This window comes from Algoriphagus sp. (genome assembly GCF_046296635.1).
Lineage (GTDB): Bacteria > Bacteroidota > Bacteroidia > Cytophagales > Cyclobacteriaceae > Algoriphagus.
Genome location: NZ_JBKBKZ010000021.1, coordinates 1 through 57,671, shown reverse-complemented (window position 1 = coordinate 57,671; position 57,671 = coordinate 1). Strand labels below are relative to the sequence as shown.

At 42.5% G+C, this 57,671-nt stretch carries 29 protein-coding genes (1 of these 29 running past the window's edge); 15 read left to right on the top strand and 14 right to left on the bottom strand.

The window, feature by feature from the left end; all coding sequences use genetic code 11:
* The 3 genes from ACK4HU_RS14990 to ACK4HU_RS14980 form a co-directional block, all read left to right on the top strand.
* On the top strand, positions 1-110 hold the 3' end of the coding sequence (locus ACK4HU_RS14990) for a DUF4411 family protein (protein WP_409808086.1). It extends 391 nt beyond the left edge of the window; the window shows 110 of its 501 coding nt (coding positions 392-501); its start codon lies beyond the left edge, outside the window; the stop codon is at positions 108-110.
* A 100-nt stretch (positions 111-210) separates the two neighbouring features.
* Positions 211-2,253 carry an excinuclease ABC subunit UvrB gene (uvrB, locus tag ACK4HU_RS14985; protein ID WP_409808084.1) on the top strand — a complete coding sequence of 681 codons (2,043 nt, stop codon included), beginning with the start codon at positions 211-213 and terminating at the stop codon, positions 2,251-2,253.
* 183 nt (positions 2,254-2,436) lie between these two features.
* Entirely contained in the window at positions 2,437-3,072 is a 636-nt protein-coding gene (locus ACK4HU_RS14980; RefSeq protein WP_409808082.1) for a helix-turn-helix domain-containing protein, read from the top strand.
* Here ACK4HU_RS14980 and ACK4HU_RS14975 read toward each other — a convergent pair.
* On the bottom strand, positions 3,062-3,979 hold the full coding sequence (locus tag ACK4HU_RS14975; protein ID WP_409808080.1) for a 1-aminocyclopropane-1-carboxylate deaminase/D-cysteine desulfhydrase: 918 nt from the start codon (positions 3,977-3,979) through the stop codon (positions 3,062-3,064). The genes ACK4HU_RS14980 and ACK4HU_RS14975 overlap by 11 nt on opposite strands.
* A 47-nt stretch (positions 3,980-4,026) precedes the next feature.
* Between ACK4HU_RS14975 and ACK4HU_RS14970 the strand changes: the two genes are divergently transcribed.
* Together ACK4HU_RS14970 and ACK4HU_RS14965 are read left to right on the top strand one after the other, a co-directional pair.
* Positions 4,027-5,061 (top strand): RluA family pseudouridine synthase, encoded by a 1,035-nt coding sequence (locus ACK4HU_RS14970; RefSeq protein WP_409808079.1) that lies wholly within the window; start codon positions 4,027-4,029, stop codon positions 5,059-5,061.
* A gap of 1,295 nt (positions 5,062-6,356) precedes the next feature.
* Positions 6,357-10,703 (top strand): hypothetical protein, encoded by a 4,347-nt coding sequence (locus ACK4HU_RS14965; RefSeq protein ID WP_409808077.1) that lies wholly within the window; start codon positions 6,357-6,359, stop codon positions 10,701-10,703.
* 801 nt (positions 10,704-11,504) lie between these two features.
* Here the strand turns inward: ACK4HU_RS14965 and ACK4HU_RS14960 are convergent.
* The 7 genes from ACK4HU_RS14960 to ACK4HU_RS14930 all read right to left on the bottom strand — a co-directional run bounded on the left by ACK4HU_RS14960 (position 11,505) and on the right by ACK4HU_RS14930 (position 36,446).
* A complete protein-coding gene (locus tag ACK4HU_RS14960; RefSeq protein WP_409808075.1) occupies positions 11,505-17,864 on the bottom strand; it encodes a beta strand repeat-containing protein in 6,360 nt (2,119 codons plus the stop codon).
* Between the two features lie 695 nt (positions 17,865-18,559).
* Positions 18,560-20,173: a fused MFS/spermidine synthase gene (locus ACK4HU_RS14955; RefSeq protein ID WP_409808073.1), complete on the bottom strand. Its 1,614-nt coding sequence runs from the start codon at positions 20,171-20,173 to the stop codon at positions 18,560-18,562.
* 242 nt (positions 20,174-20,415) lie between these two features.
* Positions 20,416-31,386, bottom strand: coding sequence for a glycine-rich domain-containing protein (locus ACK4HU_RS14950; protein ID WP_409808071.1), 10,971 nt, complete (start codon positions 31,384-31,386; stop codon positions 20,416-20,418).
* Between the two features lie 936 nt (positions 31,387-32,322).
* Positions 32,323-34,158, bottom strand: coding sequence for a transcription termination factor Rho (rho, locus tag ACK4HU_RS14945; RefSeq protein WP_409808069.1), 1,836 nt, complete (start codon positions 34,156-34,158; stop codon positions 32,323-32,325).
* Between the two features lie 202 nt (positions 34,159-34,360).
* The gene (gene recO, locus ACK4HU_RS14940) at positions 34,361-35,050 is read right to left on the bottom strand and encodes a DNA repair protein RecO (protein WP_409808068.1); all 690 of its coding nucleotides are present in this window, start codon (positions 35,048-35,050) and stop codon (positions 34,361-34,363) included.
* Between the two features lie 483 nt (positions 35,051-35,533).
* Positions 35,534-36,118 (bottom strand): thymidine kinase, encoded by a 585-nt coding sequence (locus ACK4HU_RS14935; protein WP_409808067.1) that lies wholly within the window; start codon positions 36,116-36,118, stop codon positions 35,534-35,536.
* Between the two features lies 1 nt (position 36,119).
* Positions 36,120-36,446 (bottom strand): 2Fe-2S iron-sulfur cluster-binding protein, encoded by a 327-nt coding sequence (locus tag ACK4HU_RS14930; protein WP_409808065.1) that lies wholly within the window; start codon positions 36,444-36,446, stop codon positions 36,120-36,122.
* A gap of 33 nt (positions 36,447-36,479) precedes the next feature.
* Between ACK4HU_RS14930 and ACK4HU_RS14925 the strand changes: the two genes are divergently transcribed.
* Positions 36,480-37,595 carry a hypothetical protein gene (locus tag ACK4HU_RS14925; RefSeq protein ID WP_409808063.1) on the top strand — a complete coding sequence of 372 codons (1,116 nt, stop codon included), beginning with the start codon at positions 36,480-36,482 and terminating at the stop codon, positions 37,593-37,595.
* Between the two features lie 644 nt (positions 37,596-38,239).
* Here ACK4HU_RS14925 and rodA read toward each other — a convergent pair.
* Genes rodA through ACK4HU_RS14900 form a run of 5 tightly spaced genes read right to left on the bottom strand, consistent with a single transcriptional unit; the run spans position 38,240 to position 43,699 of the window.
* Entirely contained in the window at positions 38,240-39,514 is a 1,275-nt protein-coding gene (gene rodA, locus ACK4HU_RS14920) for a rod shape-determining protein RodA (RefSeq protein WP_409808061.1), read from the bottom strand.
* On the bottom strand, positions 39,514-41,313 hold the full coding sequence (gene mrdA, locus ACK4HU_RS14915) for a penicillin-binding protein 2 (RefSeq protein ID WP_409808059.1): 1,800 nt from the start codon (positions 41,311-41,313) through the stop codon (positions 39,514-39,516). The genes rodA and mrdA overlap by 1 nt, the downstream gene beginning before the upstream one ends.
* The gene (locus ACK4HU_RS14910) at positions 41,310-41,834 is read right to left on the bottom strand and encodes a rod shape-determining protein MreD (RefSeq protein ID WP_409808057.1); all 525 of its coding nucleotides are present in this window, start codon (positions 41,832-41,834) and stop codon (positions 41,310-41,312) included. Before ACK4HU_RS14910 ends, mrdA begins: the two co-directional genes overlap by 4 nt.
* Positions 41,824-42,663 carry a rod shape-determining protein MreC gene (mreC, locus tag ACK4HU_RS14905; RefSeq protein WP_409808055.1) on the bottom strand — a complete coding sequence of 280 codons (840 nt, stop codon included), beginning with the start codon at positions 42,661-42,663 and terminating at the stop codon, positions 41,824-41,826. The genes ACK4HU_RS14910 and mreC overlap by 11 nt, the downstream gene beginning before the upstream one ends.
* Positions 42,664-42,670: 7 nt before the next feature.
* Positions 42,671-43,699, bottom strand: a complete 1,029-nt coding sequence (locus ACK4HU_RS14900; RefSeq protein WP_092731786.1) for a rod shape-determining protein — start codon at positions 43,697-43,699, stop codon at positions 42,671-42,673.
* A 435-nt stretch (positions 43,700-44,134) separates the two neighbouring features.
* On the opposite strand from ACK4HU_RS14900, the gene rimP reads away from it, so the two are divergent.
* The 6 genes from rimP to ACK4HU_RS14870 all read left to right on the top strand — a co-directional run bounded on the left by rimP (position 44,135) and on the right by ACK4HU_RS14870 (position 52,438).
* Positions 44,135-44,608: a ribosome maturation factor RimP gene (gene rimP, locus ACK4HU_RS14895; RefSeq protein ID WP_409808053.1), complete on the top strand. Its 474-nt coding sequence runs from the start codon at positions 44,135-44,137 to the stop codon at positions 44,606-44,608.
* 5 nt (positions 44,609-44,613) lie between these two features.
* The gene (gene nusA / locus ACK4HU_RS14890; RefSeq protein ID WP_409808052.1) at positions 44,614-45,858 is read left to right on the top strand and encodes a transcription termination factor NusA; all 1,245 of its coding nucleotides are present in this window, start codon (positions 44,614-44,616) and stop codon (positions 45,856-45,858) included.
* Between the two features lie 61 nt (positions 45,859-45,919).
* The gene (infB, locus tag ACK4HU_RS14885) at positions 45,920-48,865 is read left to right on the top strand and encodes a translation initiation factor IF-2 (protein ID WP_409808050.1); all 2,946 of its coding nucleotides are present in this window, start codon (positions 45,920-45,922) and stop codon (positions 48,863-48,865) included.
* Between the two features lie 380 nt (positions 48,866-49,245).
* The gene (locus ACK4HU_RS14880) at positions 49,246-49,791 is read left to right on the top strand and encodes a hypothetical protein (RefSeq protein ID WP_409808048.1); all 546 of its coding nucleotides are present in this window, start codon (positions 49,246-49,248) and stop codon (positions 49,789-49,791) included.
* A 176-nt stretch (positions 49,792-49,967) separates the two neighbouring features.
* Positions 49,968-50,882, top strand: coding sequence for a transporter (locus ACK4HU_RS14875; protein WP_409808046.1), 915 nt, complete (start codon positions 49,968-49,970; stop codon positions 50,880-50,882).
* 14 nt (positions 50,883-50,896) lie between these two features.
* Positions 50,897-52,438 (top strand): phosphatase PAP2 family protein, encoded by a 1,542-nt coding sequence (locus ACK4HU_RS14870; RefSeq protein WP_409808045.1) that lies wholly within the window; start codon positions 50,897-50,899, stop codon positions 52,436-52,438.
* Positions 52,439-52,453: 15 nt separating this feature from the next.
* Here ACK4HU_RS14870 and ACK4HU_RS14865 read toward each other — a convergent pair whose 3' ends face one another.
* Positions 52,454-54,088, bottom strand: a complete 1,635-nt coding sequence (locus ACK4HU_RS14865) for a carbon starvation protein A (protein WP_409808043.1) — start codon at positions 54,086-54,088, stop codon at positions 52,454-52,456.
* Positions 54,089-54,360: 272 nt separating this feature from the next.
* Between ACK4HU_RS14865 and ACK4HU_RS14860 the strand changes: the two genes are divergently transcribed.
* The 3 genes from ACK4HU_RS14860 to nqrF all read left to right on the top strand — a co-directional run bounded on the left by ACK4HU_RS14860 (position 54,361) and on the right by nqrF (position 57,376).
* Positions 54,361-54,918 (top strand): hypothetical protein, encoded by a 558-nt coding sequence (locus tag ACK4HU_RS14860; RefSeq protein WP_409808041.1) that lies wholly within the window; start codon positions 54,361-54,363, stop codon positions 54,916-54,918.
* Positions 54,919-55,097: 179 nt separating this feature from the next.
* On the top strand, positions 55,098-55,940 hold the full coding sequence (accD, locus tag ACK4HU_RS14855; protein WP_409808040.1) for an acetyl-CoA carboxylase, carboxyltransferase subunit beta: 843 nt from the start codon (positions 55,098-55,100) through the stop codon (positions 55,938-55,940).
* A 134-nt stretch (positions 55,941-56,074) separates the two neighbouring features.
* Positions 56,075-57,376 carry an NADH:ubiquinone reductase (Na(+)-transporting) subunit F gene (nqrF, locus tag ACK4HU_RS14850; protein WP_409808038.1) on the top strand — a complete coding sequence of 434 codons (1,302 nt, stop codon included), beginning with the start codon at positions 56,075-56,077 and terminating at the stop codon, positions 57,374-57,376.
* Positions 57,377-57,671: the final 295 nt, after the last annotated feature.

The following is a 57,671-nucleotide window of genomic DNA, read 5'->3' as shown; positions in this document are numbered from 1 at the left end:
GCAATCCAAATCAAAAAAACAAAATAAAGATTCCTGAACCATGCAAGGCTTTTGGTATAAGATTTTGCAATACAATAGAAATGTTTAGAAGGCTGGGAGAAACTTTCTAGTTTTAGAACAACTGTTTTCTAAATAAGAAGTAAAATTAATAACACCTGATTTCAGCGTTCCGAAAACCTTTTTCCCTCTTTTTGGTGTTGGCAATAAGCTATGGATTTCAAACTTACCTCAGACTATCAACCCACCGGCGATCAGCCCAAAGCCATCAAGCAATTGGTGGAGGGCGTGAACGAAGGTGATGCTGCACAAGTATTGCTTGGGGTGACTGGTTCTGGGAAGACTTTTACCATCGCAAATCTTATCCAACAGACCCAACGACCAACCTTGGTCTTGAGTCATAATAAAACTCTGGCAGCGCAGTTGTACGGGGAGTTCAAACAATTCTTTCCGGAAAATGCGGTCGAATATTTCATCTCCTACTACGATTATTACCAGCCGGAAGCCTTCATCCCAAGTTCGGGAACGTACATCGAAAAAGATCTGAGCATCAATCAGGAAATCGAAAAACTCCGATTGAGTGCGACTTCTTCACTTTTGACAGGAAGACGGGATGTAATCGTGGTGGCATCGGTTTCCTGCATTTATGGTATTGGGAATCCTGCCGAGTTTGGCAAAAATGTAATCCGACTCCAAGAGGGTGACCGGATTCCAAGAAATCAGCTGTTATTCAAATTTGTCGATATCCTTTATAGCAGAACTCAGCAGGATCTCACTCACGGAACCTTTCGAGTCAAAGGGGATACCGTGGATATTCATGTGGCATATGGGGATTTTGCCTATCGTATTTTTTTCTGGGGGGATGAAATTGAGGCCATTCAGCGTGTAGAACCTGATACTGGAAAGAAAATTTCCGACGAAAAGATCATCTCTATTTTCCCTGCCAATCTCTTTGTGACAGGACGCGACACTATAAATACAGCCGTTCATGAAATCCAGGATGACATGGTGGCACAGGTGAATTTCTTCGAAAAAGAGGGAAAATTCATGGAAGCTAAGCGAATTCAGGAACGAACTGAGTTTGATTTGGAGATGATTCGCGAATTAGGATATTGCTCAGGTGTAGAGAATTACTCACGATATTTTGATCGAAGACTTCCGGGAACTCGCCCTTTCTGTTTGTTGGATTACTTTCCGGATGACTATCTATTAGTTATCGACGAAAGTCATGTGACTGTACCGCAAATTCGTGCGATGTGGGGTGGAGATCGATCCCGAAAGGTCAACTTGGTTGATTATGGATTTCGATTGCCTTCTGCTTTGGACAACAGACCGCTGAAGTTTGAAGAGTTTGAGGGGATGACAGGGCAAGTAATCTATGTATCAGCAACACCCGCAGACTACGAGCTTGCGCAGACAGAGGGGATCGTGGTCGAGCAAATCATCCGTCCAACCGGGCTTTTGGATCCGACGATTGAAGTAAGGCCAAGCCAAAATCAGATTGATGATCTGTTGGAGGAAATCGATCAGACAATCAAAACGGATGCACGCGTTTTGGTGACTACCTTGACCAAAAGAATGGCTGAAGAACTCCAGAAATTCCTTGAGCGAGCTGGTGTAAAGTCACGGTACATTCACTCTGAAGTGAAAACACTAGATCGAGTGGAAATTTTGCGTGAACTGAGATTAGGCGTATTTGATGTTTTGGTCGGGGTTAATTTGCTGAGAGAGGGACTTGACCTTCCCGAGGTTTCCTTGGTTGCAATTTTGGATGCAGATAAGGAAGGTTTCCTTCGGAATGAACGCTCGCTGGTGCAGACCATCGGACGTGCAGCAAGAAACTCCGAGGGTCGAGTGATCATGTATGCAGATAAAATCACCGACTCTATGCAATCGGCAATGGATGAAACCAGACGGAGAAGGGTAATTCAGATCGAATACAATGCTGAACATGGCATCACACCAACTACCGTGATCAAGTCCAGAGATAAGATCATGGGTCAAACCAAGGTGGCAGATTCCAAGAAAAATGCAAAAATCTACGCCGAACCTATGCCGGGTGAGGCACAAATCGCAGCGGATCCAGTAGTACAATACCTAAGCAAAGACAAACTGGAGAAACTGATTCAGCAAACTCAAAAGCAGATGGAGAAAGCTGCCAAGGAGCTAAACTTCATGGAAGCTGCCCGACTGAGAGACGAGTGGCAATCCCAAAAATCCCGATTGGCTGAACTCGGCCGGGGACTTGGAAACTAGTATTCATTTTAATTATATATCCGCTTCTCTCCCATTGGATAAAAAATAAAATAAGGATTGGGCTCAAACTTTAATATTAGGCCCTCTTCGGTCTCCCGTCTTCGGTCTTCCATCCGAATTTCAAGAGATAATTCGTTTAGTGGCAGAATAGCGTCTATTCATTTTACTTTATCATCCGAACTTATGACCCTTCAAGAAGTGAAGGCTCTGGCTGCAAAAGGCGAGGGGCTCAAGATCGAATTCAAAAAAAAGGCAGCTTTTCCTGAGAAAATTGTCAGGGAAGTGATCGCCTTGGCAAATACTGAGGGAGGAGATCTCCTAATCGGTGTGGATGATGATGGAACTGTCAGTGGTCAGCGTTTTATTGAGGAAGAAATTTTTGTAATGGAGAAAGCCATCCGGGACTTGATTTTGCCGAATCTGGCGTTTGAAGTTTTTACGATAAAACTATCAGAGAAAAAAGGGGTGGCTGTATTCAAAATCCCCAAAAGTCCGGATCGCCCTCATTTTTTGAAGGAAAAAGATCGCAAGCAAGCCTATATCCGAGTTCAGGATCGTAGTATTCAAGCCAGCAAGGAAGTTTGGGAAGTCTTGAAAAAAGGCCGAATCCCAAAGGATACAGTTTTTACCTACGGCTGGAAGGAGGAGATTCTGATGAAAGCTTTGGCAGAAAGTGGGAAAATCACGCTCAAGGAATTTGCCCGGATTGCCAAAGTTCCCCGTTTTTTAGCTTCCAAAACCTTGGTTCGCTTGGTCTCAGCTAACGTCCTGAAAATTCATCCTCAGGAAGCAGACGATTATTTTACGCTCAAAGAATAGGAAGATCAATTCCTGTTTTAGCTGCAAATCCAGTATTGCCCTGAAGGCCTCCCGTGTGTATCAGCAGTACTTTTGAGTTTGGTGGAAAATGATTTTTTTCGATTAAATCCCAAGTTCCAAAGACCATTTTTCCTGTATAGATCGGATCTAGAGGCATTTTAAATTCCTCGTAAAACCAACCCATAAAGTTGATCAGTTCCTTTTTATGTTTTCCATATCCCCCAAAATGATATTCAGTTCGTATTTCGTGAGATGCTTTGGTCTGTATTTTATTTGTTTCAAGAAGATTTGATATTTCTTCATGAATAAATTCCCCTTTCAAGGAGGAAAATCCAATCAAGGATTGATGGCTTTTAATACTTGCTGCCAAACCCGCAAATGTGCCGCCTGTTCCGATAGAAACACAGATATGGGTGAATTCAGAATAAGAATCAGACATAATTTCTTTAGTGCCTTTGATGGCAAATTCATTGGTTCCACCCTCCGGAATCAGGTAAAAGTCCCCGAATTGAGCTTTCAAATTCTTCAAAAACTCAGGAGAATTCTTTTGCCGATAGCTTTCTCTGGATATAAAGTGAAGCTCCATTCCCATTGTTTGAGCATGTGCCAAAGTCGGATTTCCTTTGTCTGCGTCTTCAGCTCTGATGATTCCGATACTTTGGAATCCCGCCAATTTTGCAGCGGAAGCAGTGGCATAGATATGATTGGAAAATGCGCCTCCAAAGGTCAGGAGTGTCTTTTCTTCCAGTCTTTTGGCTTCTTCGAGATTGTATTTTAGCTTATAGAATTTGTTACCCGAAACAACCGGATGAATTTTATCCAGTCTTAAAACCGCCACATGAACTCGCCTTTCATTCAATAGTGAATGAGAAAGGATTTGAAGCGGGATTGGTTCAGATTGAAGCATTTGAAGTCTTTTGCCAAAGTTAAGTTACATCCTCCTATTTTTGCGACATGAATCTACAGCCCGAAGAAGAGTTAGAAGACGACGAGTTAGAATTGTTTGAGCGCCATCGAATTGTGGTGGACAAAGGCCAATCCCAAGTACGGATAGATAAGTTTTTAACTGAAAAAATTGCCTTTGTCACTCGAAACAAGGTTCAGCAAGCGATTGATAATGATACAGTTTTGGTGAATGGCAAACCTGTAAAGTCTAATTATAAAATCAAGCCGCTTGACGATATTCAGGTATTTATGGATAAGCCTCGTCGGGACACAGAGGTGATTCCAGAGGATATACCGCTTGATATTATCTATGAAGACAAATACCTCCTTCTGGTAAATAAGCCTCCCGGTATGGTCGTTCACCCGGCTCATGGCAATTGGAATGGCACTTTGGCGAATGCCTTGGTTTACCATTTTCAACAATTACCAGAGATGAAAGGAAATGAGGGCAGGCCCGGATTGGTGCATCGGATCGACAAAGACACCTCGGGTCTCTTAGTGATTGCCAAATCAGAAGATGCCATGACGCCATTGGCAGCGCAGTTTTTCCATCATACGATTGACAGAACTTATGTAGCATTGGTATGGGGAGAGCTCGCGGAGGATTCAGGAACAATCGTAGGGCATGTGGGTCGAAGTGCCAAAGATCGAAAGGTCATGGATGTATTTTCTGATGGCAGTCAGGGTAAGCATGCGATCACGCATTGGAAGGTTTTGCAAAGACTTCGATATGTAACTTTAGTCCAGTGTAATCTGGAGACAGGACGGACGCATCAGATCAGGGCTCATATGAAATCCATCGGACATCCTCTTTTTAATGATGCGATGTATGGAGGTGACAAAATTCGAAAGGGGACTCAGTTTTCGAAATACAAATCCTTCATAGACAATTGTTTTTCATTGATGCCAAGGCAAGCACTGCATGCCATGAGCCTTGGATTTGTCCATCCTGTTACTAAAGAGCGGATTTATTATGAGGCTCCACTCCCTGAAGATTTTAAATCTGTCCTCGAAAAATGGGAGAACTATGTAAAATATGATTGATTTTATTTCTGATATGGCAACAAATGATCGTTTATGTTACTGAATAATTAATAAATGAGGAAAAACCATATTAAATAAGCAATAATTTAGAATCTTGTTAACGAATCGTTAAAATAAAACCCTCCCAAACCTTTGAAATTAACGAATCATCATATTTCAAACGATTTCATTAAATAAACTGTAAAAATTTAGATAAAATCTTGAAATATTTGCAAAATTGATGGAGCTCTCCCTATATTTGATTCATCAAAAGAGATAAAAGATCTCTATCACAATGTAGGATGTTGAAATTGGCAGACAAGCCCTCCTGTCTCGGGGGTGGAGAACATAGAATAAAGCAATTAGCGAGCTCGTAATTTTGCCTAACTACTCCGTGGAGGTTCGAATCCTTCTCCTACAGCAGGTTATTTTGGGTTTATTGTTAATTGACTAAAACCATGAAATTCTATTTCATGGTTTTTTTATTGCCCAATTTTTAAAGAGCAAATAATATATTTTGATAATCCGCTTCTTAACCTATAGGTCAGAACGGCCTCGACTTCGCTCGGCCACCGGATTTTTGGATATTTAGAGGGAGGGGCGGGAAATTGGGGGCAGCCGCATATTCCTCCCCTCCCTCTAAAACAAAACTAACGGACACCGAGCAGCTTGCCCGCAATGGTGAGAAGTCGAGGTGAAACAAATTAAAATTTACTACTGATAGAATTGTATATTTCCGAATAATATATTGAATAAAATAGAATATCCGAAGCATATTATCGAGTTTTTAAAATTTGAATTCAATTAACAAATTGATCATAAAAAGGTGATTACATCGTGTTTGATTTCATTAAAATCTATAAAAACAATGTTTTATTAAAAATACTGTAAAAAAATAAAATAAAACTTGCCAAAATTTTAATAAACCAATGGTATTTCTAATTTTGGGTATTATATTTCTCAAACCTATTTTACAAAACATTGAAAAGCTCGAAAGAGCTTTTTGATTATCAGAGGGATATGATGATTTCTGCCAAAGGGTAGAAAACTTAAATGAAGAATAATTGTCACCACATCTTGTAGGATGTTGAAACTGGCAGACAAGCCCTCCTGTCTCGGGGGTGAGGATCCTGTCCCGATTGCTATCGGGATCGGGACTGGACAAAGCGTAATTCAACCGGACTACTGCCTAACTGCCTCGTGGAGGTTCGAATCCTTCTCCTACAGCTCTTTCCAAAAGCAATGCATCGCATTGCTTTTGGTGTTTTTGGTGTTTTTTGTCTTATCTTTTCAGCTGTAAATACTAGCCAACTTTTATGGAATCTGAGAAAAGGGAGAAAAATACTACCCGTCCTTTTCGGAAGAAAATTATCCGGTGGGGAATGTTGGGGATACTCTCCCTGCTGTTCTTGGAATTTGTTATTTACTTCGGTTCCAATCTTTTTCTTACAAAATTCGCCCAACGAAAAATCAATGAAGCTACTGGGAATGTCTATGAGATAGATTTCAATAGAATTAATCTTTCATTGCTGCGCCGTGGATTTTTCATGGATGGTATCGTGATGAGACCAATTAATCCTGATACAAGAAAGGAAGGTCAGGCTCTTTTTGACATGAAATTGGATCAGGTTGCCTTCACTGGACTTTGGTACAGCTTTAGGAAAAAGAACTTCACCATAGGAAAAATTTACATTGATAACCCGAATATAATTCTTGATCTGCCTCCAAGTATGGAGGACCAAGAGAATAATCAGGATGAAATAATTCCTATAAACCGAGAAAGGGTGTCACCTATAAAGGTGCTGGAGGATGAAATCAAAAAAACCGTTCGCCAAATAAACCTGACAGGCTTAATCATCAAAGAAGTAGAAATCGACCATGCGAATTTTTTCTTTTTCAATTTCCTGAGTCAGGATGCACTGCGCGCTGAAAACACTTCCCTTATCGTACGTAATCTGGATTTTACTACTCAAAAAGAATGGACGACCCCGTTCAATGCCGAAGGATTTGAATTTGAATTGGATAAAGTGACTTTCCCACTGCCTGATGGTGTACACAGGATTCAAGCTGATCGGGTTTTTATCACCTCGCTTGACAACCTGATTGATATCGAGAAGTTTTTATTGACTCCGGACAAATCCCAAGAAAGTAAGGCTTACTATGAGGTTGGATTGGAGCGTTTGCGGGTCGGTAATGTAGATCTCAATAAGGCATTCATGACTTCTGTCTTAAATATTGACGAAATGATCCTCAATGAGCCAAACTTCAAAGTAGCGAGCAATCCAAGGGTAGAATCCGATAGTGCGGCCTCCGGAGACTTAAATGATTTTATCAAAGGAAGTTTGGAGTCCGTCACGATCAAGGAATTGTCTATCAACAGGGGGAAATTTGTCAAATCAGAGTTGGATGATACCCTGAAAAACAGGATTGAATTGGATGAATTAGATTTTAAAATGGTTCAATTCTATCTGGGTCAGGACTCCTTGAAGCGGGGAAATCAATTTTTTTATGGGAAAGACGCAGCCATGGATATCAAAGGGAGCCGGGTGTATCTAGGTGATCAGATCCATATTTTGCAAGGGAAGGAAGTGAGTGTTTCCAGCTTTAAAAATGAACTGATTGTAAGAAACTTAAGTATTCAACCAAGGAAAGATTTACTGGTCAATCAAAATCCTGAAAAACTGTTTAAGGTGGATCTCACGGAGTTTTCAATTGAGGACGTTGATCTCAAAAGATTATACAATGATGCAATTTTAGTCGCAGACCAAATTCTTATTTATCAACCCAAAGTCGAATATTCCGAGCTTTTGCAATCATCCGAAACTCAAGGAAAGCAGGTGCAATTGGAGGAAATTATCGCAGAATTTCTGGGTGAGGCCAACATTAGAAATTTTGAAGTTAAGGATGGAGTGATCCAATTCAAAGACGAAAGAGGAGAACGAAGTAATAATATAGGTTTCGAGAAATTCAGCTTCAGGTTGGAAGATGTGGAGTTATATGCAGCACCGGAATTGCCTTTAATTGAGAAATTAAAAATTGGTGAGATTTATCTTTCATTGGATCAGTATAGGTTGAAACTACGAGATAACCTGCACACCATTTTAGCGGATAAGTTGATCGTTGATTCAAAGAGACGACTTCTTGAAGTCACTAACTTCACCATTCGCCCAGAAAATCAAGCTCAGATTCAAACTGCTCTGGATGCCTATGGTAAAACTGCCGCGATTGATTTTTTTGTCCCTGTATTTCGAGCGGAGGGAATTGATGTTAAATCCGCACTTTATGACGGAAAACTGTTTGTAAGACAGATTTTTCTGCCGGGTCCCATATTTACGATCTCCAATTATCGGGAAAAAGCAAGATCGATCGAGACACCCGAGTCCACCGATGAAGTAAAAAACCTGCTATTGGGATATTTCAGCATCATCCAAATTGATTCCTTAAGCTTGGATAATGCTCAGATAAAGTACCAAAGTTTGGTTGAAAACAAGCGCTCCATATTTGAAGAGGATAATTTCACCTTAAACCTGAAAAATTTCATCCTTGATCAAGAGGCAGTAATCCATGAGGACAAGACTATGTTTTCGGATGAAATCGACTTAGTCTTCAACAATTATTCTTTCAGCTTGGCAGGTGGCAAATACGAAGTTTCCACTGACAAGCTGCAATACAACTCCAAGACCAAATCAATAGAAATCAAAGATCTGGAATTGGCGCCTAATGATGAGCTAGCAGGAAGAATACAGCTAGGAATGCAGTTTCCCAGGGTGAGTTTTCGCGGAGTGGATATCGAGGAGTTTTTCTTTGATAATATTTTGGACCTGGATAGACTCGAAATCGACCAAGGCAATATTGAAATTGGTATCGACCGTAAAGTGGCTTCCAAACTACCTTCAAACCGCCTAATAAATACCAAGAAAAGAACGCTTGACAAGGTTCTAATCGACACGATCCAAAGTAAAAATTCCACGGTTTCAATCAATTATCAAGTGGATAATTCAGTTTTGAATTCCATCACAACCGAGTTTGAACTGATGGTTAAGGATTTCAAACTTGATTCTGCCCTCACCGCAAGAAAAAATGTGGGGGATATGTATAAGGAATTTACCCTGAGTTTGAGTGACTTTAAGTTTGCGCTTCCTGACAGTGTTCATACGCTTGGATTTTCGGAAGTGAATATTGGAACGCACCGTGATGAAATTTCATTTTCTGATTTTTACCTTACTCCAAAAGACCAGTTTGGAAAGCCGGGAAATCCTGTCCTTGATGCGAAAATTGATCAGTTGATTTTGACCAATAACCGCCTTGCTGAAATTCAAGAAACCGGGATTTTTGATTTGAGGGAGATTCGAATGATCAATCCAAAAGTGAATTTGTATTTGGATACAGTTAAAGTCAAAAAAGAGTATACCTCAGTCAGAGAGAAATCTTCCACAGCACTGATTCAATCTATTTTATTGGGAGATTTTCACCTTGAAAATGGAGAACTTACGATTCATAAAAAAGGGAAAGGCCCGATTCCGAGACTGGATTTTCAGGGTCTTGCTCTTGACGTGGAAGGGGTAAACATTGATGTCTTGAATCCAAATCAAACCTTGGATTTGAAAAAATTGGTGGAGGCAAATTCCAAATTTAGTCTGGAAAAATATTCCATTTTCACTCCCGATAGTCTTTACAAAGTGGATGTTGGAAGAGTGGATTATCTGGATAAAAATCTGGTCTTGTCAGATATATACTATCGGCCTGTTGATGGAAATTATGCCCTTTTGCGAAAACTACCCTATCAAGCCGATGCCATCACAGCGCGTGTGGATGCCATTCGGCTCAAGAATATAGACTTGCAAAGTTACTTGGAGTCCAATTCGATTAAGGCACAAGAACTGATAATTGATCGTCCCATCGTCGATCTTATGAGAGATAAAAGATATCCCTTTGACAGTGCAGGGCGGAAACCTATGCCTCAACTTTTGATGGAAACGGCAGGAATTGAATCAGATTTGATTTCTCTCAGGATTCGTGATGGGCTAGTAAGGTATTATGAATTTGCAGAAAAAGGGATGATGCCGGGGATGATTTCTTTCCATAGAATCAATGCGGATATGGCTCCTTTTTACTTAAGAAAGACGGGGCAAAATTATCCTGTGGATCGTCTGAGGATTGGAATGGAGGCCTATCTTATGGATACTTCCAAGTTAAATCTGAATGCGATGTTGTATTTCAAAGAGAAATATCCAATGGACGTAGAAGTGAAAATGGGCAGCTTTGCATTCAGTGAAGTGAATGATTTCCTGTCTAAAACTCTTTTTGTAAAAGCCTTGGATGGAACAGTGAGCAATGGAGATTGGCAATTTACTTTAACAGAGGACGATGCGATTGGGGATATGAAATTTGCCTATACCGATCTGAAAATTCAGTTTCTTGATTCAATGACCTTAGGACAAGGCTTGGGAAGATTGAGGTTGTACACTTTTGGAGCTAATTTTTTGGCAAGAAACAATAATCCCAGAAAGCTGTCTTCCACAGTGGTCTCGCGGAGGATTTACGACGAGCGAGATAAAAGCCGATCTGTTTTCAGTGCTTGGTGGAGAGCAACGCTTAGCGGTTTGAGAGGGACTCTTGGGTTTGGAAAGGCTGCTGTACCAAAGGGTAGGGAGGATGAATAGGGTTTTGTTCACCACGGATGCCTAGGACAACAAAGTTTTTTACCACAGACCTGCCTGCCGGTAGGCAGGGCACGCTGAGAAAATGGATTTAAGGATCATGCCTTTAATTGGACTTTTACCTTTTCGACTCAATTGGCCTTTATCAAGTTCACTGAGGCTCTACGCTTCGCTTTTGACCGTTATTTGAAGTAGTCACCCCTTCCAATAAGGATTTTTTTGACTGTTCTGTCAAGCAATTCTTTAATCTCTGCGGTTTTTGCGCCTTTGCGGTGAATAATTTTTTTTTGCCGCAAAATTCGCAGAGGAACGCAAAGAAATTTCACCACAGACATTGAGAAAATAGACAGTTTTTCACCACATAACATATAGACACATAGTATAATATTCCTGAAAGGTTATAGTCTATGTTTCTATGAGGTATTAAATAAAGTATTGTTGAGGTTTTCTGTTTTGGATTACCACATAAGAAGAGCAAAGTTCGCAGAGGTGAAAATCACCAAAAGGACACCTTTATTTGCCCAAGAATATTTTATAAACTTTGATGCTTTCAGGACTAACTTCCTCTTTTTGAAAATAGGGTAAGGGGAATTTTTAAATAAACTTATTTCTCTGTGGTAGGATTTTTAATCAGGTTACGGTCCTCAATTTCTACCTGCTTCAGGTGGTAGTTTATTTATTCACAAAAATTCTTTGTGGCTTTAGGCAAATCATTTTTTACTAAGGAGATTCCAAAAAAAATCATCCCAACTTGTAGCAACTGGACTCCAAATTGGGATGACTTTTATGGTTAAATACAAATTTCTACCTCTTCAATATCACCTTATGATACTCCTTGAAAGTAGCCCAGCTGATCTCAATAGTGTATAAACCGCTTGCTTTTCCTTTTAAAACTTCAGAAAGCTTTGTGCTTAGTTGATTTGGGGAATTCCCTTCAATCACATCAAAAACTCCTGTTGCAGAAATTATCCTAACTGTGACTTTTTCATCATTATAAGCTTGTTTATCCAGCATTTCTAGGTTGATCGGATCGCCAGTGTTGGGGTTAGGGAAGACTCTCCAGTAAGTAGTGCCTGCTAATGGGTCCACTAAAATGGAACGTGTCACACTGTAGGAGTATTTTCCACTCATATCCACCTGCTTCAGTCGGTAGTACACAAATCCACCCGATAGAGGTAGTTGCGTGTCATTAAAGCTGTAGTCAGAAGGAGCATCCGAATAGCCTTTACCAGCCACTTCTCCAATTTTAGTCCAGGATTTCACGTCATGCACGGAACGCTCGATCTCAAAGTGGGAGTTTTCCCATTCTTTGGCTGTAGTCCAGTTCAGCTCACCTATTCGTTCAACTTTATCACAGGAAGCTTCAAAGCGAAGGAATTCTACAGGAAGGATTCTGGCAATAGGATAAGAGATAATTACTGCGCCTTTAGCGCCTGTTCCGCCTCTAAATTTAGAATCATGACCTGATCCCCCGCCTCCGGAGCCTGGAGTTTGACCTATTTGGCCATCTCCATCGAGCCCACCGATACCACCTGCACCACTGCTTCCACCGGCACCTGCTGGGCTGTTTTGAGAACCACCCCCACCACCTGCTGCATAAAATCGAGCTCCAAATTCAGGTGTTTGAAGGCCACCACCACCAGTTCCACCTAAGGAATTATTATCTGGTGAATTTCCTCCGGCCCCGATAGCACCACCACCACCTCCTCCTGCATGATCTCCCCCATCTCCTCCAGAAGTTCCGCCTCCTACGCCTCCACCTGCTGCAGAAGCGTTATTTTTATCTTCGTGCCCTTCACCACCTCCTGATCCACCAAAGTTTCTTGAAGAAACGAGAGTAAAGCCAGCGGGTAATGTCACTGAATTGGGAAGTCCTGCACTTCCTGAGCGTTGTGGTTGGTTGCCGTCAGCATCAGATCCTCCACCCCCTCCACCTCCCGCAGAGGCGTTAAAGGTACCGAATTCAATACTGGATGAATTGCCCTGGACACCTCGGAGGTTTTGGCTAGTGGAACCTGCTCCCCCATTTCCAACTTTAACGGTAAATGTACTTCCAGCTGAAACACCTGCGGTACCAAGATTAGCTACCCGGGCATGGATCAAACCACCGGCACCACCACCTCCACCGGAGCGAACGCCACCGCCACCGCCGCCGCCAAGCACTAACATATCAAATTCTGTAATATCAGGAGGAACGACCCATTCGCAATCCTCATTAAACTGAATAATCACCCGTTCTGATGAGGTTCCATTCTCAATAACAGTGGCACAAGGCAAATTAGGAACGTAAGGAGGACAGCTAAAGGTGATAATTACCTGACCATCACCTCCATCACCACCAGATGAAAGACCACTGTCTTTTGTACCAAGGCCACCTCCGCCACCTCCACCAGGTGAGGTGCCCGCTTCACCTGCATCAGAGGCTTTTTTACCTTCTACAGCCCCATCGCCTCCATTAGCACCTCCTGCTGGAGCAATAGCTCCGGCATTTCCCGCTGCATTGGTACCATTTGCATTTCCTCCAGATGAGCCTCCTCCTCCAGAATTTTTGTCGTTTACTGTAGCGCTTCCATTTCCCCCTGAACGGCTAATTATCCCAGGTCGGTCGGCTATTTCAGGTGCTGTTAACAAAGCTCCTCCTGCTGCACCCGAGGTCATATTAGTAGGAGCGGAAATTCCCCCATTTGCAAGAACTAAGGACGTCGAAATTTGGGTGTTGACAGGTTGACTGGAGTTTCGGGTTATATAAGATATACCCCCGTTGGTAGGAGTATTACCTGCTATTCCACCTTTTCCGACAATTACTCCTAAAACATCACCAGGAAAAGTAGAAATCGTTCGTTGTGAAAAGGCCCCACCGCCTCCACCACCACTACCTCCTTTTTTATTGAATTGGGAACCACCTGCACCGCCTCCGCCCCAGACTCGGATGGTAACTTCAAAAACTCCATCGGGTACATAGAAGGTCCCATCGGAATTGAAAATTGTACTACAGATTCCGAAGAATGAGGTATTATTTGCTGTGATGGTAGTTGCAGCACAAGTATCAGTTGATCTCCTTAGACTATTGATTACAATATTTGTTAAATCAACGCTGGTTATTAGAACGGTAGGGAAAGTGCCTACACCATTTACTATGCTTACAGTGGTGCTAGTTGTAGTATTTACACCTCCGGAGAGGGTATAATTAACAGTATAGGTGCCAGTTGGAAGTGAGGCTACATCACCTCTGAGGGTGATGGAGGCAGTCCCTCCTACAGCTGAAGGTGCTACAGACCTTACCGAAGTTAAGGCATACACTGGACTGACTTCAATGGTACCCGTAGCCGCTACCGTGCCACAACCACCCGTCAGGGGAATACTATAATTAAAAGTTCCTGATGAAGTAGCAGTTCCTGTAATTCTGATTTCATTCCCAACTAAAGTGGCTGAGACTCCCGCAGGCAGCCCATTTGCTCCTGCAACACCTTCATTTGCAATACCAGTGGCTAAGGTGGTGGTATGGGTAATGGTTGGAATCACATTATTGATGCAAACGGTTGGAGTAGAAGAGGGAGTGGAGGCGGTCATTAATGGAGTTACCGCTACAACAACTGTAAATGGGACTCCATTACATCCTCCAATCGTCGGAGTTACCGTGTAGGTCGCTGTGTGGCTGAAATCAGTCGGATTGTTTAAAGTTCCCGTTATGCTGCTTGCTCCACTTCCTGCTGCTCCTCCCGTCAATCCACCTGTTACTATTGGAGCAGACCAAGAATAGGTTGTGCCGGGAAGAACGAATCCATTGGTTCCATCAATCGGGGTTGAGGTAAATGTTTCTCCACTACAAACTGTGTTGGTCATATTTGTAATGGATGAATTAGGATTTACAGTTACTACAACATCGAAAGTTGCTCCTGTACAAGTTCCAAAGGTAGGTGTGACCGTATAAGTGGCTGTTTGAGGGGTATTGGTAGGATTAATTAAAGTGCCTGAAATGTTATTTGCTCCGCTACCACCAGCACCTCCTGTTATTCCTCCTGTTACACTAGGTGAAGTCCAGGTATAGGTAGTTCCAGCCGGGACTAAGCCATTGGTGCCGTTAACCGGAGCAACTGAAAATCCCAACGTACTGCAGACTGCGGTATTTATAGTATTAATTATTGGTGTTGGATTGACTGTCACAACAACTGTAAAAGTAGCGCCTGTACAACCACCCAATTGAGGTGTAACTGTGTAGGTTGCTGTTTGAGGGGAATTTGTTGGATTGACCAAAGTACCGCTAATGTTTGCACCGCTCCCTGCTGCACCTCCGGTTATTCCACCTGTTACTGTTGGGGCATTCCAAGAATAGGTAGTTCCGGTAGGAACAATTCCATTCACTCCATCTGTCGGGGTACTTGTAAAAGTACTACCTGTACATACCTCATTGGTCATGTTGGTGATTGCAGAGTTGGGATCGACAGTTACGGTCACTGTAAAAGTCGCCCCGGCACAAGTTCCAAATGTTGGTGTTACGGTATATGTAGCTGTTTGTGTGGAATTCGTAGGATTGGTTAAATTACCTGATATGTTTACCGCTCCGCTTCCTAAAACCCCACCTGTCATTCCTCCTGTGACAACAGGCGCAGGCCAAGAATAGGTCGTTCCAACAGGTACCAAACCATTTATGCCATTTACAGGTGTGAGGGAGAATCCTGAGGATCCACATATCGATGTGCTCATAATAGTCACAGCCGGTATTGGATTTACCGTAACAACCACTTCAAAAGGAGCACCAGTACAGCTTCCTGAAACGGGTGTTACGGTGTAAGTAGCAGTTTGTGGGGAATCAGTTGGGTTGTTTAAGTTTCCTGTTATGCTACTTGCGCCACTACCAGAAGCACCTCCCGTCATTCCCCCTGTCACATCCGGAGCAGACCAAGAATAGGTGGTACCAGAGGGAACAACCCCATTGGTACCGTTGACAGGAGTAACCGAAAAACCAGAAGCACTGCAACTTTCGGTGGTTATGTTTGTAATTACCGGATTAGGGAGAATGGTTACAACTCCTGCTGCAGGCGTAAACGTGTAGTTTGTTGCGGTTAAACCCGATACCACGGGAGTGATGGTAACCCCAGCAGTACCGGCTGCGGTTGCAGCAGTGTAGGTGGTAGTGTAGGTAGCAGATCCGGAAATAACAGATGCTGTTTCAGAATTTACAAATCCTGAGGGAGTATATGTGCCTGCACCGGTGACAGTTGCAACAGGTGTTCCAAAACACACGGTTTGATTATCTGCTGTTATTGTTAGAATTGCCTTATTAACTGTATAAGTTAAGGTTGCATTAGTGGTCCCGTTGCTATTTGTGGCAGAAATAGTTATGGTATAAACACCTGCGGCTGTAGTTGGCCCAATGGTGATAACTCCTGTGGAAGTATCGATACTCATCCCTGTTGGTAAGCCACTTGCAGAAAAACTAGCAGGTGCATTTAATGCGGTTATGGTGTAAGTATTTCCGCTTCCATAAGTTGAGTTTGCGGTGGAACCGCTTGTAATAAACGGGGCTGCTGGGCTAGGTACAACCTCACCACTTGCTAAAATGCTTGCACCTTGCGTATAGCCTTGAAAGGTGATTTGTCCAAGTTGGCCTGCTGTCAATCCCGTTCCTGTTGAACCCACAAAAATCTTCCCCGCAGTTCCCGTTGCACCGGCAGTTCCCGTCCATCCGGTGATAGTCAAATTAGTACCCGCAGTCCAAGCTACTGCATTACTTGCTGCGAAATTTAAATTGTGGCTACCAGTTCCAAGACTGATGGTTGAATTTGCCGTCAAAGCTAAAGTTCCTGCAGCTTCTGAAAAGCCTGTTGATGCCCCGGTGCTAAGTGTACCTCCTCCCAAAGAAACAGGCGAAGAATTAGGCAAAACTCCGGAAGCTCCAAGTTGAAGTATACCTGCTGTTATGCTTGTGGTTCCGGTGTAGGTATTTGTTCCGGATAAAGTTACTGTACCGGATGTAGTTTTAGTTAATGATCCTGTACCCGCTAAAATAGCACTAATGCTTCCGTTTTGAACCGCATAGCTGTTTCCTGATATGGTTCCTGATGTGCCGCTAATGTTTCCGGATTCTAGTGTTAAAGTTCCAAGAGCAACTGTACTAGTGCCGATATTCATTGTGGAGTTTTGGGAAACGGTAATTGACCTCCCACCAGTACTATTCGCAATGTTAAAATTGCCAGTATTAAAAATTGAACCTGAAGTTAAATTCCCAACGGAAATGTTTCCAGTGACATTTGAAGCTGTGATGGCTGCACTTAGGGTGGCGCCCGGGGCTGAAGTGTTGTTGATTTGGAGATTGTTATAGGTAACAGCTGCTACCCCAATGGGAATTGTTTGTGCTATTGATCCCTCAAAATTGACTGTTCCCGTAGAAGGGGTAAGGGTTCCATTTGAATTATTGGAAAATCTAAGTGCGCCCTTGAGGTTCATTGTTCCCGAACCAGAAAAAATTACTGATACTCCCCCGTTGTTTGTTCCTCCACCCCCCACTGTCGTGTAGATTAAGTCACCACCAATGTTTACAGTACCTGTGCTTATCAGTAAATGACTGCGTCTATCATTATTTCCACCATTACCAGTTGAACCTGTACCTAGTTGTAGATCACCTAGGGCATTAAGTGTTCCATTTCCAACATTAATTTGTTTAATATTATTATTGTTGTTTCCGTTTATATTTATTTTTCCAGATACTGTTAGTATTCGTGTATTTACATCAAAATTTAGTGCAGCGCTACCATTGGTTCCATTTGCACCTATTTCAAGTGCACCTATATTGTTTGCCGGCGAAACATTTAAGGTAACAGTATGTCCATTTAAAATCTGTACCGTTCCAGTTCCTGGATTTTGACCCGGATATGGATCACCAGCTATGAGATTAACCCAGTTATTAGTAGGTGCTCCAACCCATCTTTGCCAGGTGGCAACAGCATCCCAATTCCCATTAGCCCTTGACCTATAATCCCCCACAGCCTGACCGAAAGCAGAATGAATTCCGAAAAAAAGACTAAATGCCAGAAGCAAGCTAAAAATCCAGCTTCTCTTCGTTGTATTTCCCCTGCCTTCCCCCGAAAAAAGCCATCCCATTACCCATCCCAGGAATAGGATCGGTTGGAAGGAATTTCTAAAGCGGACGTTTTTAAGATCCATAAAAGTTTTTTTTCTACCAGGATAGATAGGTTTTAAATGGGTTTTGAGAGGGGGCGATCATTTGAACCTTTTTTGACATTACCCTTACTAAATTACCTTTGTTAGATGTATCTATTTTATGGTATAAATGTACACATAAATTGTTTTGAAACACAAGAAAATGCACTTCAAATTATTTCCTACATCATATTAAATTATTATTCTTCCTTTTTATAATCTGATTCTTCAAGATTATTTCAATAAATAATTGGATAAATCTCCTATAGATAATAATTTTTGAATTGCTTGACAGTTAAGTACTGCTCAATTCATATATACCTTATAGTCAACCAAAATGGATTTATGACTTTCAAAATTAATAATAAAAAATTTAAAGTTCTATATATATGGTTGAATTTCAGCTTATAAAGAAATATTCTACTCTCCGAACGATATATTCTGAAATATAATTGGGGAACTTTTATCTTTTCTTCCCGCTCATTGAGGTTTGTAAGCTTTAACCCGAATTATGGTGTAGGATTCGTTGGGAGGGTTCAAACAGTAAAAAAAATTAGTCACTTTGGTTCCTAATAGGTATCGAAGGAAAAGTGAAGCTACTTAGATTGTAGTGATTTGAGGCCGTAATAGATTTTTGATTGAAGTCCATTCATAGTATTCTTCATCTGCATTTATTTTTTTGGCTTAACCAAAATGCCCTACCTAAAAAATGGAATTCCGTTGTCTTTTTCCCTTTGAATAATAGCGCCAATTGCGGTTTTTCGCCATTGCTCATTGTTGTAGGTATTTAACAAATCTAATACTGGACGATCATCCCTTAGCACAAAAGCATCAACGATGTCAATTTTTTCCCCAGAGACCAAGTCATCATATTCGTGAGGGATGTATCTGCAACAAGGATTAATCCTATCCTCAGTAATTGTTTTGAAATTTATTTGGCTGGGTGATGCCATGAAGTGAATGTCTCCGTCATTACCCTCGTTAAAAAAATAAGTTTGAAAACCGGATTCCCATAAAGTTCTATAGATAGATCTTGTTCCTTTTCCGTAAGGACCTGCAATACTTCCTTGAAAATTGATGATTAGCAATCCATCTTGATTTAAAATGCCCTTTACTTTTTCTAATGCTTCCAAAGTAAACATATGATGAGGCTGAACCTCCCCGTTGAGAACATCAACAAAGATCAGGTCATACTTTTCCTGGGTAGTGTTGAAATAATGCCTGCCATCATCAATAAATATTCGAGTGCCTTGAGGTTCAAATCCAAAAAAAGTTTCTGCGATAAATGGTACCCTTTCGTCCAATTCCACTATATCCAACTTGAATCCCAATTGCTTAAATTCCATGGCCACACTACCACCACCTAGGCCTACCATCAAGGCTTTGGATCCTGTAGGCTTGATACTGGCATAGGTAGCAATTCGGTGTGGATAACCCCATTCTGAGATTGGAATAAATTCCTCGTCAACCCAAGTTTGAGCGATATGGTTGATAAACAAATGGCGGAAGGTTTTTCCAGTTCCCGGATCTGGATTTTGAAGCACGGTCAGCTGACCCAAAATGCCTTCGCTTTTGTATAAAAAGTTCAAAGGAATATACGGGTCTCTGAAATTTTCTCCTGTCGTAAAAATCAGTAAGCCAACGAAGAGAGAAATGCCAAGGGCGATAGGTTTGTGCTTACCCAGTTTGAGTACCAGAAGCAAGGCCATAATTCCCAAGGGCAGAGCTGCTAGATAAAGGGAAGCCCGGATTCCAAATTCGGAAAGCATGTAGAAACCCATCAGTAAAGTCATCAAAATCCCGCCGATGGTAGATATGGCATAAACAGTTCCTGCTGTTTGCCCGGTTTCCTTTACCTGTCTGTTACACAATTGGATAATGGTGGGAGACACCATACCCATGCAGATTAAGGGAGGCATCATGTAGATCATGGTGGAAATAAGCGATCCTGTTCTTATGCCTAAACCACTTGTCCACGGAATTACATAAAGCCCCAAAATCGGCATAAGTGCAATTAGCGCCGTACCCACAATTAGTTCCAACATCAACAACCTTTGAGGATCGTATTTGGAAGTAGCCCAACCACCGACATAATACCCAGTAGTAAGGCCACCTAAAGTTACCGCCAAAACTGAGGACCATACATAAAGGGAGGTTCCGTAATAAGGAGCAATGATTTTGGCACCTCCTAGTTCGATAGCCATTACTGCAGCACCCTCAACAAATGCAATCAAAAGGAGAAAGTCTCGGGCTAGAAAAATTTGGGATTTTGAACCTTCGGGTTTTTGGGTTGGGGTGGGCTTTTGACTCATAAATTTTCAGATTAAATAATTTAGTAATAATTAGAGATCACTTGATTGGATTGGAAAAATAAAAAGAAAAGTTAAAAGCAAAACAAAATATTCAATTCAGATTTTGCATTTGGTTTTGTAATCACAAAAATTCTTTCTGGCTTTAGCCAAATCATTTTTCACCGAGGATAATCCAGAAAAAATCCCAATTTGAAGTTGCAGGCTCCAAATTGGAATGATTATATAAGCTCAGTTTTTAATGTCTACCTCCTCAAAATTACCTTGTGATATTCCTTGGAATTGGCCCAACTTATCTCAATCGTATAAATACCAGCAGCCTTACTTCTCAAGATATCGGAAAGTTGTAAACTAAGGTGTTTAGCAGATTTACTTTGAATGATTTCAAATATTCCTGTAGCAGATATCACTTTGACAGTGATTTTTTCATCATTGAAAGAACTGGTATTGAGCAATTCCAGATTGATCGGATCTCCGGTAGTCGGGTTAGGGTACACTCTCCAATAGGAAGTTCCAGCCATTGGATCGACTCTGATCGCCTTAGTTTCACTGTAAGTTGTTTCCCCCATAAGGTCAAATTGCTTCAATCGGTAAAATATATTCCCACCAGCAAGTGGTAGTTTGATGTCTTGGTATTTATATTCTTTTGGTTGGTCTGAAAAGCCAGCCCCGGCCGATTCACCTATCGTTTCCCAATCTGTGATAGAATTAATGGAGCGCTCAATTTCAAATCTGTCATTCTCCCATTCCTTGGCTGTCGCCCAAGTCAAGTCCCCCGAACGCATTAGAGAATTGTAGCTAGCATTAAAATACAGATATTCTATTGGGAGGATTCGGAAGTTAGGGTAGCGTATATAGATGACTCCTTGGAAGCCCGCACTTCCACCCAATCTACCGGCACCTCCTCCAGATCCATAAGTAGTAGCCGGTAAACCTGTACCATAGTTATTCCCATTTCCTCCTGCGTAAAACTGATTTCCATTAGCAGTATATGGACTTCCACCATACCCTGCATAATTGGTTATTGCACCAGAAGCTGTACCACCACCACCTGCTCCATAATAGGTTTCATTATCTGAAATAGTCCTTAGTTCTCCGCTTCCTCCCGAGCCGGCATTCATTATTGCTCCGCTTCCGAAAGTGCTTCCGTTTTCACCTAAGCTTGAGTCTCCACCGCCTCCGGCACCTGCCGAACCGAACGTTTCTCCGATCCCATTTCCTCCATTTTTACCCTTAGTTCCATCGCCGCCGGTAGACTCATCCATACCATAGGCTGCACCACCGCCACCGGAAGCACCCTGAGCACCTTGCCGAATTGATGAATTAGTATTAGTAGAACCACCTCCTCCGCCTCCAAAGGCTGAGATGTTGATAAAGGTATTTCCTCCTGCATCTTCAAATAAAGGTCCTGAGAAAAATGAATCGCCTCCATTCCCACCTCTCTGAGCACTTGAACTTGCCCCAAGCCCGAAACCTCCCGGAGTCACCGTGAAGGTAGCGCCTTGCAGACCAGGTAGTCCATTCATAGTAATTCCTGTAAACTGCTGATAAATAACAGCGCCACCACCACCACCACCGGCCGCTTCTCCATAGCCACCACCACCACCACCACCAACCACAAGCACTTCAAACTCATCCAAACCATCAGGTGCAGTCCAAGTCCATGAGGAACAATCTCCTGTCACCCGGATTACTGTGTATCCTTCTGAATCGGTATATTGGAATACATCTCCAGTACCATTACATGGGGGAGGAGGTGTACAGTCATAAGTGATCACTATCCTACCGTTAGGACCGGTTGTGCTCACGATTGCTTGTGCTAGTCTATCTGCGATAGGTACAGATGGAGGTGCTTCAGTAGCAAAAACATTGGTTCCGTCGAAAATAACGAATATTGCACCACTCGGAATTACGCTCATGGTTTGAGAGGCTGTATTTCCTCCTAATCCATCTCCGAAAACCTGAATATTTACTTGGAAGATATTTGCAGGTACTGCGAAAACTCGATTTCCCTCAGTTTTCCAGAACTCTGTACTACAGGAAATTCCATAAGGAGCGGTATTATTTATTGGAGGATAATAAGTACAGTTTTCTGTATCCTTTTTAATGGAATTGATCGTCAGTATCGTTGTCCCTTCATTGCTGTAAGGTAATGAGGTAAAGGTAAATTGACCCGGTGTAGTGACATTCACTGAAATCGTTTGATTAGGTCCTCCATTGATTCCATCTATACTATAATTGATTGTGTAGCTACCAATTGTCAATTGATTACTATACACTGTAAATGTGGAAGTGAAAGGAGGCGAAGTTCCTAAAATAGGATTAACCACATTGATTGCAATGATAGGATAGGTAGGATTTTCCACGGTAATGGTACCTGTCGCACTGATAGAGCCGCATCCTCCATTTAATGGAATGTTATAATTGAATACGCCGAACTCAGTCGGCGTTCCGGAAACAGTAAGAACTCCGGCATTCCAACTTGGAGTCACCCCATTCGGAAGATTGTAATTCACAGTTGGACTTTGTGGTACTATTCCAAATGCTCCTGTCGTAGTATGTATTATAATGACCCCAGTGGGCGTATTGAGACAAAGCGGGGGGTCAGGATTGACCGGAGTTACTGTGTTAGTAGGGGTAACGGATACCTGTACAGGTGCTGATGGTATAGACTCACACGCTGTACCGTTTAAAGTTGAGACAGTGACTCTTCTAAATTGGGTTGTTTCAACCAGTGCTGGAGAATCATAAGTGGCTTCCGTTGCACCCGCAATCGTATTCCAGCCTGGATTAGATGAATTGGTATACTCCCAACGGTAGGTGATGGTTCCAGATCCAATCCCATCTGTTGTACTTGTAAAAGCGGAGGGATCTCCTCCCTCACAAATCGTTTGGTCTGTGGCGATAGCGCCTGTGGAAGGAATAACTTGGATGGTAATTGTTACAGGGTTTGATGGTGGGGATTCGCAGGAAAGTCCTCCAACAGTAGAAATTGTAAATCTTCTATATTGTGTAGTGGCACCCAAGATGGTGGGATCGTAATTGGCTCCTGACGGATTACCAGGAACAGCCGTCCAGTTAGGGGTTCCTAAGTTGGTATTTAACTCCCAACGGTAAGAAATGGTGGCCCCAGTTTCCTGTGGGGTATAGATGTCACCTATAATTTCAGCTGGGTCTTCCCCTGCACAGACGGTTTGGTCACTTGCAATTACTCCTTCAGTTGGGGTGTCCCGTACCACAATTACTCCATAAGCCCTAACTTGTAAACACTCTCCGGTTGTGAAAATAGTGTAATTGTATGTCCCTGCCGTGGTTGGCGAACCACTAAATCGCAGATTCACTCCATTCCAAACACTGGTAATACCTGGAGGTAAGTTCTCCACAACAGGACCTGCTAATCCTCCGCCGACTCTATATTCAATATCTATAATTGGTGAATCTTCACAGACGACTTGGCTATCATCAGTACCTACTGCTGATGTCAATTTAATAAAGGGAGAAAGAGTACCAAAGGAGATGTCGTCCAATCCAAAATCATTTCCTCCCAGGGCGGTATTTAAGTTAACAATTCTAATTGTAGCCGTAGTTGCATCACCTGAGCTCCAGGTTGGATCACTGTAAAACTGCCTCCAGTTATCTAAGCTTACCTGTGCAGCATTAGTTGGCTTTGGAGCGTTGTTTAAATCTAGTATGGTGCCCACCAAGACTCCATTTATCTCAAACTGAAGTCTGGCCGGAGATGACGGATTCAAATTCATAGCCCATGCAGAAAAATAATATTCCGTATTGGGCTCGACAGTAACTGTCTGCTCCCAAATAATTGGCTGTCTAAGCGGGCTTCCAATAAGTGCTCCACCATTGACCATCAAGAAGTTTCTTGGTCCAACGGAATTGTTGGTATGGTCTCTACCATGGAAATTTGTATGGTAGCCTTGAGGGGTAGTAGTCGTACTTCCATTTGCATTTACATTAACTGCATAATACCCCTCAGGCCATAGACCAGTTGTATTATTTCCGTTTACATAGAAATTTTGATTTTGCGTGTATTCGGTAAAGAAACTAGGGCTTGCTGGGCTAAAATTAGTAAAAGACCCGTCAACTACTAATTCCTCAGCTACGCTGAAAGACGAACTAGTAATACATCCATTAGGAGAAGTTGCCGTAACCGAAAATAATCCGGCGGTATTTACAAGAATACTTGAGGTGGTTTGCCCGGTATTCCATAGCCATGTAGTACCAGTCACATTTGAACTTGCTACCAATTCTACACTTCCCGCGACTGCACAATAATCCGCAAGGATCGTAACGATTGGGGTAGGATTGACAGTGATCGTAAACGATTCTGAAAGACCAGAACAACCATTTGCGGTAGGAGTCACTGTAATTGTTGCTGTGATTGGACTTGACCCGGTATTTGTTGTTGTAAACGGAGGAATATTTCCCGAACCTGAAGCTGCCAATCCAATGGTAGGATTACTATTTGTCCAATTATAAATCACGCCCGCTACCGAATTTCCCGAGAAATTGACAGCACTTGAGGATGAACCACTGCAGACTGGCGGTTGATTTGAAATAGGGTTTACAGTGGGAATCGGACTAACAGTGATTTCTACCGTGAAGGTATTACCTATGCAGCCTTCCATCGTCGTCGGCGTTACCGTGTAGGTTACTATTTGATTGGTGTTTGATGTATTTATTAGAGTTTGGGAAATATTTGCCAGTGGTACTGCTTGAGCTGTTTCTCCCGTTATATTTGGATTATTTACCACAGTCCAAATATAAGTTGTTCCTGTTGGGACTAATCCGTTGGTTCCATTGGCTGGAGTGACTGTAAAGCTGTCTCCGCTACAAATAGGTGCTCCAATAATGTTAGTGATTTCAGGCCTTGGATTGACCGTTATGGTCCCAGTTGCTACTTCTGTTCCGCAACCTCCTGTAAGTGGTATGGAATAGTTAAAAGTACCAGTACCAGTTGGTGTTCCTGTGATGGTGATAACGTTAGTGTTCCAAGTGGCCGTTACTCCGGCAGGCAATCCGACTGGTAAACCTATACCGGTAACGAATGAGGTGTTATAGGTTATTGGGGATAAGGACTCATTTAAACATATCGTTCTATCGGGGTCCGTGGTAGTCGCTGTCATGTTCGGCGTGACTGTGATGGTTCCGGTAGCCACCACAGTTCCACATCCACCGGTCAACGGTATTGAGTAGGCGAAAGAACCCGAAACGTCTGGAGTTCCTGAGATAGTAATCACATTTGTATTCCAGCTGGCAGTTACTCCTGAGGGAAGTCCGGTCGGTGTCCCAATTCCAGTCGCAAGGGTTGAGGTATGCACAATAGCTGCTAATGGCTCATTAATGCAAGTAATTCCATCTGTTTGGGAGGAATTGACCGTCATATCAGGAGTAACAGTGATTGATCCTGTTGCCGCTACAGTTCCGCAACCTCCGTTGAGCGGAATGGAATAGTTGAAGGTTCCCGAAACACTAGGCGTTCCCGAAATGGTAATGACATTGGAAGCCCAAGCAGCCGTCACACCAGCAGGAAGTCCGGTAGGAGCACCGATCCCAGTAGTAAGGGTTGTGCTATGCGTAATAGCAGAAAGCGACTGATTGATGCAAGTTGTTCCATCAGCTTGGGTAGAGGTCGCGGTCATATTTGGAGTGACGGTGATGGTTCCTGTTGCAGCTTCATCTCCACAACCGCCAGTCAGTGGAATGGAGTAATTAAAGTTGCCTGATTGAGTTGGAGTTCCTGTAATTGTGATAACATCAGCATCCCAAATAGCAGTCACTCCGGTTGGTAAGCCAGTTGGAGCTCCGATTCCAGTGGCATTTGTAGTAGTGTGGGTGATTGAAGGAATGGCACTATTTATACACTCAGTCGGAGTGGAGGAGGGGCCGCTTACTGTATTGTTTGGATTTACTACAAATGTTCCTGATAGGGTAGAAATGACATCCGGTCCGCATCCATTCGTACTTGAAACCAGCACATAATAATATCTTGGATTTCCATCAGCAACATTGGAAGGTGGTGTAAAGGAATTTGAATTGGTTCCTACTTGTGTATCTACAGCAGTATTGATGACCCCTGTAGTATTGCTATACCATTGATAGGATAGAGTGCCGATTCCTGAGGCTATCACAGAGATCGGTGTAAACGGTCCGTCATTTTCGCAAATAGTAGTCCCAGCCAAGCTAACATTTTCTATTGCTGTTAGTGGATTGACTATAAAGGCACCTGATATTTCTGATGGAACAGTTCCACAGCTGCTCGATGCAGTGGCGTAATAATATCTCGGTAAACCATCAGCAACAGATGCATCTGAGTGAGGAGTGAAATTGGCCAACACCTGTCCAGCGAGCAAAATTCCACCAATGTTGTTAGGCGAATCATTTTGATACCATTGATAGGTTACCATACTCCCTCCATCGCCTAAAGCGAATACTTCAAGCGGTGAAAAAGACCCTCCAAAACAGATTGTTTCATCAAATACATCAGGGTGAACCGTGATTAAGGTTCCGGCAGGATCCACAATGTACTCCCCTGAAAGGTCTGAGATTTCTTCACCGCAATTTCCCGAAACTATAACATAATAATAAGCAGTTCCTTCTGGAGTTGATGGTGGGGTAAAGGAAGCTAATGTCGCACCGGTAACAGGAGTTCCTGGATTGGTTGTTGGATCAGAGTTATCGGTTTTTTTATACCATTGGTATGAAAGATTAGATCCGGTCGCCGAGACTGAAATAGGGTCAAAACCATCTCCAAAACATTCCAAATCATCATTTGGATTTGGTTGGATATCAATTGATGTATAAATGCTAATCTCAATTGTATTGGTAGCCTGGTTCACTACAGAACAACCATTAGTATCCTGATAATTGACAGTTACAGTTTTTGATCCATTGGTTAACCATTCGATTGTGACGGTATTGCTTGTAGTTCCAATACCTCCGTTGGTGATGTTGTAATCGGCCCCAACAGTTCCGGAGACTGTCCAGATGTAGTTGGATTGCCCATCTTGAGTAGTGTAAGTGACTTCATCTCCGATACAGACTGGATTTGAAGGTTGGGTAGTGAAAGAAGGAACAGGCAGAGGATCCAAGTCAATTGTATTGGAAGCTGGGTTGACTCCTGGACAACCATTTACATCCTGATAATTGACGGTTACAGTTTTGGAGCCATCAGTTAACCATTTTATAGTAACTGTATTATTCGAAGTACCTAAACCTCCGGCTGTGATGTTATAATCGGTTCCTTCAGTGCCGGAAACTATCCAGAGGTAGTTAGACTGGCCTCCTTCTGTGGTGTAAGTGACTTCATCCCCTATACAGGAGGGATTGGATGGTTCTGTGGTAAAAGTCGGAATGGGTAGGGAATCCAGATCGATTGTATTGGAGGCGGGGTTAACGCCTGAACAAGTAGTGGAATTCTGATAATTAATGGTTACGGTTTTGGAACCACTTGTTAGCCAATCTATGGTGACTGTATTACTGTTTGTGCCAATACCTCCAGCTTTGATAGTGAAATCTGTTCCTTCTGTACCCGAAACAGTCCAGATATATAAAGATTGACCTGCCTGAGTGGTGTAGGTGATTTCATCCCCGATACAGATTGGATTGGAAGGTGAAGAGGTGAAAGTTGGATTAGGAAGCGGGTTGATAGTTATGGAATTACTGATGGAATTTTCTACACTACAACCGTTAGCATTTGAATAATTTACTGACACATTTTTTGTTCCGGGTGTTAACCAAATAAGCGAAACAGTGTGGTTGATAGTACCGATGCCCCCTGATGTAATAGTATAATCTGTTCCGGCTATTCCTTGAATATTCCAATCATAGTCAAATTGATTATTTTGGGTAGTGTAAGTGACTGGAGCTCCTATACAAACGTCTGCAAGTGGTTCAACTGTAAATGAAGGACTTGGCAGTGGATAAACTGTGACATTTCGAGTTGCCGTTGCGTCGGCACAGCCACCCGTACCAGTCATTGTATAGGTAATTGTAGCTGTACCCGCTGAAACCGCAATAACTTGGCCTGTTGAGTTATTGACTGTAGCTACGGCATTATTGCTCGAAGACCAAGCTCCACCAGCCATAGTCGATGAGAAAGTGGCCTCATCTCCAACACACAATTCAACTGAACCACTTAATGTTCCTGAAATTGGAGCTGCTGTGATAGTGATATTTCGAGTGGCAGAGGCATCCGGACAGCCACCTGTACCCGCTACGGTATAAGTCAGGGCTGCAGTGCCTGGAGCCACTCCAGCAACAAGCCCCGTAGTAAGGTTCACAGTGGCAATTGCTGGATTACTAGATACCCATATACCTCCAGGGCTGGTAGATGAGAACGTAGTTGTGCCTGCTACGCACACTGCCTGATTGCCTGTCAATGTGCCTGCACTTGGCGGTGCGGTGACAGTGATTGTACGGGTAGCGGCTATAGGTGGGCAGCCTCCGCTTGTTGGAAGCGTGTAGCTGATGGTTGCCGTTCCTGCCGTAATTCCGGTCACGAATCCTGTGCTATTTACAGAAGCGACGGCTGAATTGCTTGAGGACCAAGTACCATTTGTTGTGGTTGAAGAAAATTGGGAAGTTCCTCCTATACATATCTCCTGGATACCATTCAATACCCCGGGATTTATAGGTTGGTTAACAAATACCGTTCTGGTGGAGGTAGCAATAGCGCAACTTCCGACAAGTGTATATCTTATTGAGGCAATGCCAATACTCAGCCCTGTGACGACTCCAGTGGTTGGGTTGACAGTGGCAACAGCTTCATTGCTTGAAGACCAAGTACCGCCAGCCATGGTGGAGGAAAAGGCAGTTGTGCCTCCAAGACAGACTGCCTGTGGGCCACTCACTACACCAGCAGTGAGAGTAAAGGAGATCCTTATTTCACCTCTGGCACCATTTCCTCCGATTCCTGTACTGTTTTGCGTTCGAGAGCCACTGCCTCCCCCGCCAATAACAGTTCCAATATATCCGTTTCCACTTCCATCGCTATCAGTTCGTCCAGGCCCTCCAGGCCCTCCATTTCCACCATTTCCACCACTACCACTAGTGCCACTTCCATTTCCACCATTTCCACCATTTCCACCTGCGATTATAGCCCCAATCCCGCCATTTCCACCAGTTCCGCCATTTCCATTAGCAATTCCTCCATTCCCACCATTTGCCCGCACAAGAGTGGTCCCTAATCGGACAACTTCCGAGAACCCTCCATTGCCCCCATTAGCATTGCTAGCTCCGTTACCGCCCACCCCAACAGTAATTGTTAGCACTTGGTTAGGCGAAACATCAAATGGATTGGTTGAGTATGCACCACCACCACCACCTCCACCTTTTCGAACTGCCGAATTATTTGCGCTGCCACCACCAGCTCCGCCACCACCCCAGGCCTCTACAACAATCTGGCTGACGCCATTTGGAATGGTAAAGGTGCCATTGCTCGTAAATATCTCCTCACAGGCACAATTTGTAACGGTGATAGTACCTGTCGCAAAAGCGTCGGGGCCGCAGGTTCCAATTAGGGGAATGGAATAATTAAACGTACCCAACTGGGTGGGATTTCCGGAAATCGTGATAATACCACCTGCAAATGAAGGAGTAATTCCCGTAGGAAGGCCTGTGGCAGTACCTATACCTGTTACACCCTCTGTGGTGTGTGAAATATTAGTGTTACCAGTAACTGCACAAACTGAGGTGGTGGTTGGTGAGGAGGCAGATTTGTTGGGTGAGACGGTTACTTGTATTGGTGGGGTCGTTGATGATTCGCATGCCACTCCATTTAATGTGGATACTGTTACTCTTCTAAATTGAGTAGTTATCGTCAATCCGGATGGAGCGTCATAGGTAGCGGAAGCGGCTCCCGCAATTGAAGACCAAGTGCTGAACGGACTTACTGCACTTTCCCAACGATATGAGATTGTTCCTGACCCTGTTCCTGCGGTTGAACTAGTGAATGCTACCGGGTCTCCACCGTTGCAAATCGTTTGAGCTCCTGCGATAGTTCCAGCAGTTGGTACACTTTGTACAGTAACTTGTATGGATGCGGTGGGCTGTGATTCACAAGTAACTCCGGAAAATGTAGCTATTGTTATTCTTCTGTATTGGGTGGAAACCGTTAAACCAGCTGGAGGATCATAGGTAGCTGAAGTTGCTCCACCTATGGTAGACCAGCTGGAGAATGGACTAACAGCACTTTCCCATCTATAAGTAAGGGTTCCAGTTCCTGTCCCTGCTGTGGTACTTGTAAAAGCTGCGGGGTTTCCACCACTGCAAATTGTTTGAGCTGTTGCAATGGCACCTGCGGTAGGATTAGGTAGTGTGTAAGTGATCCTAATCTCTCCTCGAGCACCAGCACCGCCAGCCCTATTACCTGAATTTCTAGCAGCGCCACTACCGCCACCCCCTATTACTAGGCCTGGATTTCCGTTTGTATTATTATTGTCATTGGCAGGTCCTCCATTTCCACCATCTTCATTCCCATTACCACCATTCCTTCCTGATGCATTCCCTCCATTTCCTGTGGGGCCAGCAGCGCCGCCACCACCACCACCTCTATTAGTTGCTGCCCTATCCGCTCCATCACCACCGTTAAATCCTAAATTATTAAAAATTCCATTTGATGCCCTTCCACCTCTATCACCTGTGTTACTATTATCTCCTGGAGATTGTCCACCTTCAGCAAGGACAATCGCATTAGCTATCAAGGTGGTAGTTGAAATCCAAGAGGCTTGTCCGTTAGTGCTACTTGCACCGCCGTTCCCTACGTAAACGGTTAAAACAGAACCTGGAGTTACAGCTAGTATGCTTCTCGAGAAGGCACCACCACCACCACCACCACTTGCGCCATTCGAACCAGACCTTCTACTGCCACCACCTCCTGCACCCCAAACATCAACTGTAATTGAAGTAACACCAGATGGAACTGTCCAGGAATGAGATCCTGTGGATGTAAAGGCTGGTACATTTATAGCACACTGTCCCTTCACCTCCCCCACACCCAAAAAAATCACCCCCCCAAAAAACCAAAACCCTACTACCCCTTTTCTGAAAAGATGTAATATTGAAAATAGTTGACAATTATGTTCATGACTTGAAAATATGCCTTGGGAAATAGCAGAAATATTCACCTTTATGACCCGCCCTCGGATCAAATAAGGGAAAAGAATACCCCCAAAAACAAAAATCAAAATTGCTGAAATCATTCCTGATAAATTGAATTAGAGTAAATGCAGCATATGTCTTTCATACTATCAAAAGTCCTAAAAATCAACTCTTTGGTTGGGTATACTTATAAATAGAATCTACTTGCCATGATTTGACCTTGTAATTCCTGAGACATTGATACTCGAGCCTTACTACTTTAACTGAAATGACTTTATATTTTTTTGAGAATCGATTCAAATAAAGCCCCTGAAAGGAACCGAGAAAGATCAGGAAGGAAGTGATATCATGCTGGATGCAAAGTTTCATTTCTTCCAGTCTAAGTTTTGCTGAAAGAGAAAATAGCGAAGCCAAAAAGAGTAAACTCCCTAGATTTATGTATTTAATAACTAGAAATTTGTAGCTATCTCTCATAGTCGTGATTTTTTAGAACTTTAAATTATTATTTTAATAAATCCCAAATGGGACCAATAATATTGTATAAAAAATAAATTAACAAAATATAATTTTTAAGTCCATTTTTGGATTATCCAAATGCAAAAAAATTAGGTTCAAGAATTTGAATAGAATTTAGACCAGATATTTACCGAGGGCAAAAAGGAAATTGGGACCTTTTCAAAGGCTGAAATCGAGTAAGTCACTCACTCTTCTCGCCCTTCTAGATTTGTAATCGGGAAGTCTTATCCAAGGATTTGTAGTCCAACCTCTTTTTTTCTCTCCAAGTGCTAGACAATTCCCACCTTATTTCGTCCCCAGTCCTGAGCATGAGCTTCGCTTTTCCCCCGAGATTCCTGCGCAGAGGTTGATTCAAATTTGGCGGCTAATTTCCTTGGGTTACAGTGTAAGCTGTACACGTTGGGACTCCTTCAGAGTCGAGCTTTTTCTGTTTTACACGAATTGCAACTGGCAATTTTTTGAAAAAAAATAACCCCAACTTCTCAGTCGGGGTTTGTATTTTCTTTGTTTGACAGGGGTTGTTACCCGTTCATGCTGATCAAAAACTCCGCATTGTCGCGAGTTCCCTTCATTCGGTTCAGCAAGAATTCCATGGACTCCTGAGCATTCATATCACTCATCAGCTTTCTCAAGATCCATACGCGTTGCATCTCTTCCTTGTCCATGAGCAAGTCTTCTCGACGAGTACCTGAACCAAGTACATCAATAGCAGGATAGATTCTTCTATTCGCCAACTTACGGTCAAGGGCAAGTTCCATGTTACCGGTTCCCTTGAATTCTTCGAAGATCACCTCATCCATCTTAGAACCTGTTTCTACCAAGGCTGTGGCGATGATGGTCAGCGAACCTCCGTTCTCAACATTTCGAGCTGCTCCAAAGAAACGCTTTGGCTTATGAAGTGCATTGGCATCCACACCACCGGAAAGGATCTTTCCGGAGCTCGGTACCACGGTGTTGTGTGCTCGGGCAAGTCGGGTGATGGAATCCAAAAGGATCACTACATCATGTCCGACTTCCACCATTCGCTTGGCTTTTTCCAATACAATGTTAGATACTTTCACATGCCGATCTGCTGTCTCATCGAAAGTAGAGGAGATCACCTCTGCATTTACGGATCTGGCCATGTCTGTAACTTCCTCCGGACGTTCGTCAATCAACAGGATCATCAAGTGAACCTCCGGGTGATTTTTAGTGATAGCATTGGCGATCTGCTGTAGCAAAACCGTTTTACCGGTCTTTGGCTGAGCGACGATCATGCCACGTTGTCCTTTTCCGATTGGAGCAAAGAGATCAAGAATTCGTGTGGAATAGCCATCTGCTTTGGTAGAGAGATTTAATCTTTCCTCAGGGAAAAGTGGCGTAAGGTATTCAAAAGGAACCCGATCCCGGATTTCATCTGTGGTCTTTCCGTTTACAGTTGCAATTTTAAGAAGTGCAAAATACTTTTCTCCTTCCTTTGGAGGTCTGATAGACCCTTTGATATGGTCACCGGTTTTCAATCCAAACAGTTTCACTTGACTAGGAGATACATAAATATCATCCGGAGATGCCAGGTAGTTGTAATCCAATGAGCGAAGGAATCCATATCCTTCCTGCATCATTTCCAAGACGCCTTCATTTTCGATTACTCCGTCAAATTCCCGAGGGCTTACGAATGGTTTCTTGCGATTGGGATTGTGAACTGTTTCGGCTGCAGGAGCCATAAGCTCGTCAGGGTTTCTGAAATTCTTCCGTTTTGGAAGTTCGATTTCAGTTTCCTGTCTTGGAGCGACAGTCGGCATTGGGGTGCTTGCTTCGGTAGTTTCGGCAGTATTGCCAGTGACATCCACTTCCTCAAATGCTCTTCTGCGGGGTCTAAAAGTCTTAGGTTCTTCAGCTGCCGGAGCTTCCTGAATTGCAGGTTGAGGTTCTTTTCTTTCAGGAGCCGGTCTTGGCTCTCTTTTTTCTAAATTTGGTCTTTCTTCCCGCTTTTGTTTCCATTCCGGTTTTGAAGGTTTGGGCTCCACAGGAGTTACAGCTTCTTCAGCCGTTGATTTCTCAGGTTCAGGTGTTGTAGGGATTTCAGTGACATTTTGTCTTCTGAATTTAGGCTTGAACTCGGCCGGTTCTTCAACTTTTGGTAAGCTAGGTACTTGGGCGGGAGATTCTGCGGGTTTTTCTGCTTCTGTGGATGGAGTTTCCACTGCGGAAGGCTTTTTCTTGGGGAGGGCTTGTTCTGGGGTGATGGCCTGCTGGTCCAGAATTGCGTAGACTAGTTCGTCTTTTTTGAGGGTTTTGAAGTTTTTGACTTTTAGCTCCTCAGCAATCTCCTTCAGTTCAGATAAAAGCCTGATTCGGAGTTCTTCTATGTTATACATAAAGAGGGTATGAAATAAATGAGATATTGTAAAATGCGCTATTTGGGAACGTGGATGATTTTCTGAGCAAAAAAGGTCTGCAGGAAAAGCTCAAGTCAAAGCGGGCTGACTTGTTCATACACGGTGATGACACAATATTAAACGATGCTTTTGGATTTAACAAATTTTTTATTGAGATACAGTTCAATGAATTTCAGGTTATTCACTCCATTACTTGTCTGATGACTGTCAGAGATTTAAAGGAACTGGGATTTTCCATCTGTTGGGCGTAGAAGTCGAGCAAGTGATCCAGCAGTTTTCTACGTAGGAATCCTGAGACTTTTCCGCTGCATTGGTATTTTTCAACTACTAACGTTTGGAGGTAATTCAAGGTCAAAGGGAGCTCTTCGTGGGAGAAAGGCTGTTTGTCAGATTCTAAAATAAAGCCTTCTGCATCCTCAGGAGAAAAACCAAGGTACTTTGACTTTTCTATCAGAAACACCAACGGGAAGTGTGCGAGTACAGTTTCCTCTTGATCGAGAAAGACTACACTTTCGGATAAGAAATCATAAAGCGATTCATTTTGATAATTTTCATAAATGCTGCGATTGATCACTTCAGTCATGAAAAGAGCAATACTCGTTCGTGAAAAATCAAAGGGGATTCGCTGATGTGCCCGTTGTAGCTTGGCCTCGGAGATCCGTTGTAGCCCTGAGTTTTCTTTGTTATACACTACGAGGTCCAGCAAAGTCAAGGGTTGGTAAAGCGCCATTTTGGAGCCTTTTCCCATGCTTCTCACTCCATTGATCAAGTAGGATTTCAAGCCAAGTTCCCGGGTGAAAATCTTCACAATAATACTCGTATCCTTGTAGCGGATCGAACTGAGTACTAGTCCTGAAGTTTTTCGGATCATTGGTTTAAGGATTTGAAATTTGAGGTTTGAAATATGAGACCTAAATCGGTCCTTTCTTCAGTGTAATTTTTTTAACCGCAAAGTACGCCGTGGAACGCGAAGTTTTTTTGAGAAAGGCTTTTGTCAAGCTCATTTGGGACTTTTTGGATTTTGAGTCTTAGTTGGCTTTTTTCAAGGCCACGGAGGCTAAAAGCTTCGCTTTTGCGGAACTTTTACGCTACTTACTCTTAACTATTTACCATTTACAATCCCTACTTTTCTCCCCCTTCTTGATATTTAATACCAGTTATTAGTTTCCTGGTCTCGACTCCGCTCGACCTGAAACGTCACCATTCTTCTGCTTTCAACATCGGTCATCGGTCGTCCGACATTTCTTCCGTCTTCGGTCTTCCAACTTTTTCAATATCGAACGCCGAATGTTGAATATCGAATGATGAAGTTACACCTTGCATCGGTCATCTGACACCGGACATCGGTCATCCTTCACTTCTTATCCTCAAAATAACACCTGCGGCATCTTGCCTCATAGCTTTCCTTTTCACCTAATACCACCTTTTCTTTAGCTTCAGATAGTCTTAGCGAAAAAGCGGCCAAGTCTCCGCATTTCATGCAGATAGCATGGACTTTGGTCACATATTCTGCGATAGCCATCAACTTGGGCATAGGTTCAAAAGGCTTTCCCTCAAAGTCCATATCCAACCCCGCCAGGATGATGCGCTTGCCTTTGTTTGCAAGCAATTGAACTACTCTCACGATCTCCTCATCGAAAAACTGGGCTTCATCGATTCCTACTACATCACAGTCACCCGTCAGCAAAAGAATATCTCCAGCGAAATTAACCGGAGTGGATCGAATGCTATTTTCATTATGTGAGACAACGTCCTGATCATGGTAGCGCTTGTCTACCGAAGGTTTGAAAATTTCTACTTTCAGCCTTGCCAATCTTGCCCGGTTGAGTCTTCGGATCAATTCTTCGGTTTTCCCTGAAAACATCGAGCCGCAGATGACTTCGATCTGTCCTTTTCGTTCGGCTTGTCTGCGACTGTTCAGGGTGGGTTCAATAAACATGTTACTCAGTGTAGGCTAGATGGGGGAATTTGTTGATTTCGGCGACACGGATGACTATTTCATCTTTTATGAGCCGACTTTGGCAACAAAGGCGCTCATTTAATTTAAGGCGGTTTTGATTTCTGTAAAAAAGCTCTCGATCAGTCTCCGGACTCAGGTTTTCCATTCCTTTGACCACGATCATTTTGCAAGTGGTACAGCGACCTTTTTTTCCGCAGGCATGCATCCAGTCCGTACCGTTTTCATGAATTATTTCGATAACTTTACGATCAGGGTGTTCCGTATCAATACTAAGATTTCCTAGGTTTTTGATGACTATTCGGGGCATTTCTTCGTTTGATTGTGAAAATAAGACCCACTCATGACAGTTCAAATTAACAGCAATTATTTAGAAAACTATTCACGTGAATATGCGCAACTGGTTTGCGAGAAATTTTTCACAAGTAGACAATTTATTACTGGCCAGGATATCATTCAGTTGACAAGCAGTATTCAGGTCAATTTTTTTATCATCAAGCGGCTATTTGAACTTTGGCAGGAAGAATTGGCAAAGTTGAAAAGCAGTCCTTACTTTGATTATAGGGATATCGCAGTGCACGATGCACTCACGCAATTCATGAATGTGCTCTCGCGAAGAATCAAAGTAGAGCGTTCAAATCTTGAGCCTTTGGTTAAATCCGCTGTCTCCCAAGCTATACAAGTTGCGACAGATCCGGTCTCATTTTACCAAAAAGAAATCAGCAAGGCTCCCTCTGGAAAGATCAATGAATTCCTACGGGAAAACAAAAAATACTATAAATGGAATGATAAAGTGGTCTCATTCCTTATTGACAAAACGGGTTTTGGTCATGACTCCGATTCCTATTTGCGAGCGATTGGCGCCAACTATCAAGTGGTCAAGGATTCTTTAGAATCTGTAAATCTTCTTTTAGCCACATTAGGCGATATCAAGGCCTTTGATTCTGATCTGTATTTGGGAGTTGGGGAGAAAGATTTTAGTCCAGCTAGCGAACCTGCGATCAAGGCTGAAGCAGCTGATGGATCATTTTTCGACAGAATTGAAAACCCTGAGCCGGTCAGACAGTCCACTTTTCCAATAAATCAAGCATTTGAAGAAAAAGTGGTGGTATCGACTGTTCAAGTTGAAAAAGTCTCCATCACAAGTAACGGAACTCAGCTGAATGCCGCAAAACTGAAAGCGCATTTTGCTTCAGAATCTTACAAAGGAATGAAAGGAATCTTAGGTGAGCTTTCCGAAAGTCTTGCTTTGAATCAGCGATTTATGTTTACCAAAGAATTATTTGATGGAAATGCTGATTTACTTCGTCATGCCCTCAAATCAATTGATGAAGCTGGTTCATTTAATTCGGCTGTTGACTTGATCAATTCGAGATTTGTCTCAGAATTGGGCTGGCAGACAGATTCCGAACCCGTGCGAGAATTTATGCAGTTGGTTTACAGGAAATATTCGGATTGAAAGGAAAAGTAGGCGTGTAAAAGTCATTTTGTCATCACTTTTTTTACCACAGAGTTCTCAGAGAATAAGAGTTCTAGGTTGGATGCCTTGGATGGTTCTTTTGAACTATTCGGCAAAATTAGTCTTGATCAAGATCACAATGGATGTACGCATCTCTTTATGGCCGTCATTTGAAGCAGCAGCCTTTCCCGACAAGTCTTTTCATTGATTTTATCGGGGACGATGCAATCCTATATTCTCTGCGTTTTTTTTTGCGCCTTTGCGGTAATTTTTTTTAGCCACACGAAGTTGCGCAATGGTTTTTTACCAAGGAGCACAAGGAGAAATTTATTTTGAGAAGCTTAGAGTTTAAAAAGAACTACGACCGGAAGAGGAAATTCAGACCTTTTTCAAGGTCACGGAGATGAAAAGCTGAAGCTTTTCTTGGGTTCACCTTTAAGATTTTCTTACCATAAAGATTTTTTTCCGCAACGTGCGCGCAGTTGTGAAAAGAATTTTAACAACTGGTGGTAAGTATCATGAAGGTATTCTTACAACATAGAATCATAGGAACACATAGTTTTCTATTCCTGAAAGATTTTAGCTATGCTTTCTATGTGTGGTTTTCAAAACTGAAAACTGAAAACTGCGACTGACAACTGATATTACCCCAATCTACCCAACTGTGTCGCTCTCGAGGAATCCATTTTGATAAAAATGAATAAGAGCACGGTGAATGACCAAAGGGAGGATCCTCCATAGCTGAAAAAAGGCAGCGGAATTCCTACAACTGGAAACAAACCAATCGTCATCGCAATATTGATCATAAAGTGGAAAAGCAGGATCGAAACCACGCAATACCCATAGATTCGGTTGAACTTACTCTTCTGCCTTTCAGACATGATGACTAGTCGATAGAGTAATCCAACGAATAAGCTGATCACCACTAAGCTTCCCACCCAGCCAAATTCTTCTCCTAGCGTACAAAAGATAAAATCCGTGTGCTGTTCAGGGACGAAGTCAAATTTCGTCTGTGTGCCTTCCAAATACCCTTTTCCAAATAATCCTCCGGATCCAATCGCAATCTTGGATTGAGTGACATTCCAGCCTACTCCCAATGGGTCCAGATTAGGATTGAAAAGTACCATAATTCGGTTTTGCTGATGGGGAGGAAGCTTGGAAACCACAAAATCCAAGGAATAGATATAAGCGATCAAGGCCAGGCCGATCAGAGAAAAAGCTACAACTCGTTGCCAGTTCCTTTTCCCTAAAAAAATTAAACCAAGCACCACCACTACGATTGCTCCGGCCAGGTAAAGATTGTTCTCTACGCCCAATGCCAATAAAGTAACTGCAACCATCCCAAAACCCAAGACAAAATAGGAGGAGGGTAGTCCCTCGCGATAAAACATCAGCATCATGGCAAAATAAACCATTGCTGTACCTGTGTCAGGTTGAAGGATAATAAGGATGACAGGTAGTAATAAAACCCCAAAGGCAATCAGCTGATAGTTCTTCTTAGATAGGTCAAATGTTGGTCGCTCCATGACTTTTGCCAAAGCTAATGCTGTGGCAAATTTGGCAAACTCACCGGGCTGAATACGAAAATTCCCATAGCCAATTGAGAGCGTTTGTCCATTTACTTCCTTTCCTATGAATGGGGTAAGGATCAGAAGAACCATGAAAACCAGGTAAATAACCAAAGATAGATTCTCAAAAAATCTGGAGTCGGCGACCATGATTATGGTAATCAACACAATGGCTGTCCCGATCCAAACTAATTGGATTCCTGAATTGATGGAAATATCAAAAATGCTTTTTTCGAATTGGCTATCATACACAGCGGCATAAATATTAAACCATCCGATGATCACCAGGGCGAAATAAATCGACACTGTAATCCAATCCACTCGATTGATTTGTATATCAGCTTCCCGCATTATTTGAAGTTTCCGGTTAAAACATACTCCTGTAAAGAAGGACGAGAAATGTTTCCCCTCAGGTATTTTTCAATCATCAGCGAAGCGGTGCTTGCAGCTGCCCTACCTCCCCAACCTGCGTTTTCAACATAGACTGCGATGGCGATTTGAGGATTATCCTTTGGAGCAAAAGCGATAAAAACCGAGTGATCCTCTCCATGAGAATTTTGAGCCGTCCCAGTTTTCCCTGCGATTAATATATCTTTCAAAATGGCTCTTGTTGCAGTTCCAGACAGTGCCTCGACCATCGCTTCCTGAACTAGGTCGAAATGATGAGTATCAACTCCGACATCATTTTTTATCTGATATCTAGCTGGAATTAGAGTAGGATCACCGTCGATTTCTTTAATCAAGTGAGGGGTATAATAGAATCCCTTATTTGCAAAAATCGCTGCAAGATTGGCCATCTGAAGAGGAGTGACCAGCATTTCGCCTTGACCGATTGAAAGCGAGTAAATTGTGGAATATTTCCATCGCCCCACTCCATACACTCGGTCATAGAGATTGCTGGAAGGAATAGAACCGCCTTTTTCATTAGTCATATCAACCCCAAGCGTTCCTCCAAGTCCGAATTTCATGACACTTTCTCTCCAGGCATTCAGACCAATTTCAGTGTCTTTGAACGTATTGTTGGAAACTTCCCGATTAATAATTTGCCGGAAAGCCTGATGGTAATAAGGATTGCAGGAGTTACGAATGGCGCCAAAAAGGTTGACCGGATTGGGGTGGTTGTGGCAAGCGACAAGTGATCTATTGCATGCAAAGGTGGTTCCCGGCACCAATACGCCTTCCTGGAGCCCAACTAGACTTTGTACGATTTTAAAAATAGATCCTGGTGGGTATGTGGCCATGATCGGTCTGTTGAAAAGTGGCTTGCTGGGATCACCATTCAGTTTCCGATAGCTTTTGGAAAAATCAGCACCAGTTAATCCATTTGGATCATAAAACGGCGCAGAAATCATAGCAAGAATTTCGCCAGTTGCGGGTTCAATCGCTACGACAGATCCGGTCTTGCCAGCGAGCAGCATTTCTCCATACATCTGCAAATCCATGTCAATGGTGGAGGTGATATTTTTGCCGGCAACAGATGCAGTATCATATTCTCCGTCCTTGAATGGACCTTTATCAATACCCCGAACGTTGACCATTTTGTATTTGACTCCTTTTCGGCCACGGAGCTCGTTTTCATAATAGCGTTCCATACCACTCAGGCCTACGTAGTCTCCTTGGGAGTAGTATTTCAAAGAGTCTCGCTCGAGTTGTCCTGCACTGATTTCACCGATATATCCCAAAGCATGCCCTGCGGTCGAATTAGGGTAGGATCGTACTGAACGAGTCATGATGAAAAGTCCAGGGTAGTCAACCAGGAAATCCTGTATTCTAGCAAAGTCTTTGGTGGAGATTTGCTTGATAAAGGTGGAGGGCTTGACCGATGAATACTTTCGAGCAACGGTATAGGATTCGATGAGTTGCTCTTTGGATATTTTGAAAAGCTCGCAGAATCGCGTTGTATCTCCGACTTTAAATTCCTTAGGTACAATCATGACGTCGAAGATCGGATTGTTGAAAACTAGCAACTTTCCGTTTCGATCATAAACCAGTCCTCGGTATGGGTGATCCACGATTCGCTGTATTGCATTACGTTCAGCCCGTTTCATAAAGCTGTCGTCCATGACCTGTATCATGAATAGCCTGATAAGCAGGATAATACTCACCAAGAAAATAAAAATGAGGATGACTATGGGTCTTTGGTCTTTCATTGAATTCCCCTTCTGCGTTTGAAGAATAGGAGTTGTACAAGTATAGCCAAAAGACAAGTGAAAATCGAGGAAAAAAAGCTTTTGTTCACTACTCCAAAAAAGCCACTTGTTCCCCACTGGTCAGCGGCAAAAAACACCAAGGAATAGATAAAAACTAAAGGAAAAGAATAGCTTAGAAACCAAACCAAACCCATCTCATTTAGCGAGGGTTCTTCTGAATCCACATATCCACCTGTTGGGCTAATTGCCCGCAGCCATAGGGGTCTGACAAAAGCCATTAATGTCGCTGCTGCAGCGTGCATTCCTATTGTTTCGTAAAAAACATCTACCATTAAGCCAAGACCAAAAGCGATAATCAGCAGCGGCGAAGTTTTGAGCGAAATTGGCAAAATCAGGACACTCAGCAGATAAATGAACACAAAAGCTACTCCGAAAAGCGCCAGATTTTTCAAAAATAAAATCTGAACCACGCCCAGAAAAATGATCATCATTAGGTAGGAAAGCAGTTTTCTAATATTCATTGCTTATCTCTGATTGACGATAGAGTGAGTCAAGTTCGTTGAATAAGGTGTTTTCGACGAGGTAAACATAATTTACTTTACTGAAGTCAGTACTTAGCTTTACAGTAAGAGCCAGATAGTTTGGATCTTTAACATCGGGAGAAATTTTGGAAATAACGCCTATAAGGATTCCTTCAGGAAAAACAGCGTTAAACCCGGATGTCACTACCGTATCACCTTCTTGAGTTTTGACGTGCCGTGGCACGAAAAGAAGTCTTGCTTCCGTGGCATCTTTACCATCCCATTGTACTGACCCAAATACATCCGTTGACTTAATTTTTGAGGACACCAACAGACCTGTATTAAGCAATGAAAATGCCACAGCATAGTTTTCGGAAACTGATTTCACCCGACCTACTACTCCCGCAGGATTGAAAATTCCCATGCCGGGCTTGATTCCGTCCTTGGAACCCTTGTTTAAGGTTAGGTAGTTTTGCGAAAACCGCAGTGAATTCCCAATCACCCGTGCACCCTTAAACTGATAAGTTTTCGCGAAAACAGAGTCAAGTGCGAAAGCCATGCTATCGGGCTTGACTTGGAGAAAGCTTAATTTTTGAAGGATTTCAGCATTTTCGGCAGTCAAGGCTTCATTTGCCTCAGCCAAAGAAAAAAACTGGACCACATCTGCTTGTTTTTTCAGCACAGTACCTACCAAAACATTGGAACTGTTAAAAAAAGCCGCACCCTGTGGAGAATTATTGGAGACAATCATCCAGACTGCCATCACTTCAAGAAAAACGAATAAGATAAATGCCCTTATTCGATAAAGGAACTGTAGGATGCGTAGCATTCAGTGTTTAAGTCATCAGGACGGTTCGGAAGTTTTGAATATTTTTCAGGGCGGTGCCTGTGCCTCTCACTACTGCTCTCAGTGGATCTTCTGCGATGTGAATAGGAAGTTTTGTCTTTTGGTGAAGTCTCTTGTCAAGACCTTTCAATAGCGCTCCACCACCAGTAAGATGAATGCCGTTGTCATAGATATCAGCAGAAAGTTCCGGCGGAGCAATCTCCAGTGCTTTCAATACTGCCTCTTCAATTTTGGAAACTGACTTATCCAATGCAAAAGCGATCTCTGAGTAAGATACTTTGATGACTTTAGGGATACCTGTCATCAAATCACGTCCTCGGATTTCGTAATCATCCGGAGCATCATCCAACTCAGTCAATGCAGAACCGATTGCTATTTTTACTTTTTCTGCAGATCGCTCGCCGATAAGTAAATTATGCTGACGACGCATGTAATCCAAGATATCCTTGGTGAAAGTGTCACCTGCTACTCGGATGGACTGATCTGCAACGATACCTGACAAAGCAATCAGAGCAATCTCTGTAGTACCACCTCCGATATCCACAATCATGGAGCCCATTGGCTTTTCTATGTCAATCCCGATTCCTATCGCCGCAGCAATAGGTTCGTAAATCATATAGACCTCTTTGGCACCGGCATGCTCTGCGGAATCCCGTACCGCTCTTTTTTCCACTTCAGTGATGCCGGAAGGAATACAGATCACCATTCGGTGAGACTGGGGGAATAAACCTTTTTTCTGACCCGGGATCATTTTGATTAATCCACGGATCATTTGCTCGGCCGCATAGAAATCAGCAATCACGCCGTCTTTAAGTGGACGAATCGTTTTGATGTTTTCGTGGGTTTTTTCGTGCATATTCATCGCCTCACGGCCGACAGCAAGCACACGGTTGTTTGTCTTGTCGATGGCGATGATGGATGGTTCATCCACCACTATTTTGTCTTTATGTATGATCAGGGTGTTTGCGGTACCCAAATCAATGGCTATATCACTAGAGAAAAAATCGAATAATCCCATTTTATGCTGATTGTTTGGCGTTGTTTTGGAGTTTGATGTTTAAGGTAGTACCTGAGTACCGATTTTAAACGTGGGTCGGCAAAATTATTATCTTAAATCGATAAAACTCAGATAAAGAAGATTTTTTTGTTTCATGTGTTTATAATTTGATTTTCAAAGGCCATACCTGCCTGCCGGCAGGCAGGTGGAATCTTCGCATGAATTATAATCATCCCTCTGTGTGTCGCCGACAGGGTCATGCTCGATTTCATGAGGGTAAATGATTTTCCAAACAGCCAATTAAAGTTTATTTTTAATTTTCGTATAGGAAATAGTTTGATCTAATCTGGATTAGAGGCTCCTGCTTTGTATTTCGAAATTCTTTATATTACTTTTGCACCGTATTCGAAAGTTTCTGGAGGGGACAACAAGTCCCCTCTTTCATTATTCGTAGCTATGACTGAACTGAGAAAAGCGATTGGAGAGTTGGTAGCAAAGCATCTTCCAGATGCCTCACACTTTGTGGTGGAGGTAAAACTGGAGGAAATAGCTGGTAAAACCAAAGTTTTGATTCTCATTGATGCGGATCAGGGAATTACTATCCAAGCTTGTGCCAAAGTGAGTCGTTTGGTTTCAGAAGAACTGGAAGCAAATGAAATGATCGGAGATGCCTATATACTTGAAGTTTCTTCACCTGGAGTTGATTTCCCACTCAGTAGTTTTAGGCAATACCAGAAGAATATCGGTCGGGAGCTGAAGGTAACACTTACCTCTGGCATCGAAGTGCAGGGCAAATTGCTTGAGCTGGATGAAGAAAAGGTAAAGTTGCTAGTCAAGAAAAAAGAAAAAGGGAAAAAGGCTTTCGAAGAGGAGCAACTAGTTCCTTTTTCGGAAATTAAAAAATCTATCGTACAAGTATCTTTTAAATAACTCAAATGGATGCCAAAATCTTAATAGAATCTTTCGCAGAGTTTGCGAGATCTAAAAATGTGGATCGACCTACTATGATCCGTATTCTGGAAGACGTGTTCAGAGCCATGATCCGAAAAAAGTTTGAAACTGACGAAAATTTTGACGTCACGATCAATGCTGATAAGGGAGACCTCGAGATTTTCCGAATTCGGGAGATTGTGGACGACGATTCCGAAGATATTTGGGATTTTGATAAAATCAGTTTCACAGAGGCTAGAAAAATTGAGCCCGATTTTGAAATTGGTGAAGAAGTATACGAAAAGATCGAATTGGAGGAGTTTGGTCGTAGAGCTGTGCAGATGGCTCGTCAGACATTGATCCAGAGAATTAAAGATCTTGAGAAGGATATACTCTATAATAAGTATGAAGAGCAGGTTGGAGAAATAGTTTCTGCTGAAGTTTATCAGATTTTGGGTCGTGAGATCCTGTTGATTGACGGAGATGGAAATGAATTGATCCTTCCAAAAGCAGAACAAATCTCTAAAGATCGATTCAGAAAAGGGGATACTGTCAAGGCGATTGTACATCGTGTAGACATGAATAATGGCAACCCAAAGATTATTTTATCCAGAACATCCCCAGTATTCTTGGAGCGCTTGTTTGAAAATGAAGTTCCTGAGGTTTATGATGGCTTGATCACGATTGTGAAAATAGTTCGCGAGCCAGGCGAAAGAGCTAAAGTAGCTGTGGAGTCTTACGATGACCGCATTGATCCTGTAGGAGCTTGTGTGGGAATGAAAGGTTCCAGAATTCATGCTGTGGTTCGTGAATTGCAGAATGAGAATATCGACGTAATTAATTTTACCGAGAATCTTGATCTCTATGTGACCCGAGCACTTAGTCCAGCTAAAGTGTCTTCGATTACTGTTGATCAAGACAGAAAGCGTATTTCAGTTTTCTTAAAGCCTGATCAAGTATCACTTGCCATCGGCAAAGGCGGTTTTAATATCAAGTTGGCCAGCCGATTGGTAGGATTTGAAATCGATGTATTCCGTGAGTTAAACGAATACGATGATGAGGATGTTGATTTGAGCGAATTCGTTGACGAAATCGAGGGCTGGATCATTGAAGAATTGAAAAAGACAGGTTTGGATACCGCCAAGAGTGTTTTGGCTTTGACCAAAGAAGACTTGACTAGAAGAACAGAATTGGAGGAAGAGACAGTCGATGAGATTTTCAGAATCCTCAGACAAGAATTTGAACAATAAAAGAGGGACCTCCCTCTAGATTACCTAATTTTATACAGAATTTCGAAAGCGGTTTTTGCTTATGTCAGAAGAGAAAATGATGCGTTTAGGCCAAATAGCCAGAAAACTCAACGTGGGTACGGCAACCATTGTTGAGTCTATGGCTAAAAAGGGCTTTGAGGTAGAGAATAATCCTAATTCCAAAATTTCCATGGAGCAAGTGGGGATGTTGGAGAAGGAGTTCAAATCCTCTGCCCTGGATAAAGAAGAAGCTTCCCATCTTTCAATAGGGAAGCGGCATGAGCCTATTTCGCTGGAACCAGAACCGCCAAAACAGGAGAAAGCTCCTGAGCCAATACCTGTACCTGTTCCTAAAGAAGAACCAAAGCCTGCCGTAGTAATACCTGACCCAGTACCCACTCCCGAGCCTCAGCCAGTTCAAGCTTCCGCAGCACCAGAACCCGAGCCGGACAAAGTGACATCTGAAGCCCCAAAATTGGAGGGAATCAAGATACTTGGGAAAATCGATTTGGAAAAAAAGCCAGCTCCTAAGCCGGCTCAAAACCAACAAAATGCGCCTTCACAACAGCGGAATGAAAGACCGCAGGAGCAACGTAAGCAGAATCCAAATCAGCAGAATCCACAGAGACCTGATCAAAGACCTGGACAACATCCAAAAGGTGGTCAACAACATAATAGGCCTAATCAACAAGGCCATAGACCTGGGCAACAAGCACCAAAGCCTGCTGCACCTACTCCAAAGCCTGAGGCTCCTAAAGCTCCTGTTGTAGTAAAACCGACAGAAGCTCCAGTTCCACCGGTTCCGGAACAATTAATTTCTGCCAAAGCTGATTCACTCAAGGGCTTAACTGTACTTGGTAAAATAGAACTTCCTGTAGATCGTCCGAAGAAAAAGGGAGGCCCTGTCGCTTCCTCGGATGAACGAAATAGAGACAAAAAGCGACCGCGAAAGCGCATCGATAAACCTGGAACACCCGGAGCTCCTGGAGCAAATGCAGGTGGTGGAAATAGACCTCCGCAGGATCAAAGAGGTGCGCCACGACCAGCCGGACAAAGACCGGGTGGGAATCAGCAAAGAGGCGGGGCACCACAGCCACGAGTCCAAAAGGCTGACCCTACACCTAAAGAGATTCAAGATCAGATCAAGCAGACCCTTGCAAGACTTCAGGGTACTAAACCTGGTGCAGGTAAATCCAAATCTCGTAGAGACAAGCGAGCTGATCGAGACAGAGAAGTAGAAGTAGAAGGGGAAGAATTAAAAATTTTGAGAGTAACCGAGTTTATCTCGGCCAACGATCTTGCATCACTTCTTGATGTATCTGTTAATCAGATTATCTCTACTTGTATGTCACTTGGCATGTTTGTATCCATCAATCAGCGATTGGATGCAGAGGCTATTACCATCATAGCAGATGAGTTCGGATACGATGTAGAATTTACCAAGTCCATTGAGGACGAAATGGTGGAAGATGCAGCAGATGAAGCTGAAGATCTGATGGATAGGGCGCCTATCGTTACTATCATGGGTCACGTCGATCATGGAAAGACATCCTTGCTCGATTACATTCGAATGGCGAAAGTTACCTCCGAAGAGGCAGGTGGAATTACACAGCACATTGGAGCGTACGACGTGATGACTCAAACAGGTCATAAAATTGCCTTCCTTGATACACCTGGTCACGAAGCCTTCACAGCAATGCGTGCCCGTGGTGCCAAAATCACCGATTTGGCAATTATTGTGATTGCGGCTGATGATAATATCATGCCTCAGACAAAAGAAGCAATCAATCACGCTCAGATGGGTGGTGTTCCGATGATCTTTGCAATCAACAAAGTCGATAAACCAAATGCCAATCCAGCTAAGATTAAGGAAGCGCTAGCAGGCATGAATCTACTTGTAGAGGAGTGGGGTGGTAAATACCAGTCGCAGGATATTTCGGCCAAAACAGGTCTTGGAATTGAAGAACTATTGGAAAAAGTATTGCTTGAAGCTGAAATCCTTGAGCTCAAAGCAAATCCAAATAAAAATGCCATGGGTACTGTAGTTGAAGCATCCCTGGATAAAGGGCGTGGATACGTAGCTACTATTATGGTTCAGGCTGGTACACTGAAAATCGGTGATATCATGCTCGCAGGCCAGCATTATGGTCGTGTTAAGGCTATGTTTGATCACAAAGGCAAGAGACTAAAAGAAGCTGGACCTTCTACACCTGTACAAGTGTTGGGTCTCAGTGGAGCTCCTCAGGCAGGTGATACGATCAAAGTTTACGACACTGAGCGCGAAGCAAGAGAGATTGCCAACTCAAGAGAACAGATTCAACGAGAGCAAAGCTTACGTACCAAGAAGCATATCACCTTGGATGAAATTGGTCGTCGTTTGGCTATCGGTAGTTTCAAGGAACTCAATATCATCATCAAAGGTGACGTGGATGGATCAGTTGAAGCACTCTCTGATTCCTTGCTGAAGCTTTCTAAAGACGAAGTCAAGGTATCCATCATCCACAAGGGTGTGGGTCAGATTTCCGAATCCGATGTATTGCTAGCTTCCGCATCTGATGCGATTATTCTTGGCTTCCAGGTAAGACCTTCTTCCAATGCCAAGAAACTTGCCGAGCAGGAAGAAATCGAAATCCGTCATTACTCTATCATTTACGATGCGATCAATCAAATCAAAGATGCGATCGAAGGAATGCTTGAGCCGACATTTGAAGAGGTCATTACCGGTAATATTATCGTAAGAGAAATCTTCAAAATCACAAAGATCGGAACTGTTGCAGGATCTTATGTTACGGATGGTTTCATTACCAGAAAGAATAAGATCCGCGTGATCAGAGGTGGTATTGTAATTCACGAAGGTGAAATCGATCAACTGAAGCGATTCAAAGACGATGTATCTGAAGTGAAGGCAGGCTACGAATGTGGTATTTCCATCAAAAACTTTAATGATATCGAAATTGACGATACGATTGAAGGATACGAGATGAAAGAGATTAAGCGTAAAAAATAATTTCTGAAATTAAATTCATAGAAAAGGAACGGCTGATGTCGTTCCTTTTTATTTTTAAAGCATGCTAGGTGCAGTTGAGATTCTATTGCGGGGACTTGTCCTTTTTTCTTTAGTGAGCCTATTATTAGGACTGATAAGGCCAGTATTGGTTTTGTGGTTTTTAGATCGGTTTAATCGATTGAAGGTTATTCAGATTTATGGTGCTTCTCTTATAATTAGCCTAATCCTATGGCTTGTGGTAGATAAAATTCTGATTTAACAAAATAAAATTCGGGCATAAGTATGAATTCGAATTTATATTGTGGTTTATTAATTTTTCTAAAATCATGTTTCTTTTTTTCAGATTTTTAGTACAAATTTCCAGCTCATAATCCTTTCCCTTGAGAAAAGTAGTAGCCATAGCACTTTTATTATGCTTCGCCATTTATCATTTTGGCTACTATGCATTCTATTATTCCTATCAATATACTATCGAGAGCAACTGGCAGGATAAAATCTATGGGGAGTATAATGGAACCTTAGAAGAGCGATTGATGCAAATTCCACTTTCGGCACCTTACATGGCCAACCAAGAGGAATTTCAGCCAACCAACACACGATTTGAAAAGGACGGAAAGTATTTCCGCGCCATCAAACAGCGCTATCAGAATGATACACTTCAGGTAGTTTATGTTCCGGATACAGCTAGGAGAGTTTTGGAATCCACAGTCAAGAGTTGGATTTCATCTCTTACAGACGATCAACTTCCTCAAGACCAGAATGGAAAATTACAATTGAAGCTTTTTGCAAAAGATTACATTGAGCCTGAGGTTTTTCAAATCGCTTTGGTTGAGCAAAACGGCATTAAAGATAAGATTGGGTTTATTTTTTCAGCTTACATGAGTCCGTATTTCACGCTAGACTCCCCTCCTCCGCAGGTTTCCTGATATTTTCCGAATAGGATAAATCATTGCTTTTCTTCAATGCATAGCATTGCTGGTTTGCAAGGGTGATTCTTTTTCCTGCTTTCCAAAGTTAAATTTTTGCCCTTTTCTAGGCCAAAAATTGATTCATGGGTAAAGCATATTTTATTAATCTATTTACACTATCAATTCCTATGAACTTGAAATCAAAGTTCCTGGGTCTGCTTATCACAGGCTTGGGGCTGATACAATTATCTTATTCCCAAACACCAACTGACGGATTGATGATGCCCAAAGGCGAAATCTGCATTGCTGTCATCTATGAGGATGCCAATTGGGATCATTATTGGGAGGGGACTTACCTCCGCACCAATGGAAACATCGGGACTTTCAATAGAAAAATGCTAATGCCAATGATTGTTGGCGGAATCACAGATAAAATCAATTTGATCGTCAGCTTGCCTTATGTAAAAACCGCTGCAACCGGTGGACAACTAACAGGTGTGGAGGGCATTCAGGATTTTGGACTTTCCCTTAAAGCACAACTCATTGATAAAAGCCTTGGAAAAGGCAAATTGATGGCTTTTTCCAACCTGAGCTTTAGTACACCTGCTTCTAATTATTTATCCGATTACATGCCGTTCAGTCTTGGATTTGGAGCAAATGAATTGGGGATTAGAGCAATTGGTCAATATGAGTTGAATAAAGGCCCCTATGTGAGAGGCTCGATTGCTTATTTGCATCGAGGCACAACTGAAGCGGAGCGGAACTTTTACTATCAGGATGGAAGCTATTATACTTCCACCATGGATGTGCCTGATGCGATTCATGGACAATTGGCCATTGGGTCTTGGTTTTTGCAGAAAAAACTTAGAGTAGAGGCTGTAGTGACAACATTCAGATGTGCATCAGGCGATGATATCCGATCCTACAATACCCCGCAACCTACCAACAAAGTTGATTTTGATCAGGTAGGTGGATTTGCTCAGTACTATTTCAAAAAGGATGGGGGTCTCGGTGTCCTTGCCTACTACAACCACATGTTTTCAGGCAGAAATATGGGACAGTTTTCGGGCTTTGGCCTGGGTTTTACCTATCAATTTAAAGCCTTCTAAAAAAAATTAAGAAAATGAATTTACATATACGACACCTATTTCTTCTTATCTCAATCTTGGTAATTACAGTTTCCTGTATGGATGAATTGCCTACAAAGTTGGAATTTGAAGGATATGAATATGCCGAATTGGATCAAAATGCAGGTAATTGGAACCTCATTCTCATGACAAAAAATGAGCAGATCATCATTCCAACACCATCGGCAATCGGTTCACCAGCTCTCAATCAAGAACTGCAGGATGCCAAAAACAAAATCGCCAATGCCACAGCTGCGCAGCGTGAGTCTGTTAAGTATTGGACAAACAATTCCCTGATTCGATGGAATGAAATTGCTTTGGAACTTTCAGTCAAATACAATTTGATCCCCGGGCCAAATCTCGATGGGACTTATACCCTACCAAATCCGGCAAATCCTTCAGCAACACCAAATTTTCCTTTTGCTCATCCACCATACATCAGTCGAATGCTGGCCTACCTCAGTGTGGCACAATACGACGGCTTGATAACGGCCTGGCATTACAAGAAGAAATTTGCCCGGAAAGCACCCTATGAATTGGATTCCCAGATCAAATCAGCCTATGCTGAGAATGGATTGAATTCCTATCCTTCTGATGGAGCTGTAATTGCAATTACCTCAAGAGAAGTTCTTTCGGTCATGTTTCCGCTAGAAAAAGAATACCTAAGCAAACTAGCCGAGGAGCACCTTGAATCGCTGGTGATCGCCGGGATCAATGTCAAAAGCGATGTGGAAGCAGGGAAAATAATTGGAACAGAAGTATCAAAAGTTGTACTCGCAAGAGCATCTACCGATGGAATGAGAAATGCTCAACCAGCTAGACCTATTTCTGATTCCATTAAAAATGCGGCCTTTGCCCGCTTCGGATGGAAATGGGAAAATATGGAATCTCCTCAGCGACCGGTTGGGCTAGCGCCACTATTTGGTCGAGTGAAACTTTGGAATGTTCCAAATGTAGAAGTGGTCCGGGCAAAAGTACCGCCATCCATTGGTTCTGAAGAATTCAACAAAGATGTAGAAGAGTTGAAGCGATTTGCAAAAAATCTCACTGTCGAGCAGCGTAGAATTGCTAACTTCTGGAATGATGGATTGAATTCCTACAGCCCTCCAGGTCACTGGAATCGATTAGCCAAAGAGACTGTTGTCAATTATCGATTCAGCCCAGTTCGAACTGCAAGAGTTTTCGCATATATGAATATGGCAATAGTGGATGCGGGGATAAGCTGCTGGGATACCAAATACTATTACCATTATCCGAGACCCATACAGACTATTCCTGGATTCAAAACCATATTGGGTACTCCAAATTTTCCCGCATATACCTCGGGACATAGCACTTTCTCAGGAGCAGCGGCAGAAGTTCTTTCCCATTTCTTTCCCTCTGACGCTGAAAAATTCAGAAAATGGGCCGATGAAGCTGCGATGTCACGAGTATATGGAGGCATCCATTATAGGTTTGATTCCGAGGAAGGAGTAAAACAAGGAATAGCAGTAGGTGCTTATTCTGTAGCAAAGGCCAAACTTGATCAAATAGATTAATAGTAATTAATGAGGTCAAAGAGCTTTTAAAGGCTCTTTGACCTCACTTTTCAAACTCTTGAAAGCAAGGAATATCAGAGAAATGGCAAGGATAAAAAGCAATGCTGCGATAAATGCCAAAACGTAACCCTTTTCCTGAAAATTTTTCCAGGCAAATAAACCCAAAGAAGCCAAGGTCACAGTGAACATGAAAAACATGGGAATGATGACAAAGGTGGCCGGGATTTTTTTCCGAATTAGCCAAACTGCGATGGTCAGTAATGCCAATGCTGCCAAAAGCTGATTTGCTGAACCGAAAATCGGCCACAGTGTGCTGAATTCTCCTGATGCCAAAAGCAAAATTGAAAGAACAACCACGACTACGGTAGACAGGTAGCGATTCTTGGCCACTACTTGTGCTGCTGGCTGCGGAATGTCTTCAAAATATTCCTGTAAAGTGAATCTCGCCAATCTGGTACAAGTATCCAGTGTAGTCAACGCAAAGGCAGAAACTGTCAAGGCGACAAATCCCACAGCGAAGGATTCTGAAATTCCCAGTGTTGCGATCATTCCTCCAATTCCATTAGAAAACAGTGCAACCGGCCCCTCAGCCCCTAGTCTTAAGGTATATTCTTCACGAGAAAGAACAGCCACTGCACCAACTGCGATAATAGCGAGAAATGACTCAATCAGCATCCCTCCAAATCCTACCACCTTTGCATCGCTTACTTTGTCCAGTTGCTTGGAAGTAGTCCCGGAAGCTACAAGTGAGTGAAAGCCAGAGATAGCTCCGCAGGCAATCGTAACAAATAAAACAGGAAAAATGTAACCCAAACTTTCGCTTGAGGTTTGAATTTGAGAAGTCATTTCAATCTGAGGATTTGCAATGAAGACTCCTGCCACAGCGGCAATCATCATTCCATAGAGCAAGTAGCTATTGAGGTAATCCCGAGGTTGAAGTAGCATGCTGACAGGTGTCACTGAGGCTAAAAAAGCGTATCCCAACAAAGCCAAAATCCAAAAATTATAATCCATTACGAAGGGAAGCTGAGTTCCCAAGTAGACGAAAAAGTACATCAACACAACTCCGACTACAGTGAGGATTATAAAAGCAATTTTGCTTGATCCAACCAGTCGGTTGACAAAACCAAAGCCGACAGCGAGAAGAATAAAAAGTATTGATGCGGATGCTACACCAGGATTTGAAATGAATGTTTTGGCAATAATATCGGCAAAAACTCCTATTACAAGGATAAGCGTGGAAAAGCTGAAAATCACAAAAAGCTGTTTCCCTTTTGGCCCAATTTGATTTCGAATGATGACACCTATCGATTTACCTTCTGTCCTAAGAGATGCGGCCATACTTCCCAAATCATGCACTGCCCCAAAGAAAATTCCTCCTACCAAAATCCAAATTACGGCTGGTATCCAGCCAAAAGTGACAGCGATAATTGGTCCTACGATTGGTCCCGCACCGGCTATTGAAGCAAAATGGTGACCTAAGACAACAATTGGCTTGCTTGGCTCATAGTCGATTCCATCCCGAAGAAGATGAGAAGGAGCTTTTTTGGAATTATCCAACCCAAATTTTTTGTAGACGAAATTCCCATAAAATCGGTATGCTACAAATAAAATGATAGCAGAAATAAGAAGTAGAAGAGCAAGGCTCATAGGTCAATTAGGCAATATTGGATGGGTTGGAATCAAAATCGAAAATTCGTAATCTTTTCAATATAAAGTAAAAAGGCATTCATTTTTTTCATAAATGAGAGGAAATCCAACAATAAAATTTTGATTATTTTTTTAGGCTGAAACTTTAAATGGTCTTTAAGCAAGGATTTGGACGGTTTTTTAGTTTTGTGAAAATCTATTGAGACATTCAAAAACTATAAGCTATGATTTGAGGTATATAGACTGGTAAGTGTCGTACTTTTGTATTGAAAATGGAAATCAAAGAATTCAAGTATTCCGCAAATTTTTGCGAAGAAAATATCTGGCACTTATGTCAAAATCCTGCATTGGAAAGCTTTTCAAAGAAAGTTTTGATTGTTTCAAATAGCAGTAAATACTGTCCTTTCAGATTTCAAAAATCAATCAATAACTATGAAATTGTTTGGTGGAACTACCATGTAATTTTATTGGCCTCAAATGAACACTTGAGCTTAATTTATGATTTTGATTCCACTTTGCCTGTCCCTCTTTCAGGAATGGAATACATGCAAAAGACCTTTGAAAAACATGAAAACTGGACCGCTGAAAACATGCCATGTTTCAAAGCAATTGATTCCTGTGATTACCTCAATTCTTTTGTTTCAGACAGAAACCACATGAGGGACTCTTCCGGTAATTGGCTATCAGAACCTCCAATATGGCCGGAGATTGGAAACAACGGGGATCTACCTTTGCCGGCACTATTAGATTTCTCCGATTTGAGCGAAGAGCGCATTTACGCTTTAGATGAAATGTTAGCCCTCGTAGAGGCCCTTAGCAGCCAAAATTGATTCTCATTTACAAATAGTTTAAAATAAACTTCAGGCTATTTGACTTCAGTGCAAACGGACCGATACGGAAATCCGGTGGAGAGGAATATTCAGATGAATCAAAATGGAGTTTTATTTAATGGATATTAGGCCTAAATTTACACCTTTGACTTGTCAAAATATCGATCTAACAATTCTCTATGGCTTGGTTTAAAAGAACTGACAAAGGCATTAAAACTTCCACCGCTGAAAAGAAGGATGCTCCCGATGGGCTTTGGTTTAAGACACCAAATGGAAATATCATTCATACCAGAGAGCTGAAAAGTAATTCTTTCGTCTGTCCTGATGATGACTTTCATGTAAAAATCGGATCCAAGGAATATTTTGAGATCCTTTTTGACAACAACGAATTTACCGAGTTGGATGAAGGCATGAAGTCCGGCGATCCTCTGAATTTTTCAGATACTAAACCCTATTCATCGCGAATCGAGGCGACTATCACAAAAACAGAGCTCAATGATGCGGTCCGGACGGCTCATGGCAAAATGAATGCCCTGGAAATCGTTGTCGCCTGTATGGATTTTAACTTCATCGGCGGATCAATGGGATCGGTAGTAGGCGAGAAGATCGCTCGGGCGATTGATTATTCGCTGAAACACAAAGTGCCTTTTTTGATGATCTCAAAATCCGGCGGAGCCAGAATGATGGAAGCGGGTTTTTCCCTAATGCAAATGGCTAAAACATCCGCCAAGCTTGCGCTCTTGGACCAAGCTGCCATTCCTTATATATCCCTCATGACTGATCCAACCACAGGTGGAGTGACGGCTTCTTACGCCATGTTAGGAGATTTCAACATTGCCGAACCTGAGGCGCTTATCGGTTTTGCCGGCCCAAGGGTTATTAGAGAGACCATCGGTAAAGATCTTCCAAAAGGTTTTCAAAGTTCGGAGTTTGTATTGGAACACGGATTCTTGGATTTCATCATCGATAGACGACAGTTGAAATCACGATTAACCACTTTGCTAAACCTCCTGAACAATTAATCAGTTATCTCATCAAATTACCAATGTATTCAAGCCAAATTTGAAAGTCTAATTGGCCTGTTTTATTGATTTATAAATATATTTGTGCACCCAAAACGGGTTCAATCCATACGAAAAAGTAAAACCAATATTTCATGGGTTCTGTAATTATTACTTCCATTGTAGCATTCACGGTCATTATTCTGCTACTGGTATTTATTCTCCTCTTTGCACAGTCTAAATTGGTTAATTCCGGTGATGTCAGGATTATCATTAATGGAGATGAAAGCAATCCAATCGTAACTGCTGCTGGCACCAACCTGCTTTCTACACTAGGTGGTCAGAAGATTTTTCTCCCATCCGCATGTGGTGGTGGAGGAACTTGCGCTATGTGCAAATGTGTAGTCGAAGAGGGTGGAGGCGATGTCCTTCCTACCGAAATTGGTCACCTCAGCCGTGCCGAGCAACAAGGACATGTCAGGCTTGCTTGCCAGGTGAAGGTAAAGCAGGACATGAAAATCCGAGTTCCGGAAGAAATCTTTGGAATTAAAAAATGGGATTGTGAAGTTGTTTCCAACTATAATGTTTCCACTTTCATCAAGGAATTTAAAGTAAAATTGCCTGAGGGTGAAAACCTCGATTTTGAATCAGGCGGATATATTCAGGTTGACGTTCCTGCGATTACCGTTCCTTTCAAGGATATGGATATTACTCCACATCCTGATTTAGGTCACCCTGCTGATGTTTATAAGAGTGATTGGGATAAGTTTGGCCTTTGGAGTCTTGTCATGAAAAATGACGAGCCCCTCTTCAGAGCATATTCAATGGCTAATCACCCTGCGGAAGGAAACATCGTCATGTTAACTATTCGTATTGCCACTCCACCTTGGGACCGCGCAAACAACAGATGGATGGATGTAAATCCAGGAGTTTGCTCCTCTTATGTTTTCGGTAGAAAGCCAGGTGACGTGGTTACCATATCCGGTCCTTATGGAGAGTTCCACATCAATCCAACTGAAAGAGAGATGATTTATATCGGTGGTGGAGCTGGTATGGCGCCATTGAGATCTCATATATTTCACCTGTTCCATACTGAAAAGACTTCTAGAAAAGTTTCATATTGGTACGGTGGTAGATCCAAGAAGGAACTCTTTTACACTCCTCAATTCAGAGATATAGAGAAAGACTTTCCTAATTTCCAATTTCACATCGGACTCTCAGAGCCAATGCCGGAAGACAATTGGAAAATTAAAACCGCATTGGATGGAGAGGGAGACGGTTACGTTGGATTTATTCACCAAGTCCTTTACGATAATTATCTAAAAAACCACCAAGAGCCAGATGAAATTGAATATTACCTCTGCGGTCCTCCTTTGATGAATGCAGCGGTTTTGAAACTGTTGGATGATATGGGTATTCCGAAAGAAAATATCCGATTCGATGATTTCGGAGGTTAAAATTTAAAAAAGATCCCGCTTCGGCGGGATCTTTTAGTTTAGTACCATTTTTAATTAAATGTATATCCGCAATTTTACCAGTAATTCAAATTATAGAATAGAGAACACCTCGAAACACTTGATTTTGGGATTCATCGGTCTTCGGTCACCGAACATCCGACCCGTAACTAAAAGAAAATTCGCTACTGGTGGAAAAGCGGATAATCATATTTAATTACTATGGATATACGCAATTCTGCCAGTAGCCAAATTCTATTTAGTTTCACCTCGGCTTCGCTCGGTGTCCGTTAGTTTT

Coding starts and splice junctions, on each gene's coding strand:
- ACK4HU_RS14860 (WP_409808041.1), top strand. CDS start 54,361: ATGGAAATCAAAGAATTCAAGTATTCCGCAAATTTTTGCGAAGAAAAT.
- ACK4HU_RS14910 (WP_409808057.1), bottom strand. CDS start 41,834: ATGAATATTAGAAAACTGCTTTCCTACCTAATGATGATCATTTTTCTG.
- recO (WP_409808068.1), bottom strand. CDS start 35,050: ATGATCCGAAAAACTTCAGGACTAGTACTCAGTTCGATCCGCTACAAG.
- ACK4HU_RS14960 (WP_409808075.1), bottom strand. CDS start 17,864: ATGGATCTTAAAAACGTCCGCTTTAGAAATTCCTTCCAACCGATCCTA.
- infB (WP_409808050.1), top strand. CDS start 45,920: ATGTCAGAAGAGAAAATGATGCGTTTAGGCCAAATAGCCAGAAAACTC.
- rimP (WP_409808053.1), top strand. CDS start 44,135: ATGACTGAACTGAGAAAAGCGATTGGAGAGTTGGTAGCAAAGCATCTT.
- ACK4HU_RS14865 (WP_409808043.1), bottom strand. CDS start 54,088: ATGAGCCTTGCTCTTCTACTTCTTATTTCTGCTATCATTTTATTTGTA.
- ACK4HU_RS14900 (WP_092731786.1), bottom strand. CDS start 43,699: ATGGGATTATTCGATTTTTTCTCTAGTGATATAGCCATTGATTTGGGT.
- ACK4HU_RS14980 (WP_409808082.1), top strand. CDS start 2,437: ATGACCCTTCAAGAAGTGAAGGCTCTGGCTGCAAAAGGCGAGGGGCTC.
- ACK4HU_RS14870 (WP_409808045.1), top strand. CDS start 50,897: ATGAATTTACATATACGACACCTATTTCTTCTTATCTCAATCTTGGTA.
- rodA (WP_409808061.1), bottom strand. CDS start 39,514: ATGCGGGAAGCTGATATACAAATCAATCGAGTGGATTGGATTACAGTG.
- accD (WP_409808040.1), top strand. CDS start 55,098: ATGGCTTGGTTTAAAAGAACTGACAAAGGCATTAAAACTTCCACCGCT.
- ACK4HU_RS14975 (WP_409808080.1), bottom strand. CDS start 3,979: ATGCTTCAATCTGAACCAATCCCGCTTCAAATCCTTTCTCATTCACTA.
- rho (WP_409808069.1), bottom strand. CDS start 34,158: ATGTATAACATAGAAGAACTCCGAATCAGGCTTTTATCTGAACTGAAG.
- mrdA (WP_409808059.1), bottom strand. CDS start 41,313: ATGAAAGACCAAAGACCCATAGTCATCCTCATTTTTATTTTCTTGGTG.
- nqrF (WP_409808038.1), top strand. CDS start 56,075: ATGGGTTCTGTAATTATTACTTCCATTGTAGCATTCACGGTCATTATT.
- nusA (WP_409808052.1), top strand. CDS start 44,614: ATGGATGCCAAAATCTTAATAGAATCTTTCGCAGAGTTTGCGAGATCT.
- ACK4HU_RS14965 (WP_409808077.1), top strand. CDS start 6,357: ATGGAATCTGAGAAAAGGGAGAAAAATACTACCCGTCCTTTTCGGAAG.
- ACK4HU_RS14935 (WP_409808067.1), bottom strand. CDS start 36,118: ATGTTTATTGAACCCACCCTGAACAGTCGCAGACAAGCCGAACGAAAA.
- ACK4HU_RS14950 (WP_409808071.1), bottom strand. CDS start 31,386: ATGATTTCAGCAATTTTGATTTTTGTTTTTGGGGGTATTCTTTTCCCT.
- mreC (WP_409808055.1), bottom strand. CDS start 42,663: ATGCTACGCATCCTACAGTTCCTTTATCGAATAAGGGCATTTATCTTA.
- ACK4HU_RS14925 (WP_409808063.1), top strand. CDS start 36,480: ATGACAGTTCAAATTAACAGCAATTATTTAGAAAACTATTCACGTGAA.
- uvrB (WP_409808084.1), top strand. CDS start 211: ATGGATTTCAAACTTACCTCAGACTATCAACCCACCGGCGATCAGCCC.
- ACK4HU_RS14955 (WP_409808073.1), bottom strand. CDS start 20,173: ATGAGTCAAAAGCCCACCCCAACCCAAAAACCCGAAGGTTCAAAATCC.
- ACK4HU_RS14970 (WP_409808079.1), top strand. CDS start 4,027: ATGAATCTACAGCCCGAAGAAGAGTTAGAAGACGACGAGTTAGAATTG.
- ACK4HU_RS14930 (WP_409808065.1), bottom strand. CDS start 36,446: ATGCCCCGAATAGTCATCAAAAACCTAGGAAATCTTAGTATTGATACG.